Below are 57671 nucleotides of genomic sequence, written 5' to 3'. Positions count from 1 at the left end.
CCGTCTCGTCGACCGCCTGGAGGAGCAGGGCTGGCTGACCCACGCCCCGGCCGCGGGCCAGTGGCAGTTGGGGCCGACGGCGGTACGGCTCGCGTCCGCGGCGGTGTCCTCGACCACTCTGCGCGATACCGCGGCGCCTGCGCTGCGCAAGCTCGCCGAGCTCACCCAGGAAACCGTCAGCCTCGGCGTGCCCAACGGCCTGACCATGGTGTTCGTCCACCGTGAGCGCGGCACCCGGCCGGCCGTGGTGACCGCCGAGCCGGGCGCCTCCCGCCCGCTGCACTCCAGCTCGCTGGGCCGCGCCTATCTGGCGGCGCTGCCGCAGCAGAAGCTGGAGGACACTCTGATCGAGCTGGTCCGCGACCCGATGTCCCCGGTGTCCGCGGCCACGGTCTCGGAGGTGCACGCCGAGGTCGAGCGCACCCGGGAGCGTGGCTGGTCCCAGGATCTGCGGGACTTCGACGAGTCGAGCTGCTGCTGCGGCGCCGCCGTCTACGACCACACCGGAATGCCGGTCGCCTGCATCAGCGTGGCCGGTGTGGCCGAACGTATGGCGCCGCTGGTGCCGACCTACGGCCCGGTGGTGGCTCAGGTCTGCCGTGAACTCTCCTCGTCCCTGGGCTACTTGCCGCCCGGTTCCTGAGGCACGGTGACGCGCTCACCGGCACCGTCGCGCAGGCTGCCGCGCACCGGGTTGGCCAGCCGTCCGATCCCCTCCACCTCCGACTCCAGCAGATCGCCCGGCCGCAGGGCACGCGGCGGCCGCATGAAGTCGCCGCACCCCGCCGGGGTTCCGGTCAGCACCACATCACCGGGCCGCAGGGTGAAGAACCGGCTGAGGTAGGCGATCAGGGCGGGGACCCCGAAGACCATGTCGGCCGTCGAACCGTCCTGCACCGTCTCGCCGTTGACCCGGGTGCGGATCCGCAGCCGCTGCGGGTCCGGGATCTCGTCGGCCGTGACCAGCACCGGCCCGAAGGGGCAGAAGGTGTCCAGGCCCTTGCCCCGCAGCCACTGTCCGTCGCGCTCCTGAAGATCGCGGGCGGAGATGTCGTTGGCGACGGTGTAGCCGAAGACGTACCGCAGCGCGTCCGCCTCGGACACCTGCCGGGCCTCGGTGCCGATGACGACGGCCAACTCCGTTTCCCAGTCGACCCGTTGGGTGAGTTCCGGGTCGATGACGACCGCCTCGCCGCTGCCGATGACACTGGAGGACAGCTTGGGGAAGAGACGGGGCTCGGCGGGGCGCTCCCCACCCCTCTCCTCGATGGCGTCCCGGTAGTTCATCCCCACGCCGTACAGCGCGCCCGGCCGGTACGGCAGGACCGGCACGAGGTCGGCCCCGGTGGGCAGTTGGTTCCACGACCACGGCAGGGTGCCGCCGATGACCTCCGCCAGGGAGACGGAGGGCGGTGCCAGCCGCCAGGGGTCCTGGGGGGCCAGCCGGCCGGCGAGCCGGTCGCGCCCCTGGTGGGTAACGGTGGCCAGATACATGGGCTCTCCAGGGCGGTACGGCACCCGTCGCGGGTGCGGCGGGGCGCTCGGCGGATGCGGGCCGGACGGATCCGGACCGATGAGAGGGAAGCCTCGGGCAGGGGCAGCGGCCCGTACGGGCCTACGGCGCCGGGCACCGCGCATACGGATACGCGGTATCCGCATCTCGGCCCCACTCCTGGGTCGTCCATGACATGATTTACTCCTCAACAACAAGGCGTGTCCCAATAATTGGGACTCAACACCATCCAGTGAGACGCGGATGCCGACGGTACGGGAGAGCGCCCGTCGGCCGCAATGACCGGAACTCAGGGGAAAGCGGGGAAGCCGCGGCGGCCGGGGACCGCGCCGCCGGGGGGGAAGAACGGGGGCCGGGCCGTTCGGCCTCGACAGTGGCCGGGCCCGCCACCGGCCGCTCACCGCACCGCCCTTGAGGCCGTTTTGGAGAGCGGGGCGTTTCTCCATACGATCCGGCAATGATCACAAGAAAACGGCTGGCGGCCGGGGTGTGCGGCCTGCTCGCCGCGATGGCCGTCGCACTGCTCCCCACACCTGCCGCCGCCGGTGAACCGGAGGCGAGTCTTCCCCCAAGGTCGAGTTGACGCTCGATGTCAGCGGCTCGATGCGGGCGCGTGACATCGACGGGCAGAGCCGGATGGCCGCGGCGAAACAGGCGTTCAACGAGGTGCTGGACGCCGTGCCGGACGACGTCCGGCTCGGCATACGTACCCTCGGCGCCAACTACCGTGGCGAGGACCGGAAGACCGGCTGCAAGGACACCCGGCAGCTCTACCCGGTCGGGCCGCTCGACCGGACCGAGGCGAAGGCCGCGGTGGCCACGCTCGCCCCCACCGGCTGGACGCCCATCGGGCCCGCGCTGCTGGGCGCGGCCGACGACCTCAAGGGCGGTGACGCGACCCGCCGGATCGTCCTCATCACGGACGGCGAGGACACCTGCGCCCCGCTCGACCCCTGCCAGGTGGCCCGGGACATCGCCGCCAAGGGCATCCACCTCACCGTCGACACCCTCGGGCTGCTGCCGAACGCCAAGACCCGCAACCAGCTGAGCTGCATCGCGGAGGCGACCGGCGGTACCTACACCTCGGTCCAGCACACCAAGGAACTCCGGGACCGCGTACACCAGTTGGTGGACCGTGCGGCCCGGCCCGTCGTCACCCCGAAGCCGACCGAGGGCGCCCAGCAGTGTGCCGAAGCGCCGGAGCTCAAGGCCGGTGTCTACACCGACCGTGAGAAGTTCGCCGAGCACCGCTGGTACCGGGTGGCGGTCCGGCCCGGCCAGGAGCTGCGGGCTTCGGTGAGCATCGCCGCCGACCGCGCGGTCAACAACGACTACGGGGTCCTGCTGCGCGCCTCGACCGTGCACGGGCGGGAGATCGTCCGCGGTGCGGAGGCCGGCGACGGCCGTACGGATGTGATCTCTTCCGGGCTGCGCTACCCCAAGGCGCCGCTCACGTCCTCGGACGACACGGACAAGCCCGCGGCGGAGACCGTCTGTCTGCAGGTCAGCAACTCCTTCTCGGCGCCCGCCTCGGTCAAGACCGACCCGGGCATGCCGGTCGAGCTGACCGTCGACCTGGTGGACGGCACCGGTGAGGCCTCCGACGCGGCCTTCTTCGGCCTTGGCCACGGCTGGTGGTTCCTGGCCGCGATGGTGATCACGGGGCTGGTGGCCGGTCTGCTGTGGGGCTGGATATCCCGTTGGCGTGTCACCGTCTGGAGGACCAACTGATGCGCACCCTACGCACCCTGATGACCGCCGTGCTGGCGGGCGCCGGACTCCTCGGCCTCGCGGGAACCGCCGTCGCCGACAGCCCCTCCCCCAGCGCGAGCGCCGATGCCGAGGCGGCCGCTCCGACCGAGGCCGGTACCTCCTTCCGTACCGCGACCGCCATCAAGCCGGAGCAGCGGGCCACGGCCGACGCCTCCACCGGTGACTACCTCTACTGGGTGCTGCCCGTGGACGCGGGACAGCGCGCCACCGTGAAGGCCAAGGTGACGCTCCCGCAGGCCGCCCGGCACGGCACCGCCACCTGGCAGCTCGATGTCTACGACGGGCTGCGCCGCCGCCAGGCGTGTACGTACGGCGCGCAGAGCAGGAAGGCGGCGCAGGACGCCGGGTCCGTCGAACTGTCCTGCACCCTGCGCACGGTCCGCGCCTGGGCGGAACCCTGGGCGAACGACCCGCTGCCGGGCAGCTATTACATCCGGCTGACGGTCACCGACCTGCCGAAGGACGACCTCGGTCTGCCCATCCGCGCCGAGGTCGACGCCACCACGGCCGACACGGGCGGTGCCCACGCGGTGGACGGCCGCCTCGCCGCGCCCCTGGTGCCCGGTGCCGGCGCCGCGACACCGCAGCCCGAGGAGAGCAGCGCTCCCGGGACCTCCGCCGCCCTCGGCGAGCCGGACGGCGGCTGGTCCTCCGGCTGGTGGTCCGACCGCTGGATCTGGACCGCGGTGGGCGGGCTGCTCGCGGCCCTCGCCGGTATCGCCGGCTACCGCTTCACCCGGGGCTCCGGCCGCCCGTCACAGGTGCCGCCGGGCGCCTGACCGACCGGGGCGGCCAGGACACCGGGCCGTGGCCGCCCCGCGCCGGGTCTTCCCTCGTCAGGCTCGCTCACGCGCGTCGGCTCCTGCCCGGCGGCAGTGCGGATCTTCCGGTCCGCCTGCACCGCCGGAGCGGAGTGCCCACGCCTGCGGAGGGCACCCTCCGCCTCACCCCGGCAGGTGGAGTTCACCGGTCGCGGCCAAGGCGGCCCGGCCGGTGAGACGGGGGATGCCGTCGATGACGGTGACCCGGAGGTGCGAGGGGCGGCCCAGCGCATGCCCCTGCACAAGGGTCACCTTCTCCCCGGCACGGCCGTGCCGGCCCAGGAGACAGGCGAGCGGGCCCGCGGCGCTTCCGGTGGCCGGGTCCTCGGTGATCCCGGCGACCGGATTGACGAAGCGGGCGTGCACATCGGCGCCGGGCTCGGCCGGGTCGAGGGCGTACAGGTACACACCCTGGCCACCGACTTCGGGCAGCAGCGCCCGCAGCCGGGCGGCATCCGGCCGCGCGGCGTCGACCACGCCACGGTCCCGGAGCCCGACCATCAGATGCGCGGCGCCGGTGGAGACGACCTGCGCGACGGGCAGCCCGGCGGCCGCGCCGAGTTCCCGGCCGTCGACTCCGAGTGCCTCGGCCAGCGCGGCCCGGTCGGTCAGCTCGTCCCCGTACGCCGCCGCCCGCTGTTCCAGGGTGACCTCGATGAGGCCGTGCTCGTCCACGGTGATCTCGACCGGCAGTACCTCGGCGCCGAGTTGCTGGAACCAGCGGCCGGTGCCGAGTCCCGGACCGAGCCGGCCCGCGGCGGCCAGCCACCACCAGGCACCGAGGGCGTTGTGGCCGGCCCCGAACACCTCGACGCCCGCCGCGGTGAAGGAACGCAGCCGCCAGGTGGCGCCGGCGCGTTCCGGCCGCAGCAGAAACGTCGTCTCGGCCTGATGGAATTCGCGGGCGATACGGGGCAGCAGCCCTTCGTGCAGCGGGTCGGCGTCGGGGACCAGGGCGAGCGGATTGCCTTCCAGCGGCTGATCGGTGAAGACATCCACCAAGGCGAACGGCGTACCGGCGGCCATGGCCGGGCTCCTCTCGGCGGGGTCGGATCGCGCTCCAGGCTACGCCCGGCCCCGGGTGTCCCGTGAGGCTCGGCCGGCGCTCAGCAGTTGCAGCAGGTGAGGCATTCACAGCAGCCGAGGCACTCACAACCGCAGCCGCTGCAGTCGCAGTTCTGGCAGCACCCCTCGCGCTTCTTGCGCGACCACGGCCCCTCATACTCCTCGGCACAGCAGAGCTGACAGGTGCAGCACAGCCCGATGGCGACCGCGCAGCCGGTGAAGAACCCGCGGGGCTTCTTCGGCTTCTGCGGGAACTGCGGCATCCCGCCGCCCCCACCGCCCGAGCCGCCACCGTCGCCGCCACCCGGACCACCCGGACCACCCGGGGGTATCTGGCCGCCGTGGTAGGGGTTCTGCGGGCCGTTCAGATGCTGCCCGCCCTGGGCGTACGGGCCGCCGGCCGGCGCCTGGCCGTACTGCGGGGCCTGGCCGTACTGCGGAGGCTGACCGTACGGGGCGGGCCCGCCGGGTCCGTTCCCGTACGGGTTGCCGCCCTGGCCGCCGTAGGGGCCCGGCGCTCCGTGCCCCTGGTGGGAGCAGGCGGCGGTGCCGAAGGCGCGGTCCACCGACCGGCGCAGCTCGTGCACCAGCAGCACATGCACCAGGGCGGAGTCGGTGAACTCCACCTCGCGCAGGGCGAGGCGGATGCCGTGCAGGGCGTCGTCGCACAGCCGGCGGGCCTGCGCGGTGGTGGCGCCCGTGGCGGTGAGCGGGTTCCAGGCGCCCTCGGCGGCGTCGGCCGTGCGGTCCTCCACGGCGTCGAGGAGGTGGGCGAGCCGTCCGAAGAACCGGCCGGCCTCGGCCAGTGGCGCGGCGTTGCCCGGCCGGCCCGCAAGGACCGCGGTCTGGGCGAAGGCCGCGGCGGTCGCCGTCTCGGTGGGTTCGGTGATGACCGTCAGCGGCGTGCCGGGACCGGCCAGTTCCTCGATGCCCACCTGCCGGTCGACCGCGTCGACCAGCACCGCGGTGTCGAAGCCGAGGGTGGCGCCGGTGCGCGCCCCGGCCCGGTTCCATCCCGCGGCGACCTTGCGCGCGGCGGCGGCCACCGGCCGGCGGCGCAGTGCTCCGTTCCGGTCGGCGACATGGTCACGTATCTTCGCCGAGGCGAGCACGAGGGACACCGAAGCCGCCAGCCGCGCGCCCTCCCCCTTCGCCACCGAGGCGGTCCGCATCCCCCGCAGGGGGCAGGGTCCCGCGGTCCGGCGGCGGACCTCCGGAGCGCCGGACTGAGCATCCGTCAGCACCGAGACGATCAGCCCGTCGTAGTTCGTGACGACCCGGGCGAACTGCCCGTGATCGCCGCGCAGCGCAAGACAGAGGCCGCACAGATGGGCCATCCACTCCGCCTTGAGCCCTTGGGACAGACGATGGGTACAGGGCCTGACGATTCCGAACATATGGATCCCCGTGAGAAGTCGGCATGGGCCGGCCCCGGGCAGAGCCGCGGCCGGCGGCGGCGGAAAAAGCGTATCGAGTGCGCCGTTGACCTGGACACATGCCCCTCGTGGGGGCCCGGTGCGGCTGACGTCCCGTCATCGGGGCGGGCCGGCCCGGCATCCACGGGGAGGGGCGGTCCGGCAACTGCGGGGGTGGGCGGTCGCTCCGCCTCTGCCAGGGGGTAGCGGGGGCGGAGCGACCGCGCGGCCCGGGTCCACAGGCAAAACCGGGGCCGAGCCGGGAATCGGGGAAATCCCTCGGCTCACCCTGAGATACGCACCGCGGGCCAGGAACGTTCAGCCGACTTCCGGATGCGTCGCGGCGTCGGTCCCGGTGCCCGGCCGGCGTCAGTTCTCCACCGGTCCGGCCGGCTCCGCCCCCGGATGGTGACGCATCCGTGCGGCGAGGACGGCGACATCGTCCTCGGCGTGCAGCCCGTCGAGGCGGAGCAGGACCTCGTCGAGCACCTGCTCCACGCCGGCCCCGGCGGGCACCCGCATCTTCGCCAGCCGGGACAGGGAGGCGTCGATGTCCTCACCACGCCGTTCGATGAGCCCGTCGGTGAACATCAGCAGGGTTTCCGCGGACGTGACGGCGCGGGTGATGAGTTCGTAGCCCCCCACTCCGGTGCCCAGGGGCGGGCCGACGGGGACATCGACCAGGGCGGCGGCTCCCTCGGGGCCGATGACCGCCGGGGGGAGGTGGCCCGCGCTGGCGAACGCGGCGATTCCGCGCGCCGGATCGACCCTGGCCAGCAGGCAGGTCGCCGGCCGGCGGGACTCCTCCCCGGCCACGGCGACATCGAGTTGCCGCAGTACCCGATGGGGTGGCAGGTCGGTCGAGGCGACATAGCGGAGGTGGGAGCGGTAGGCGTTCATGTCGACCGCCGCGTCGAGCCCGTGTCCCATGACGTCCCCCATGACGAGCAGGGTGCGCCCGTAGTGGAGCCGCACCGTCTCGAACCAGTCGCCACCGACCAGGGCGCTGGTGCCGGACGGCAGATAGCGGGTGGCCAGCTCCAGGTTGGGGTGCGGCCGGCCCGGCTCAGCGAGGAGCGCCCGCTGCAGGTCCATCGCCGTGCCCTGCACCGCGGCATACCGGCGGGCGTGGGTGAGCCGGGTGGCGGTGAGGCGTGCCAGGTGGTGCACGGTGGCGGTCTCGTGCTCGGTGAAACTGCCGCCCGCGCGCAGGGCGAGCAGCACACCGTAGCGACGGCCGTACGCCAGGAGCGGCGCCGCCACGGCCTCGGCGGAGCGGCCGCCCGGCAGGACCGCGGCCACCGTGACCGGCTGCTCTTCGTCCAGCGCCCGCACGGAGGGTGACATGCCCTCGGGCCGTCCCGTTCCCTCGTCCGGGAACTGCGCCTCCAGCACCTTCACCAGACCTGCCGTCGCGACACGGGTGAGCGCCGCCGGGGACGGGGTCCGCGCCCCGGTGCCCGGCTCGGTGAGCAGCTCCACCGCCGCGGCGTCACACAGGTGCCGGCACAGGAACCGGGCCAGCTCGGCACAGATGGTCTGCTCGTCCAGGGTCGTGCCGATCCTCTCGGCGGCCTCTTCCACCGTGTGCAGACGAGCCAGTACACGGGCGTGATCGGCGTCCCGGTCCGCCTCCGCGCCATCCCGGTTCGACAAGGCCACCTCCACGGCACTGCGGCCCGCCGCGCGCGGGGCGCTCCTCATGCACCCATACCATCAGCAAGCCGGCATCACGGCCCGCCGCGGCGGGCGCGCCGGATCCTCCGTGCGGCCGAGAGCGACCCCCCGGCCGTCAGCTGAGGACGCCCGTGCCCAGCAGGCCGAAGAGCAGCGCGCCGACGAGGATCCGGTAGAGGACAAAGGAGTTGAAGGAGTGCTTGGCCACGAACTTCAGCAGCCAGGCGATCGAGGCGTAGGCGACGCCGAAGGAGACGACGGTGCCGATGGCCAGCGGGGCGACGGCCGCGCCGGTACCGAGGGCGTCCTTCAGCTCGTAGATCCCGGCGCCGGTGAGGGCCGGGATGCCGAGGAAGAAGGACAGCCGGGTGGCCGCGACGCGCTCCAGGTCGAGCATGAGGGCGGTGGACATGGTCGCGCCGGAGCGGGAGAAGCCGGGGAAGAGCAGGGCGAGGATCTGTGAGCAGCCGACCAGCATCGCGTCCTTGAGCGAGGTGTCGTCCTCACCGCGCTTGTGACGGCCCCTCCGGTCCGCCGCCCACATCACGCCACTGCCAAGGATCAGCGAGCCGGCCACCACCCAGAGCGAGGCGAGCGGGCCCTCGATCAGCGGCTTGGCGGCCAGACCGACGGCGACGATCGGGAGGGTCGCGTAGATCACCCACCAGGCGAACTTGTAGTCGTGGTGGTAGCGCTCCTCACGGTCCCGCAGCCCACGGAACCACGCGCCCATGATGCGCACGATGTCCTTGAAGAAGTAGACGAGTGCCGCGGTGATCGCTCCGACCTGGATGACCGCGGAGAAGGCGACGACGGTCTTGTCGCCGACGGGGATACCCATCAGACCTTCGGCGATCTTGAGGTGGCCGGTGGAGGAGACCGGAAGGAATTCCGTCACCCCCTCGACGGCTCCGAGGACGACGGCCTGGCCGATGCTGATCGCGCTCATGGGTTCCATTCCGGGTGGTCGGTGGAGCGACTGTACTGGCGCCGTCCCGGTCCGGCCGGAGGGCGACGCGCCGCGAGCCGTCGTGACACCGCCCCGGGGCGGTGGCGAGCGCCGGTACGGAAGGCCTCGCCGGCGGGCTCGGACGAGAAAGATGGCTCACGACGGCAACATCAGGTGGCGGTGGGCCGCCGGGATCCGATACGGATGAACGCAGCCCGTGGCCGACGGTGAACAGGGCGCGGACGGCCGGGCCTTGAGCCATCTCGCCCGCGCTCCCGTACCGGGCCGGGTGCGTCCCACGCATCCCGGCGTCTACAGTTCACCGCTGGTCTACAAACCTGTAGACGACCAGGGGGAGGAAGGGGCACGCCCGCAGGGCGCCTCACCCGTCCCGCAGCAGTCCACCCGAGGAGCCGGTATGCCGCGCACCGTGACCGACATGGCCATCGCCCCCACCAACGCGGCAAGAGCGCCACGGCGGCCGACGGACTGCTGGGAGGCCGTGTCGTGATCCCCGCTCCCCGGACCTCCGCCCGGCAGGGCACCGATCAGCTCGCCCCGGCCGGACCGCCCGCCACCCCGGCGCGCCACCCCGCCGGTGCCTCGGGCGAACCGGCGCCGCCCGCCCCGGCCAAACAGCGCGACGCCTTCTTCGACAACGCCAAATATCTGGCCATTGTGCTGGTGGCGATCGGACATGCCTGGGAGCCGTACTACCACGGCCACCGGAGTGCGGCGTCGCTCTATCTCTTCGTCTATGCCTTCCACATGCCCGCGTTCACCGTCATCTCCGGCTATTTCTCGCGCAGTTTCGATATGCGCCGCGACCGGCTGCAGCGGCTGGTCACCGGCGTCGCCGTCCCGTTCGTCGTCTTCCAGGTGACCTTTGCGCTCTTCCGGTACTGGGGCGGTGACACGGAGAGTTTCACCCTCAGCATGCTGGATCCGTGGTTCCTCACCTGGTTCCTGGCGGCCCTGTTCATCTGGCGGCTCACCGCACCGCTGTGGCGGATCGTGCGCTGGCCGGTGCCGCTGGCCCTCGCGATCGCCGTCGGGGCTTCCGCCTCCCCGGACATCGGCACCGAACTCGACCTCCAGCGGGTCCTGCAGTTCCTGCCGTTCTTCGTCCTCGGCATGTGCCTCAAAGCGGAGCACTTCAGCCTGGTGCGCCGCTGGCCGGTGCGGATCGCCGCGGTGCCCGTCCTCGCGGCGGCGCTGGTCTTCACGTACTGGGCCGTGCCCCGGATGAACAACGCATGGTTCTACCACACCGACAGCGCCGAGAAGCTGGGCGCGCCCTGGTGGATCGGTGCCCTGATGCAGCCGGCCATGTTCGGCTGCTCGCTGGTGCTGACGGCCTGCTTCCTGGCCTGGGTGCCGGGGCGCCGGATGTGGTGCACCGCGCTGGGCGCCGGCACGCTCTACGGCTATCTGCTGCACGGCTTCCTCGCCAAGGGCTCCCGCTGGTGGGGCTGGTACGACGCCGGCTGGGTCCACACCCCGTGGGGCGCCGCCGTCGTCACTTTCATCGGCGGAGCGGTGGTGACACTGCTGTGCACGCCACCGGTGCAGCGCGTCTTCCGCTTCGCCATGGAGCCGAAGATGCGGTGGGCGTTCAGGGCGGAACCCCGGACCGGCGCGGCGGCGGCTCCTGCCGGGAAGCAACCATCCACGCCGCCCTAGACGGCGGATGCGGCCTCGTGTGCCCCACGGCCCCGATTGCCCCGGCGCGGAGCAGCAGTACTGTTGGCGTGGCTCATACCTGTGGTGGTGGCTCCATCTTGGGCCGGTCGAGTGCTTGACATCACGTGATCGGAAGTCCTGCGAGAGGGCCAGCAGCCCTACGAGCCCCGGCCAACCGAACCCTGCAGAGGCGCCGATCATGGATCCAGCTGCCGTGGCATCGCCACCCCGTACGGGCATCAGCCTGCGCCAGTTGCTGATGTCGCTGGGCGAGCCCCTGGTGGAGCTGCAGGCCGCGCCGGACGGGCTGGACGTCGAGATCCGCAGCGTCGCACTGCTCGACCCCGAGGACCCGCCGATGGCCCACCCCGGCGAGCTGATCCTCGCCATAGGGGCACGGGGCCGCGCGGCGTTCCCCGCGCTGCGGGCCGGCGGACGCGACGGAGCCGCTGCCGTGGCGGTCAAGCTGGACGCTCCCGGGCAGGCCGCGGCGCTCAGTGCGACCGCCGTCGAGGCGGGCATCGCGCTGCTGTCCGTACGCAGTGAAACGCGCTGGGAGCAGGTGGACGCGCTGGCCCGTGCGGCGCTGGAGAGTGCGCCGCAGGGGCGCCCCGGCGAGGGGGCCGAGGAGGGCGACCTGTTCGCGCTCGCCCAGACCACCGCCATCCTCACCGGCGGCATCGTCAGCATCGAGGACACCGCCAACCGTGTGCTGGCCTACTCCCGCTCCGCCGACGACGACGAGGTCGACGACCTGCGGCGGCGCTCCATCCTGGGCTGGCACGGCCCGGAGGCGTATCTGTCGCGGCTGCGCGAGTGGGGTGTGTTCCAGCGGCTGCGCACCTCCGACGACGTGATCAACATCGACGCACACCCCGAGCTGGGGATCCGCCGGCGGCTCGCGGTGGCCATCCGGTCCGGGGAACGGCAGCTGGGCGTCATCTGGGTGCAGGAAGGGTCCTCGCCGCTGACCGAGCGCGCGGACCAGGCGCTGCTGGGCGCGGCCCGGGTCGCCGCACTGCATCTGGTACGCCGCCGCCGGGAGCTCTCCGCCGATCTCACGCTGACCCGCACGCTGGCGGCCGGACTGCTGGAGGGCAGCACCGGACCCCAGCCGCTGGCGAGCCACCTGGCCCTGGACGCGGCCCGCCCGGCCGCCGTCCTGGGCTTCTCGTACGGGGCGGCCGGGGCCACCCCACCGGAGCTGGCCCGCGGCGAGGTCAGCAACCTGATCTCGGTGCACACCGCCGCCCGGCACAGCAGCTCCGTGGTCACCCAGGTCGATACGCGGATCTATGTGCTGCTGCCGCAACTGCCGCGCAGCATCGACACCGGCACGCTGCGCGGCTGGGGGCAGGAGATCACCGACGCCGCCGGCCGCCACCTGGGCCTGTCGCTGCGCGGCTCCGTCGGCTGCATCGTGCCGGGGCTCGGGGAGATTCCCGAATCGCGCCGGGAGGCGGACCGGATCCTCGACGCCATGCTGAGCGTCGGCGTCGCCACCACGGTCGCCGCACTGCCGGACATCCAGGCGGAGGTGCTCGTCAGCGAGGTGCTGGCGCTGCTGTCCGCGCACCCCGAGATGCGCGACCCCCGGCTGACCGCCCTGGTCACCCATGACGCCCGTAACCAGGGGCAGTTGGCAGAAACCGTGCTCGCCTATCTGAACGCCTTCGGCGATGTACGGGCCGCCGCCACCGAGCTGCATGTGCACCCCAACACGCTGCGCTACCGGATCCGCCGGGCCGAGGATCTGACCGGTCTCGACCTCAGCCGCCCGGACCAGCGGCTGCTGGCCATGCTCCAGCTGCGGCTGCCGCCCGCCGACTGAACCGGGGTGCGGCGGGTGCCTGTGGGTGCCGCGGCCCGCCCGGGGACGCCACGCAGGGCATCCGCCTCTGCGCGGAGCCGCGGGCGCCTGCACCCAGCCCCACATACCGCCGATAGTCCACAATTCTCCTAGGATGGGCGATATTGCTCCATTGAGCTGACGGGCTGGCGATGATGAGTGCGGAGAATGCCCTGCCGGGTGGCTCGGACCGCGCATGCGATATCGCGAAGGCGGCCACGGCCGAACTGGACGGAGAAGGGCGGGTCATCGCCTGGACCCGGGCGGCGGAGCGGCTGCTCGGCTATCCGGCCGGGGAGATCCTGCACCGCCCCGCGGTGGAGCTGCTGGCGATACCCGGTGACGAAGTGCGGGTGGCCTCCGTGGCGCGGTGGTGCCGTGCGGGGAGCGGCTGGGGCGGCTCGGTCGCGGTGCGCCACCGGGACGGCCGGGAGGTGCAGCTGGCGCTGCAGGTCACGCCCGTTCTCGACGGTGCGGGCCAGGAGCGGTGGTCCGTCCTCGCCATGGAGGAGTGGCGGGTGCCGGGCGGCGGGGTGAACCAGCTGATGCTCGAACCGTTTCTGGCGCATGCGCCGGTCGGCATGGCCGTGCTCGACACCGATCTGCGCTACGTCTGGGTGAACGACGTACTGGAGCGCCTGATCCCCCTGGAACAGCGGCTCGGGAAGCAGGTGAACGAGATACTGCCGAGGCTGGAGGCCGAGGCGTTCGAGGAGCGGATGCTGCGGGTCCTGAGGACCGGATCGCCGGTGATGGACTATGAGTTCCGCAGCCCCACCTATGCGGACCCTCACCAGGAGCGCGCCTACTCGGCGTCCTTCTTCGGGCTGTCCGACCCCCAGGGCCGGCGTATCGGCCTCTGGTACATGGTCATCGATGTCACCGAACGCTGGCGGGCGCAGGAACGCCTGGCCCTGCTGAACGACGCCAGCGTCCGTATCGGCAGCACGCTCGATGTCACCCGGACCGCACAGGAACTGGCGGATGTCGCCGTTCCGGCGCTCGCCGACTTCGTCGCCGTCGATCTGCTGGATTCGGTGCTCAGGGGTGCGGAGCCGGTCCCCGGGCCGGTCGACAGCACCCCCACCATGCGCCGCTGCGGTCAGCAGTCGGTCCACGAGGGCTGTCCGGAGGCCGGCCTTGCCGTGGGGGAAACCGTCCAGCGGTCCCCCTCATCGCCGGTCGCCCGCTGTCTGCTCACGGGCGAGTCCCTGGTGGAACCGGTCCTGGACTTCGCCACCAGCGCCTGGGTCACCGAGGACCCGGTACGCGCCGCCGTCATCCGGGAATTCGGGTTCCGTTCGGTGATGGTGGCACCGGTGCAGGCCCGTGGCATCACCCTGGGCGCGGCGACCTTCTTCCGCTCCCGCCGTCTGGGGCCCTTCGTGGCGGACGACGTACGGCTGGCCGAGGAGCTGGTCGCACGGGCCGCGGTGTGTGTCGACAACGCGCGCCGCTTCACCCGCGAGCGCACCGCGGCCCGGGTGATGCAGCAGAACCTGCTGCCGCACGAGCTGACCGGAGGGTCCGCGCTGGAAGTGGCGTCGTGGTACTTCCCGGCGGACGCGCCGAGCGGGGTGGGCGGCGACTGGTTCGATGTGATTCCGCTGTCCGGGGCGCGGGTCGCCCTGGTCGTCGGGGATGTGGTCGGGCACGGCATCAACGCCGCGGCCACCATGGGGCGGCTGCGCACCGCCGTCCGTACGCTGGCGAACCTGGATCTGCCGCCCGATGAGCTGCTGGCCCGCCTGGACGACCTGGTCATCGGCCTGGTCAAGACACACCGTGCCGATCCGGCGGCGGACGCCGCGGACCCGAGCGTGGCCTCGACGTTCATGGGGGCCACCTGTCTGTACGCCGTCTACGATCCGGTCAGCAGGCGGTGCAGCGTCGCGCGGGCCGGCCATCTGCCGCCGCTGATCGTCGGCCCCGACGGCACCGTGGACTGCCCCGACCTGCCCGCGGGACCGCCGCTCGGCCTGGGGTCGCTGCCCTTCGAGGCCGTCGAGCTGGAGCCGGCCGAGGGCAGTCTGATCGCGCTCTACACCAACGGGCTGATCGAGGCCCGCGACCGGGACATCGAGGTCGGGCTGTCCCGGCTGAACGAGGCCCTCGCGGTGCCCGGGGAGACGCTGAAGGACATCGGCTCGAATGTGGTCAAGGCCCTGCTGACCGGCCCGCCGTCCGACGACGCCGCGCTGCTCCTCGCCCGGACCCATGCCCTGGACGCCCAGCAGGTCGCCTCCTGGGAGCTGACCTGCGACCCGGCCGAAGTCGCCACCGCCCGTGGGCTCGCCGGCCGTCAGCTGGCGGAGTGGGGCATGGACGATCTGCTGTTCACCACGGAACTGATCGTCAGCGAACTGGTCACCAACGCCATCCGCCATGCCACCGCGCCGATCACCCTGCGGCTGATCCGGCAGGACGCCCTGATCTGCGAGGTCTCCGACGCCAGCAGCACCTCGCCGCGGCTGCGCCATGCCCGGACCACCGACGAGGGCGGACGCGGACTGTTCATCGTCGCGCAGCTGACCCGGCGATGGGGCACCCGCTACACCCCGACCGGCAAGATCATCTGGACCGAGCAGAGCATGCCGTCCGAGGCGGGCGGAGACGACGAGGCCGACTGAGCCGGGATCGCCGGAGGGCGCAGGCGGACGCTTGCGGGGCGCCCCGGAGCAACCCCAGGCAGTCAGCGGCCCCGGTGGCGCCACGCCCCGTCCGACGCCGCGCCTCACCCCGCCCCGAGAGCGCTCCTGATGGTGTCGCGCTCGCCCCCGCCGGACACATGGCCACAGTCGTCCCCGGCCGGAACGGGCCATCCGACGAGACCGCGGCCGGGCAGATCGACATGGTCACAGTCGGCACCGGCGACCACCCGGCGCGGTGCCGCGCCGGCCCGCTCGGCGGTCAGATGCGCGGTCACGAAGGCCGCGCTCGTCCTGTTGATGTCGCGGGTCAGCCCGAGGGGAAGCAGCGAGCGGGTCTCGGCGATCGCCTCGTCCTCGCCGGCCCGCAGCACCACCCGGACGTCCGGTGCCACACCGTGCGCCGCGACCGCGACGGCGATGTTGTCCAGCTCATGGGAGCCGACGGCGGCGAGCGCGCGGGCCCGCCCCAGCCCCAGCCGCGCCAGCACCTCCCGGTCCTCGCCGTGCGCCAGCACCACGGGTATCCCCATCGACCGCGCGAGGCGCAGGTTCGGGGCGGTGGGCTCGCGCTCGACCCCGACGACCGGGACCCCCAGCTGCCGCAGCGTCTGGCACAGCCGCAGGCCGACCTGCCCCAGCCCCACCACGATGACGTGACCGGCACGGGGGAGCACCCGCGGCCCCAGCACGCCGACCAGCCGCGGGCCGAACAGCCGGTCGACGATGCCCGCGGTCAGCAGCGCGGTGAATCCCACCGTCACCAGCATCGCCGCCCCGGACACCACCTCGTAGACGGGATGGCCGGCGTGCGGTGCGGCCGGCCCCACCCCCGCCACGACCCGGGCGGCTTCCAGGAAAGCGGTGCTGACCGGCTTGTGGAACACGCCGACCAGCCACACCCAGTCCAGGACCAGGACGGTCACGATGCCCAGCAGCCCGATGAGCAGCAGGCGGGCGTCCGCGTCATGGGGCTGTAGCTGCCCCCGCAGCCGTCCGAGCACCGCCCGCCGCCGGGCGGCCGCGCTCGGCCGCCATGCCGTCTCCACCAGCCGGCCCTCCTGCGGCCGGACCGCCACCGCACCGTGCCCGTCGTCCCACACGGCCAGCGCATCGGGGTCGACACACAGACCGGCCAGCGTCGGCGCCAGGAGATCGGCGGGCGAGACCGGCACACAGTCGCGCAGCAACAACCGGAGCTGCTCCGCCACGGTGCGGTCGAAGACGGTGACGACGATCCGGACGCTGTCGCAGACATGGCGTACGGCGAGGGCGTAGCGCAGCGCGGACAGATCGTCGCCCACCAGGACGGCGATACCGGCCGGCCGGGCGGCGAGCGCCCGGCGGAGGTCCTGGTCGTCCGGCGCCGCAAGATGGTCCACCGGGTGTCCGCTCTCCCCCAGGGAGGCACAGACCCGGCGCGCCAGCGTGGTCGCGCCGATCACCACCATTCCGGCGTCCCGGCCCGCGGGGGTCGCCGGATTCACCCCGGTTTCCACGGCTTCGCCCACCGGCTCCGCCGGGTGCGCCTCCGGAGATTCACCGCGCCATTCACCTGCCATTCCGTCCCGCGACCCGCTGCTGTCGTCCACCCCTGGTGGTGTGGGTGAGGGAGCGGTCGTCGGAGCGGTTCGGGTCTGTCGGGCGGTGGGAAGGGTGGCCATGGAGTCCCCTTGCTCGTCGGCCGGCGGCAGGGCCTGTCGGCAGGCCCCAGGGCCGAACTCACGCTAGAGCGCGGGCGCTCCGGGGCATCTGTTCCGTCGGCCAAGGCTTCGCCGACGGCGTTGTCCGCCCGCACGAGCACCCGTCCCGACGCCTTCAGGGGGCGGGCGCGGGGAGACACCGGCGCACCCGGTCCGCCTCGCGCGCCCGGGGCGCGACCTCCCGTCCCCGCCATCCGCATTAGCCGAGCGGACAGCTATCCGGGGTGAATTTGTCCACTCGCACAAATACGCCGCCGAGCACCGCCACATACGCTTACGCAAATCCCAATCCGGACGTGATGCGGCTCACCTCTCACGAGGAGGGCGAGCAGTAGCGCGGAGGCGCAGTCAGCGCTCCCCCACCCGCGCAGGCATCCGAAGGCCACGGCTCGATCGCCGGGCCTTCAAACGTCGTCAGGGCCACGATCGCCAGCACCTGGACCCGGCCCTGTCGTGCGTCCAGCTACCGAGGCGATCCCAGCAGTCACCACGTGCATGACCCCTCCAACCCTCAATGGATGTCGAAGATGACTACATCTCCCCCCAGCCCCGTGGCCGCTCCGCCCTCTCCGCCGGGGAACGGGCAGGCTCCGCAGCAGTCAGGTCTGCAGTCGGGCCTCAAGAACCGCCATCTGTCCATGATCGCCGTGGGTGGGGTCATCGGCGCCGGTCTCTTCGTGGGATCCGCCTCCGGCATCACCGCGGCCGGGCCCGGCATCCTGCTGTCGTACGCCCTGGTCGGCGCGATGGTCGTGTTCGTGATGCGGATGCTCGGCGAGATGGCGGCCGCCAACCCGACCTCCGGCTCGTTCTCCGCCTACGCGGACCGGGCGCTCGGGCGCTGGGCCGGTTTCTCGATCGGCTGGCTGTACTGGTTCTTCTGGGTCGTGGTGCTCGCCGTGGAGGCGACCGCCGGCGCCGCCATCCTCACCAGCTGGGTCCCGGCCGTCCCGCAGTGGGCCTGGGCTCTGATCGTGATGGTCGTCCTCACCGCCACCAACCTGGCCTCGGTCGCCTCGTTCGGTGAGTTCGAGTTCTGGTTCGCGGGCATCAAGGTCGTCGCCATCGCGGCGTTCATCGCCCTCGGCGGCCTGGCGATCTTCGGTGTGCTGCCCGGCTCCGACAACGCGGCAACCGGCTTCGCCAACCTCACCTCCCACGGCGGATTCCTGCCGAACGGACCCACCGCGATCCTCACCGGTGTGCTGATGGTCGTCTTCTCCTTCATGGGCAGCGAGATCGTCACCCTCGCCGCCGGTGAGTCCGAGGACCCGCAGCGGGCGGTCACCAAGGCCACCAAGAGCGTCATCTGGCGGGTCGGCATCTTCTACCTCGGCTCGATCCTCGTGGTCGTCTCCCTGCTGCCGTGGAACGACCCCTCGATCGCCAAGAAGGGCTCGTACGTCGCGGCCCTCGACTCCATAGGCATCCCGCACGCCGGCCAGATCATGAACGTCATCGTGCTGACCGCGGTGCTCTCCTGTCTCAACTCCGGCCTCTACACCGCCTCCCGGATGGCCTTCTCCCTCGGCCAGCGCGGCGACGCCCCGAAGGCCTTCGCCCGGACGAACACGCGTGGCGTCCCGCAGGCCGCGATCCTGGCCTCCGTCCTCTTCGGCTTCATCGCGGTCGGCTTCAACTACCTGTGGCCGGACACGGTCTTCCAGTTCCTGCTGAACTCCTCGGGCGCGGTCGCGCTCTTCGTCTGGCTGGTCATCTGCTTCTCCCAGCTGCGGATGCGCGGGATCATCCTCCGCGAGAACCCCGACAAGCTGATCGTCCGGATGTGGCTCTTCCCGTATCTGACCTGGGCGACGATCGCGTCGATCTCGTTCGTGCTGGTCTACATGCTCACCGACGACAGCGAGGGCGGCGGCCGGATCCAGGTCCTGCTGTCGGTGCTGCTGGCCGTTCTGGTGGTCGGCGTCTCCCTGGTCCGCGACCGGCTCGGCCGCGGCACCGCCGAGAAGGAAGCCGTCACCTCCCGCTAGCAGGAGTGTCTGCCATTCGGGCAGGGGTGTGCCTCGGCGCACCCCTGCCCGTACGCTCACCCGAAGCCCTCATCACCACGCTCGTCCCCGCAGACGACTCACCACCGGAAGGCCCACCGACGAATGCCCGTCTTCAGACGCCGCAAAGGCAGCCTTCCCCGCCTGGTCCCCGAGCTCGACGACCGCACGCTGGGACAGGTCCGGCGGCGCGTCGAGACGTGCTGGTCCCGCGGTTCGCTCGACACCGCCGTGATGGCCTCGATGGGCGATGTGATCGACGAGACCGGCCAGGACTGGGACCGCAAGGCCCACCGGCTGGCGGTGCTCGCCCGTGCCGCGGGACGGTCGCTGCCCGGCATCTGGCGCCAGCACAACCCGCAGAACCAGAACGCCTTGCTGCTCCACGCCTGGTCGGATCTGCTCCAGGCCCGGCAGCAGGACTCCGCCGTCGATCTGAACGACACCCGTGAGACCTGCCGGCTCGCGGCCGATCTGCTCACCGCCGACCCCACACCGTGGATCCTGCACCTGGCCACGCTCCGCCTGGAGCGGCGCCCCTCCACGGAGCTGTCGGCGATCTGGCGGGAGATCAAGGCCCGCGATCCATGGAACCGCGAGGCCCATCTGCAGGCTCTGGGGTATCTGTCGCCGGACGAGTGCGGCTCCAGCGCCCTGGTCCTCGATCTGCTCGACGGTGTCCGCGCCGGTATGCCGCCCCAGGCCCCCGCCGCCGGTCTGGAGCTCACCGCGCTCATCGGCAGCCATCAGCGAGCGGTTGCCGGCGGCGGGCTGATGGCGCTCGGCGCCGGCGAGATCTGGCGGCGCCCCGACGCCGCCAAGGCCCTTGACCATGCGGCGCACTACTGGCCGGGCCCGGGGTTCCTCACCCACGCGGCGGCCCTGGCCGATCTCAACCTGCTGGCCTACGCCCTGATCAAGGCCGGCCGGACGGCCGAGGCCGGGGCCGCACTGCGCGCCACCGGAGGGGTGGCGACGCCCTGGCCGTGGAGCATGGACGGCGACGCCCTGGAGCGGTACACGCACTTCCACGGTCGCTATGCGGCCGGTGACCCCGACGGCGGCTCCGCGGGTCGTGCCACGAGCCGGCGGCGCTGAAGGGCAGCTCCGCACCGCAACTCACCGCGCCCGTAGCGGGCATGTGTGCGAATCACAGCGCGCGCGTGCGAGCAGGTAGCCGGATCGGGTGGTTTTGTCGCCTCTTGCGGCGTATCTGGCGTGCCCCGACCCCTTCCAGGGGATCCCCTCCTGGAAGAGGGTTGGGAGATTCGCATGCGCAACACCGTCAGCACCGGCCGCTCGGCGGCATCTGGCGGCTGGCGCGTGCTGGTGTTGCTGGTGTTACTGACCCTGTTGCACGCCGCGCTGAGCACCGGCTCCTCCGAAGTCCTGATGCCCGGTGCCGGCGGCTGCCCTCCCCGTACCGCCACTCCCGCCCTGTCCGTCCCGGCCGAACGGCCCTGCATCCCGGCGGGACCGGTGCTGGCGTCCACCGAGGGCGGCGGAAAGCATCCGGGCAGCGGCGTCCGGCGCAAGTGCGACGCCTCGGGGTGCCATCTCCGCCATCAGGTCCCCACCGGGGCCGGCGGTAAGGCGCTCGGGGACTCCCTCCCGGAGGAGACCATCACCGCTTCGGGGAGCGCCTCGGCCACGACTGTCGTCACGGCCGCCGCCCCCGCCTCGCCGAAGCGCGTGGCCATCCTGCGCTGCTGAGCGGGCCCGGCCGTATACGCCCACCCCTCCCCGCACCGGGGCCCGGGGCGAATGCGGCCTGCCGTCATCAGCTTTCGGGACCACCACCGCAGGAGATTCGGCATGCCCCTCGACGTCTTTGCCGCTCTTGGCGCGCTCGTCCGCGCCGAGGCCGCACGCACCCGGACGAAGCCCGCGACGAACCCCACGAAGAAGAACCCCACGGACCAGACTCCGGCGCAGCGCCCGAGCAGCCTGTCGCCCCCGTCGGTCGAACCGCCGGACACCGTCGGCGCCCCCGCCCCCACCCCCGCTCCCGCTCCCGCCTCCGCCCCCGCTTCTGCTCCCACCGCCAGGAGGAATTTGCTCGCCAGGCTGATGCAGAAGCTGACCACGCTCTTCGGCTGAGGCGGGCGCAGGCCCGGACCCCGGGCGGTCCGCTGTCCGGGCGGCGGCGCGCGGCGAACCCGGTCGAGCGGTGGCAGGCCCCACGGCGCACCGTTTGTCCGGCTCCCCTGCGGGCACCATCCTGGAGCCATGGCCCCCGTTTCAGGCCCGGACGCACTGTCCGGCTGGGCCGTCCGGCATCCTGGCCCGATCACCTCCGGGCCGCTGGTGCCGGTCCGTCGCCCCGCTCCCGAGCCGGGCCCCGATGACCTGCTGCTCAGGGTGGAAGCCTGCGGTGTCTGCCGTACGGATCTGCACCTGGCGGAGGGCGATCTGCCCCCGCACCGCCCGTCGACCGTTCCGGGCCATGAGATCGTCGGCCGGGTGACCGCCACCGGCGAGTCGGTGACGCGGTTCCGGACCGGGGACCGGGCCGGCGGGGCATGGCTGCGCGGCACCTGCGGAGTCTGCCGCTACTGCCGCGCGGGCCACGAGAACCTCTGCCCGGCCTCCGTGTACACCGGATGGGACGCCGACGGCGGCTTCGCCGAAGCCGCGCTGGTCCCCGCGGATTTCGCCTACCCGCTCCCGGGCACCCAGGACGCCACGCTGCTGGCGCCGCTGTTGTGCGCCGGGATCATCGGCTACCGCGCGCTGCGCCGCAGTGCGCTGCCCGCCGGCGGCCGGCTCGGGATCTACGGTTTCGGTGCCTCGGCACATCTGGCCGCGCAGGTCGCCCTGGCCGAAGGGGCCACCGTGCATGTGCTGACCCGGTCCGCGCAGGCCCGTGAACTCGCCCTGGAACTGGGCGCTTCCTCGGCCGGCGGCGCCTACGACCGGCCGCCCGAACCGCTGGACTCGGCGATTCTCTTCGCTCCGGTGGGCGATCTGGTGCCGGTGGCGCTGCAGGCGCTGGACCGCTCCGGCACCCTCGCCGTTGCCGGTATCCACCTCTCCGACATCCCGCCGCTCACCTATCAGCAGCATCTCTTCTACGAGCGGAATCTGTGCAGCGTGACCTCCAACACCCGGGAGGACGGGCGCGAGTTCCTGGCGACCGCGGCGCGGATCGGCATCCAGGTCACAGTCAGCCCCTACCCGTTGAGCCGCGCCCCGGAGGCACTCGCGGACCTGGCCGCCGACCGGGTGCACGGCGCCGCCGTGCTGACGCCCGGCTGATGCTCTGCGTGACGGCACCAGGAAATGAGCACGTCATACGGGGTCAACTCCGATCCATGGGCTCACCCCTTTCGGGTACTCGCACCTCCCGGCGTCGTCACGGATAGTAGTCATCGGTAACGCAATGCTGTCAGTTCGCGTAGGAGGGCAAGGAGCCATATGACGGTCAATCAAATCCAGGCCGGAGTTGAGTGCGGGATCGAAGTGGGTCCTGGCGACGCCCGGTACGAGGCCCTGCGGAGAGGGTTCAACCAGCGCTTCATCGCGACACCCGACTATGTGTCGGTGGTCAGTTCGACGAGCGAGGTCGTCGCCGCGGTCAACAAGTATCTGGCGAGCCACCGTTCCGACGAGGATCTCCACCGGCGGCTCACGGTCCGGTCGGGCGGCCACTGCTACGAGAACTTCGTCTGCGGCGACGACGTGGGCGTGATCATCGACCTCGGGCAGCTGGACCGGGCCTATCTGGACCAGGAAATGGGCGCGTACTGCGTGGAGTCGGGGGCGAACAACTGGCATGTCGCCACCCACCTCTACGCACCGTTCGGAGTGGCCCTGCCCGGCGGCTCCTGTTACTCCGTGGCCGCCGGCGGCCATGTGGCCGGCGGGGGTTACGGGCTGCTGTCCCGGCAGCACGGGCTGACCGTCGACTACCTCTATGCGGTGGAGGTCGTCGTCGTCCGCGACGGACAGCACGCGGAGGTCGTGATCGCCCGCCGCGACTCACCCGAGCCGGAGCTGCGGGAGCTGTGGTGGGCCCACACCGGCGGGGGCGGCGGGAACTTCGGCGTGGTCACCAGGTATTGGTTCAAGGGGCTGCCCGAGCCCCCCTCCCAGGTCCTGCTGCACGCCGTGGCCTGGCCGTGGGAGGACATGCTCAAGGACCCGGAACGCCTGAAGTCGCTGGTGCGCAATTACGGGCTGTTCTTCGAGTACGAGAACACCACAGAACTCCCGGCGTCCCTCCGCTGCGACTACAGCGACATGTTCACCCTGCTGAAGCTGAACCAGCGGGCCAACGGCAAGATCGGTCTGATCACCCAGCTCGACGCCACCAGGCCGGACAGCGTGGAGAGGCTGAATGCCTTCCTCGGGTGGATCACCCAGGACCTGGGCATCGAGCCCACCCCGCTGGACCGGCGGATGGGCGAGCACGCGCCCATGGGCGGCCTGGAGGTGCCGACCCGGCTGCCCTGGCTCACCGCCACCCAGACGCTCAACGGCTCCGGCGACAACCAGTGCGGCAAGTACAAGTCGGCGTACATGAGGCGTGGTTTCACCGAAGCGCAACTCGACACCATCTACCACCACTTGTCGTGCAAGGGCTACGACAACCCTCAGGCACTGCTCCAGGTCGACTCGTACGGCGGCGCGATCAACCTCCCGGACAGCGGCGACACCGCGGTCTACCAACGCAGTTCCGTACTCAAGCTCCAGTACCAGACGTACTGGAGCTATCAGCAGGACTCCAACGACGACGGTGTCGCCGACCACCACGATGCCGAGGTCGACCCCTCGATCGCGGCGCCGCACCTGCGCTGGATCCGTGAGTTCTACCGCGATGTCTACAAGGACACCGGCGGGGTGCCGATCCTGGCGCCGACCGGCACCCCGGACGGCGGCCAGCCGGACCCGGTGACCGACGGGTGCTACATCAACTATCCCGACCGCGACCTCGACGATCCCGAGTGGAACCGTTCCGGCCAGTCCGCGCACCGTCTGTACTACGGCGACAACTATGGGCGCCTGCAGGAGGTCAAGGAGCGCTGGGACCCGCGCAATGTGTTCCGCAACGCCCAGTCCGTCCAGCCGTACACCGGCTGACCGTGCCACCGGGGCCGGCAAGGATGATCCGTCCGTTCCGCTGCCGTGAGCACCGCTGATCGGCACAATGGAGGTGTGCCACATCTCTCAGAACTCAGCCTTGCCGACGGGACGTCGATCCGCCTGGAGCTGGCCCCGGCGACCGCGGCGTCTCCCCCGGCGCAGTCCCAAGAAGCCGACCTGCCGGACGGCATGGGCCCGACCGTGCCGGTGGCCCGGGGCGGCGCGGCGGCCGGCGCCGGTGCCGTCGCGGCGATGCGTACGACGCTGCGTCCGCTCGGGCCCCTGCTCCAGGAGATCCATGATGCGGTCACCGCGTCCGAACGACCGCCGCACGAGATGTCGGTGCAGTTCGGGGTGCAGGTCGGCCAGGACCTCAAGCTCGGGATCGTCGGGGCCAACGGCCATGCGAGTCTGACGATCACGGCGACCTGGCAGCCGCAGCGGGCGGAGTAATGGGCTGGTTCCGCGCCGCATCGGGCACCGACGTTCCGGCGGATCCCCGCTTCCGGGTGGCGTCGGTGCTGAATGCGGAGGACGGCAAATCGGCGGGCGCGGCCGTGGTGCTGACGCCACATCACCTGCTCACCTGCGCCCATGTCGTCAATGACGCGCTCGGAAAGGACCTCTTCGACGACAGCCGGCCGGAGGGGGCCACGCTGCGGGTGAAGACACACGGCCCGTCCGGTGCGCAGCTGCACGAAGCGCAGCCCGTCCACTGGCTCCCGCCGCGCCGGCTCGACGGAACGGACGGTCCGCCGGGCCGTGGCGAGCTGGAGTGGGCGGGCGATCTGGCGGTCCTCAGGGTCAGCGCCGAGTTAGGCTGCCCGGCTCCGCCGGAGTTCCGGCCGATGCGGGTGGGCCAGTCCGTGCGCGCCTGGCACGGCTCCGCGCTGAGCGGCTCGTACGCCGATGTCCGGGTGAAGACCTGTGACAGCCGGGTCGGCTACCTGGACGGCGCGCTCTCCGGTATGGCGATCGGGCCCGCCTACAGCGGCGGCCCCTTGTGGTCGGATGCCGAGGGCGCGGTCGTGGGACTCGTGGCCGCCTGTGTGCTGCCGCCGGTCGACCAGGTCTACGACTCCCGGCATGTCACCCGCCGCAGTTGGGGCATCCCGTGGCAGCGGATCGAGGCGGAGCTGCGGGCGGCCGGCGCCGGGGCGCTGCTCGACCGGCCGGTCCGCGACGACGATCCCGCGCAGGCCGTCCTGGCCGATCTGCTGGCGAATGTGCTGCCCGCGCCGATGTTCCGGGCCGACTACGCCAGGGCGGTCGCCGAGCGCTGCGGCCTCGGGCACCCCACGGACGGCTCCGCCCCGACTCCCGAGGAGTTCGCGCGGGTCCTGGTGACCGAGGAGCGGGCGCTGGCGGCGCTGACGGAGGCGCTGCGCTCCCGGGACCCGGGTGCCGTCTCCGCGTTGATCGCGGCGGGGAAGCTGTCCGCGGTGCCCCGGCTGCTGTCGCCGCGGGAGCACGACCGGCTGCTGGCCCAGCTGACGGGGCTGCCGGGCGAGCTCGTGGATCTGCTGCCCGAGGCCGTACGGGCCGCGCTGCCACTGGTCGCGGAACTCCCCTACGACGCCGGGTTCCCCGAGCTGCTCGGCAGGCTGGAACAGCTCTCCGGTGACAGCCGTTCCGGACCGGGCGAACTGCGGGTGCCCGGGCTGCTGCGAGCGGTCGAATATGTGGCGGTGCTGTGTCCCCCTCCGGAGCGGGCCCGGCTGCGGCTGTGGGCCGACGGCGTCGCCGCCCGGCTCGGTATCCCCGCGTCCTCGCTGCGGGAGCGCCGTGCCGACGCGGACGAATGGGCGCTCGGGCGGAACCGGCGCACCCGGCCGCCGCGGCTGTTGGTGCACCTGGTCAAGGCCGGTGCGGACGCCTTCCATCTGCGTCTGTGGAGCGACGACGGGATGGGCCCGCACCGGGCGCCGACCGAGACCGGCCGCCGGTACAGTGCGGCAGAGACCGCCGAGGCGGTGCTGCTGCTGTTGGAACGGCTCTGCCGGACCGCTCCCGAGGGCGTCCGGCCGGTCGTCGAGGTCCTCCTCGACCGTGACTGCCTCGAACTCCCCGTGGACGAGTGGGAGTTCGCCGATCCGGACGGCCTGATCCCGGGGGTGCTGGGCGCGGAGTACGCCCTGGTGGTGCACTGTCCGGAACTCCTGCGCCGCAACGAGCGTTTCCTCACCGACTGGCGCCACCGCTGGGACCGTCTGGAATCCTCCGGCCCCCTCCGCATCACCGGTCCGTCCACCGGAGTGCGCGAGGTGTACGGCAAGTTGCTCGACCGGCGCGATGCCGCCCGGGTGTCGGTGGAGGTGTCCGCACGGGCCCGGATGGAGATCATCCAGGTGTGTCTGGCGATGGGCGTTCCGGTCGTGCTGTGGGACCGCGGTCCGGCGCACGAGGTCTCGCACGCCGTCCAGCAGGTGTCGGAGGCTCCGGCCCGTGCACTCCCCGAGCAGGTCCGTTCCTACCGCGCCAAGACCCTGCACCGTCCCGCCGACCATCCGGGCAGGCCCGTCCTCGCCTGGGCCGACCCCGACCGCGCTCTGCCCGAACTCCAGCTTTCCGAACCCACGGAGCTCATATGAACCCCGAACCCGCCGCCGACTGGCGGCTGTTCCAGGGAGACGGCACCCAGCGCCGGGTCACCCTGCCGCAGGCCCCGCCCTGGCGCAGGTTCGGCGGCTCCCGGCGCGGCGCCCCCGGGCCCCTGCCGTATCTGATCGCTCCGGAGCACGCCGACGTGGTCAACGCCGCGCTCCATCTGCGCAGGCCGCTGCTGGTGACCGGGCCGGCCGGCACCGGCAAGTCCTCGCTCGCCAGGGCGGTCGCCCATGAACTCGACCTGGGTGAGGTGCTGCGCTGGCCGGTGAACAGCCGGGCCAACGTCCAGGACGCGCTGTACCGCTACGACGCCATCGGGCGGCTGCGGGAGACCACCCTCAGCCGTGACCGCGGGGAGGCCGAGCCCTCCATCGGGAGCTTCGTACGCCTCGGTCCGCTGGGCACGGCGCTGGTGCCGGGCCCGCGGCCGCGGGTGCTGCTCGTCGATGAGCTCGACAAGGGGGACGTCGATCTGCCCAACGATCTGCTGACCGTGTTCGAGGAAGGCGTCTTCGAGATCCCGGAGCTGGCCCGGCTGCCCGAGTCGCAGTCGGTGGTACAGGTCCTGGCGGCCGACTCCCAGGACCCGGTCACGGTGGAGCGGGGCAAGGTGCTGTGCACGGAATTCCCGGTCGTGGTGATCACGAGCAACGGGGAGCGGGACTTCCCGCCGGCGTTCCTGCGCCGCTGTATCCGGCTGGATCTGCCCACTCCCGACGAGGAGCGGCTGCGGTCCATCGTGGCGGCCCACCTCGGTGACGGCGCGCTGGTCGGCGTCGAGGACCTGCTCAGGTCGTTCCTGCAGCGCCGCGGTCCGGGCGAACTCGCCACCGACCAGCTGCTCAACGCCGTCTTCCTGCGGGCCGGCGGCGTCGATCTGGATGCCGACGGGCTGCTGGACGCCGTGCTCCACCAACTGGGCGGGACCGTCTGAGCGATGACAGGGGGATCCGACCGGCTCCGGGAGGTGCTCGCGGTCTTCGCGGGGGCCGGTGTCGAGCTGGACCGGCACTCCCTGCTCGATGCGCTCTGGCTGGCCGGACGGCTGCCGACCGACGCGCAATCGGCGCCTCTCGCACGGGCGTTGGGCCCCGGGCACCGGTCGGTGTCCGGGGCCGAGGCGTGCCCGGAGCCACCGCCCCCGCCCGTGCCGGACGACGGTGCCATGGCGGAAGCGGAACCCCCTGACGTCCTGCCGCTGGACGACCTCGGCGGCGATCTGCACGCCGCGCCGGAGACCGGCACGGTGCCGCGGCCGCCCCGGCGGGAATTCCCGCTGCCGCCGAAGACGAGTGCGGCGATCCCGCTGCGGGTTCCGGAGAACAAGGCGCTCCTCGGCGAGCTGGGCATCGGCCGCGCCCTGCGCCCGCTGCGGCAGCGCCGGACCACCACCCGTATCCAGGAGTTCGACGAGGCGGCGACGGCCGCGGCGCTGGCCGAGAGCGGGCTGCCCGACGTCGTGCTGCGCCCCGGACACGAGCGCTGGCTCGACCTTGCGCTCGTGGTGGACGACGGTATGTCGATGCTGCTGTGGCGGCGGCTCGCCGTCGAGTGGCGGACGATGATGCAGCGGGTCGGCGCGTTCCGGATGGTCCATGTCCACGGGCTGGACACCCGCGGGCCCGATGCCCCGTTGCTGCGCGGCCGCCCGTTCGACCCGGACACCACCTCGCTGCCGCCGGCAGTGCTGGCCGACCCGTCGGGCCAGACGCTGATCCTGCTGCTGAGCGACGGTATGGGGGCCGCCTGGCGGGACGGCCGGATGCACCGGGTGCTGGGGCGCTGGGCGGCGAACGGGCCGGTCGCGGTGGTGCATGCGCTGCCGCCGCGGCTGTGGGGCGGCTCCGGCATCCAGGCCGGCCGCTGGCGGGTGACAACGCGCCGGCGTGGTGCCGCCGGGGTCTCGTGGAGCGTCAGCGATCCGGTCCTGCCCGCCGACCTCGCGCCGTTCCACGGGCTGCCGGTGCCGGTGCTGGAGACCTCGGCGGGGCCCGTCTCGGCCTGGTCCCGGCTGCTCGCCTCGACCGGCGGCACGGTCCAGCTCCCGCTGCTGCACGCGCCGGCCGGGCGCCCCGTCGTCCCGTCCGGCGACGGCACGGACACCGTGCGGCACTTCCGCGACGCGGCCTCGCCCGAGGCGTACCGGCTCGCCGCGCACATCGCGGCGGTCGCGCCCGTTTCCGTGCCGGTGATGCGGCTGGTGCAGTCCGCGGTGCCGTGGTCCGCCGACACCGCCCATCTCGCCGAGGTGTTCCTCGGCGGGCTGATGCAGCCCGTCGAGGCGCCGGTGGCCGGCCCGCTGCGGGACCAGCACCGGATCTTCGACTTCTCCGAGGCGGCCAAGTCGGCGCTCCTGGACGCGGTGTCCACGCCCGAACTCCTGCGCACCGGACGCCACATCGGGCACCGGCTGGAGCAACTGGCCGGACGCTCCCCCGACTTCCCCGCCTGGCTCGCGCATCCGGACGGGATGGACCACCTTCCGGCCGGCTCGCGCGCCTTCTCCTCCGTGGAACGGCGGCTGATGGCCCGGCTCGGCGCCTCCGTGCAGGTGGCGCCGCCGGACGACGACATGGAACCGGCGGACCCCGACGGCTGGCGCCCCCTCACCTCGCGGGATCCCCGCCGGCTGGGCCCGTACACCCTGCACGGCCGGCAGCCCGGCGCACGTTCGCTGGTGTACCTGGGCCGCGACCGTGCCGGCAAGGAGGCCGCGGTCCGGGTGATCAGGCCGGGCGCACCGGAGGAGGCAGCGGCGATGCTCGCCACCGAGGCGGAGGCGCTGGGGCGGATGGCCGGCCAGTATGCGCCGCTGCTGCTCGCGACGGGCCCGCGCGACGAGCCGCCGTGGCTGGCCATGCAGCTCTACCGTCCGTCCGGGCAGGACCAGGGCGGGCCGCCGCCGCAGCTCAGCAGCCTGCTGCGGGCGGCCACCGGCTCCCAGCTGCGCCGCGACACCCTGCTGTCCATCGCCTACGGATGGCATCTGGCGAGCGCCGTCAATCTGTGCCATCTCAAGGGGCTGGTACTCCCCGAACTCACCCCGCAGAGCGTGCATGTCGTCGGGCGCTCCCTGATGCTGACCGGTCTGGGCCGGTGCGGCATCGACGGGAAGTTCCGGGCCCGCGGGGCGGAAGCCGTCCCCACGATGGCGGACAACATCGAGTCCCTGGGCCAGATCCTGCGCCGGCTCGGGGACAAGCACCGCGTCCCGCAGTCCGCGGAGAGCGGGGACATGGCGCTGTGGCAGGGCGACACCTGGCGGCCGTTGCGCGAGATCGTCACGGCGTGCCTGTCCGAGGACCCGGGGCGCCGCCCGACCGCCGGTGAGGTCGCCGAGGCCTTCGCCCGTTACGTACCGATGGCGACGGAACTGCGGACGGGCGCCGACGCCGGCGGCGCCGCACGCTTCTCGTTCCGTCCGGGCCCGCAGATCCCGCTCGACCACGACTCAGCGGAGCTCGGCGAGGCGGCGGACCGGCCGCTGCGGGGCGGTAGTCCGGCGCCCCGGCTGGGGCGGCGGCGGATGGGGCCGGAGCAGCAGCGGAAGCTGGAACTGGTCCGTGCCCGCCTGCGGTTCAGCTACCGGGCGACCGTCGTCGGCGTGGACGGCGAGGTCGGCCGGAGCACCGTCACGATCGCGCTGGGGGCGCTGCTGTCCGCCGCGCGCGGTGGGCGGGTGATCGCGCTCGACGCCGGCCACGCGGTCGGAGAGCTGGCCGCCCGGCTGAACCTCGGCGGCTCGGCCGGGCTGCGCCACGATCTGCTCCGTACGCTGCCCGTGGCCGACAGCTACGAGGAGGTGCTGCGCCACACCCTGGACGGCCCGTCAGGACTGCGGGCGCTCACGCACGGCCTGGGCCGCACCACGCCGGTTCCGGTGTACGAGGAGGAGTACCGCCGGCTGATGGAGCTGCTGAGCCGGCACTTCTCCGTCGTCCTCGCGGACTGGGCCCATCTGCGGACGGAGAGCGTCACCGACACCGCCCTGTCGATGACGCACCGTCTGGTCGTCGTGGCCCCGATGACCGAGCGCGGCATCGAGCAGACACAGACACTGCTGTCCCGTCTCGCACGCCGTGGCTACCCCGAGCTGGCGGAGCGCGCCGTCCTCGCGGTCACCGGCCTTGCCGGACCGGACCGGCCGGTGCGGCGGGACGATGTCGTCGAGCACTTCCGCGGCCATCCGGGCGGGGTGGTCTTCATCCCCTTCGACTACCGTCTCGACAGCCGGCGCGACATCGAGCTCGCCCGGCTGCGGTCCCGTACGCAGGACTCGTTCCTCGACCTCGCCGCGCTGCTGGCGGAGGACTTCCCCGGTCACACACCGTGATCCCGGCGCCGACTAGCTCCCGGCTCGCTGTGTGCCGCACCATGGAGGGAAGACGGTAAATCACGACATATCCGATTGAGGCGGTGGCGGGGTGGACGCCCTGGCCCCCGAGGGCGGATACGGCGACCGTGGCTTATGACGACGGCTTCCGGCGTACGGAGGCGGTGCAGGCAGTGACCGCACGAGTCCTTGGGTCTACCGGGGCTGAGCTGACCGCCGTCTATGTGCCGGCCGAAGGGGACAGCGTTCTTCAGCTGGCCGAGATGGTCGGCGGCTCCGGCATCCCCTACGGATTGCCGACGAGCTATCCGGTGTCCGGCAACTCTCCGGTCGCCGCGGCCTTCCGCGGCGCCGCCCCTCTGTGGCTGGGCCCGGCGGAGCTCGCGGAGTACGACCTGACCGGTTCCCCGGACAGCCCCGGCGCGGACCCCTGGGACGGCGCCGGGAAGCCGCCGGTCGATGTCTCCCTGAGCGTGCTGCCGCTGGGCGTGAGCGGCCGCCTCCTGGGGTGCCTGGTGGTGATGGACAAGGCCACCGACGCCTTCGACGCGGACCGCCGCCACCTCCTGGAGCTGCACGCCGACCAGGTGGCCGCGGGGCTGGAGGCCATCGCGGCCCGGGTCATGGCGCAGACGGAGCGGCGGTCACTGCTGGGGCCGGGGCTGGACACCCTCCGGGGCGGCGCTTTCACGCTGGTGCTGCGCACCGGACGGATGGACGCGGACGCACAGGTGCTGGAGCTCTTCGGCATCGCTCCGGAGGAGTTCGACCGGCGGGTGGAGACGCTGCTGGAGCGCACCGTACCGGACGACGTGCCCGCGCTGATGTCGATCGTGGAGCCGGGCGCGCTGCCCACGGCCGGCCAGCAGCTGTCCATCCGTATCCGCCGGCCCAATGGCGAACTGCGCTGGCTGAGCCTGCGCAGCCGGGTGCTGGTCGACGCCGCCGGCACCCCGGAGCGGATGCTGGGGGTGGTCGCCGACGCCTCGTATCTGCGTCCCACCGCCGACGAGGTCTCCATCGTGCAGCGGCTGTCGGCCGCGCTGGCCGGGGCCACGACGATCCGGGACGTCAGCCGGGTGGTGGTCTCCGCGCTGCGGTCGCCGCTGGAGGCGGACCGGGTGGCGGTGGCCGAGCTGGAGGCCGACCGGTTCGTGGTGTCCGTCCTCGACCCCCCGGAGCCCGGTGCCTGGCCCGCTGCGTGGCGGTCCGAATGGCGGTCCGAGTGGCCTGATGCGGCCTGCCACTCCATGCCCACGCTGGAGAGCGTGCTGCGCGCCGGGCATGTCGCCCTGTGGCCGCCGGGAGCGGCCCTCGAACCCGACCTCGCGGGCATCGGGCCCGGCGGGCTCGCCGTGCTGCCGCTGCCGGCCGAGGGCCGGATCGTCGGGGTGTGCCTGATCGGATGGGACGAGGAGCACCACTTCGGGCCGGAGGAGCGGTCCTTGCTGACCGCGACCGCGGGCCTGGTGGGACAGGCCCTGGTGCGCGCCCATGCGCTGGACGCCGGGCACGAGCTCGCCACGATGCTCCAGCGCAGCCTGCTGCCCCGCAAGCTGCCGTCGCTGCCCGGCGGGGTGGCCGTCGCCCGCTATCTGCCCGCCACGATGGGGCTCGAAGTGGGCGGCGACTGGTACGACGTCATTCCGCTCTCCGACGGCCATGTCGCGCTCGTCATTGGCGATGTGGAGGGCCACAGCGCCGGCGCCGCCACGATCATGGGGCAGATGCGCACGGCCATCAGGGCCTACGCGGTGGAGGGCCACCCGCCCGATGTGGTGATCTCCCACGCCAACCGGCTGCTCCTCGGCATGGAGACCGATCTGTTCGCCACCTGCTGCTATGTGGACCTGGACATGGAGGAGGGCATCGCCTGGTTCGTACGGGCCGGGCATCTGCCGCCGCTGCTGCGGCTCCCCGACGGCAGCACCGAGGAACTGCCGGTCGAGGGCGGGCCTCCGCTGGGTGTGGCCGAGGACGGTGAGTTCCCGCTGACCGAGGTGGGGCTGGCCCCCGGCACCGTGCTCGCCCTGCTCACGGACGGCCTGGCGGAGTCGGCCAGCCTCCCCCTGGAGGAGGGCATCCGCCGGGTGCGTGCGGCGCTCGCCGCGGCCGATCCGGCCGATGCCGGTCAGCTCGCCGATGACCTGCTCGGGGGCGCGAAGCGGCGGGACGACGATGTGGCCCTGCTGGTGCTGCGCTACGACGGGATGCGGGTCCGCCCGACCCGGGTGCGCTGGACGGTGTGGCGGCTGCCGGACGCCGTCATGCACGCCCGCCGCTTCACCGGGCGCACCCTGCGCTCCTGGGGTGCGACGGAGGAGCTGGACGTGGCCCTGCTGGTGGTGTCCGAGCTGGTCACCAACGCCATCGCCCATACCCAGGGGGAGGTACGGCTCGATCTGACGCTGGCCGCGGACCGGCTGCGGATCGCGGTGAACGATGCCTCGCCCCGCGCCCCCGTCAAGCCGACGAGCGTGGACTGGGAGTCGACCGGTGGCCGTGGGCTGCTGCTCGTCGAAGCGATGTCGGCGTCCTGGGGCTCGGTGCCGCTGAGCGGCGGCAAGCAGGTGTGGAGCGAGATCACCCTGGAGCCGGGCGAGCGGCTCGGCGCTGCGGAGGCGGCCGCCGCGGACGGCCGGCCGAACGGTGAGGAGGTGCGCTGAGGTGAATGTGCGCCTGCGGGGAGCCGCTGCCCTCCTGGCCGGGGTGTGCATGGTGGCCGGCCCGGCCGCCTGTGGAGAGGCCGGCGGAGCACGGGAGTCGAACGGGTCCGCCTCCGGCGGCGCCCCGAAGATCGGTGTGCTGCTCCCGGACAACACCTCGCGCCTCTACCACTTCGACAAGCCCCTGATCGAGAAGAAGATCCGTCAGCTGTGCCCCGAGTGCACGGTGGAGACCGTCAGCGCCCAGCACGATGTGGCCACCCAGCAACAGCAGATGGACGCGATGATCACCAAACAGGTCCAGGTGCTGATCCTGGATGCCGTCGACTCCAAGTCGCTCCGCTCCTCGGTCGAGAACGCGCGGCGGGCCGGGATCCCGGTCGTCGCCTACGACCGCCTCGTCGAGGGGCCGGTCTCCGCCTATGTCTCCTTCAACGGCGAGACGGTCGGCAGGCTGCAGGGTGAGGCGCTCCTCAAGGCGCTCGGTCCCAAGGCGCGCGACGCCCAGATCGTCATGATGAACGGCGCTTCGACGGACCCCAACTCCGCCTGGTTCAAGCAGGGCGCGCTCGCCGCGCTCAAGGGCAAGGTGAAGATCGGGAAGGCCTACGAGACCGGCGACTGGCGACCGGAGAACGCGAACCGCAACATGTCCGCCGCCCTCTCGGCCCTCGGCGCGGACCACATCGACGGTGTCTACTCCGCCAACGACGGACTCGCCGCCGGCATCATCGCCGCCCTCCGTGCCGCCAAGGTCGCTCCGCTGCCGCCCATCACCGGGCAGGACGCCGAACTCGCCGGCATCCAACGCCTCGTCAAGGGCGATCAGATCATGACCGTCTACAAGCCCTTCGCGCCCGAGGCCGGCACCGCCGCCGCCATGGCCGTCGCGCTGGGACGCGGCGAGAAGCTCAAGGACATCACGACGCACACGGTCAACAGTCCCACCAACCGGGGCATCCCGGCCGTGCTGCTCACCCCGGTCTCCGTGAACGTGCACAACATCAAGAACACCGTCGTCAAGGACGGTATGTACACGATCGATCAGATCTGCACCCCCAAGTTCGAGTCCGCCTGCAAGAAGGCGGGGCTCCTCAGGTAAGGCAGGTATCCATGGAGTCCGGCGCACCTCTCCGGCGACCGAGGCCGGCGCCGCCCCTGCTGGCGCTGCGCGGCATCTTCAAGCGGTACGGCGCCGTCCAGGCCCTGGCCGATGTCGACCTGGAGATCCGCGCCGGTCAGGTCGTCGCTCTCGTGGGCGACAACGGCGCCGGCAAGTCCACGCTGATCAGGGTGATCGCCGGGGTCGACCCTGCCGATGAGGGCATGATCGAGTGGGAGGGCCGGCCCGTCCACATCACCCGCCCGCACGATGCCCAGGACCTGGGAATCGCGACCGTCTACCAGGACCTCGCGCTGTGCGACAACCTCGACGTGGTCGGCAATCTCTTCCTCGGCCGCGAGATCCACCGGGCCGGCGTCCTCGACGAGGTGGAGATGGAACGCCTCACCCTGGACCTGCTGGACATGCTGGCCATCCGGATGCCCGACGTCCGCCTCCCGGTCGCCTCGCTCTCCGGCGGCCAGCGCCAGACCGTCGCGATCTCCCGCTCGCTCCTCGGCGAACCCCGGCTCGTGCTCCTCGACGAGCCCACCGCGTCCCTGGGCATCGAACAGACCGCCCAGGTCCTCGACCTCGTCGACCAGCTGCGGGAGCGCGGTCACGGGGTGCTTCTGATCAGCCACAACATGGGGGACATCAAGGCGGTCGCGGACTGGATCGCCGTCCTGCGACTCGGCCGCAACAACGGGTTCTTCGATGTGACGACCACGTCCCACGAACAGATCATCTCCTCGATCACCGGAGCCACGGACAACGCCGTGACCCGCCGCAAGACGCCGGAGTGGGAGGTGGAGCCATGAGCCGGACCTGGGCGCTTAGGAAGAACAAGGCAGCCGGCGCCTCGGTGCCCTCTGCCGACCGGCGCCGGCTCGCGCCCGAGTTCGGTGCGCAGAACCCCCTGGAGCTGCTCAAGCGCAGGTTCCACAGTGGTGAGCTCGGCTCGGTCCCGGTCGCCCTCGGTCTGATCGTGGTGTGGATCATCTTCGAGAGCCTCAACGAGAACTTCCTCTCGCCGCGCAATCTGTCCAACCTGAGCGTGGACATCGTCGGCATCGGCATGATCTCGGTGGGCGTCGTCTTCGTGCTGCTGCTGGGCGAGATCGATCTCTCGGTCGGCTCGGTGAGCGGTCTGGCCGCGGCCGCGTTCGCGGTGCTGAACGTGAACCACGGTGTGCCGGAGGGGCTCGCGCTGCTGATCGCGGTGGTCGGCGGCACGGCGATCGGAGCCTTCCAGGGGTTCTTCCTCGCCAAGGTCGGGGTTCCGGCGTTCGTGGTCACCCTTGCGGGCCTGCTGGGGTGGAACGGCCTGATGCTCTACATCCTGGGCGCCAACGGCACGATCAACATCGATGACAAGGGCCTGCTCGCGATGCTGACCGGCTACTACTTCCACAACGTGGCCGCGGCGTACGGCCTGGCGGCGCTGGGCACCGCCGGGTACTTCCTCACCTCGTACCATGACGCGCGGCGGCGCCGGGCCGCCGGGGTGCCCGCCCGGCCGCTGAGCGAGATCCTGCTGCGCACGGGCGTGCTGGCGGCGATCGCCATGGCCTCGGCGTTCGTCCTCAACCAGTTCCTGGGCCTCCCCCTGGCCCTGTTGATCTTCCTGGTCATGCTGGTCGGTCTCGACTATGTGCTGCGCCGCACGCGCTACGGACGCATGATCTTCGCGCTGGGCGGCAGCGTCGAGGCTTCCCGCCGCACCGGCCTCAATGTGGACCTGGTCCGCATCTCGGTCTTCATGATGTCCGGCACGATGGCGGCGATCGGCGGTCTGTTCCTGGCCTCGCGCGTCACCTCGGCCAGTCAGACCTCGGGGGCGGGCCTGCTGCTGATGGACGTCATCGCCGCGGCGGTCATCGGCGGCACCAGTCTGTTCGGCGGACGGGGCCGGACCTGGTCGGCCCTGCTCGGTGTCCTGGTGATCCAGTCGATCGCCTCCGGGGTGGCCCTCATGGGCATCCAGACGGCCGTGCAGTTCATGATCACGGGCGGGGTGCTGCTGATCGCCGTGGTCATCGACTCGCTGTCGCGGCGGGCTCAACGGGCGCACGGGCGGGTCTGACGCACCACCGCTGCGGCGGGCGTTTGCGCCGCGGTACGGCACGGCACCCCGTGGTCGAACCCGGCGTCATCCTGGCCCTGTTGAGGGGGTGGCAGTTCACGGCCTCGCCGCCGCGCTGGTCCACCGGTTCCCGCGCACCGGGGGCCGCACCATGCTCCGCAGGATGGGCGTCGGCCCGCCCGGCGGCCCGGGAACGTCCACCGCGCAGGACGGCGCCGGGTCCGGGCCGCGCTGACCTGTGCCGGCGGGATGGGGCCGAGTGGCTCATGCCGGAGCGGACGAGGTCGAGCACCCTTGAGGTGTGGGCGCGAAGGCGCCGAGCGCGCCAGGAACGGAGCGAGGCCATGAAGGATGTCATCACCGCCGGTGTGGACGGTACGCCCGAGTCCTTGTCCGCGATCCTGTGGGCGGCCGAGGAAGCACGGCTGCGTCGTGCGCGCCTGCGGCTGCTGCATGCCTGGGTGCTGCTCGCGCCGGAGCCGACGCCCCGTCCCGCCGCCGAACAGGACCAGAACTACTGGCCGCACCGGATGATGGACGAGGCCGTTACGGCGGTCCGCACCCGTTTCCCGGACCTTCCGGTGGAGGAGGCCCTGGTGTCCAAGGACCCGCTGGAGGCCCTGAAGGAAGCCGCGGAGCAGTCGGATCTGCTGGTCCTCGGCTCACGGGATCTGGGCCCGGTGTCGCGCTACGCCCTCGGCGAGCTCGGCCTGCAACTGGTGGCGCACACCACCTTCCCCACGGTCCTGGTACGCGCCCGGCAGGACACCACGGCGACCGAGCGGGCCGGCGAGGTGATGGTGGGGCTGAGCCTCCACGGGCCGTGCGAGACGCTGCTCGCCTTCGCCTTCGACAGCGCCGCCCGGCGGGGTGGCACCCTGCGGGCCGTCCACGGCAGGCATCTGCCCGCGTACGCCTACAACCGCGGGGGCGGTGTGGAGCCGATCGCCGCCGAGGAGGCGGCGCAGGACGCGCGGCAGGAGCTGGCCGCCGCCCTGCAGCCCTGGCGGGAGAAGTACCCGGACGTGCGGGTGGACGACCGGGTGGTGATGGAGAGTCCGGCGCCGGCGCTGCTGCACAGCGCCGCGGACGCGGGACTGTGCATCGTCGGCCGCCGGCGCCGGCACCGGCTGCCGGGGCCCCGGATCGGCCATGTCGTGCAGGCGGTCGTCCACCACGCTCCGTGTCCGGTGGCCGTGGTCCCCCACGAGTGACCGCGCGGCAGCGGGCGCCACGGTCCGTGACGGCCCGGCGTCCGCGCCAGGACGCGCCACGGCAGAAGGCGGATGATGACGGTGAGGGCTCATACGGCGGGATCAGCTGCCGACGGCGAGGCGGCCCCGGTCGCGGACCGGGCGGCGGCCTCCGGCGGCAGCCCCCGGTAGGAAAGCGGAGGCAAGCCATGGCAAGGACAGTCGAGTGGCCCGTCCGTCTGTACCTCTCCGAGGAGGACGGCACGACCAAGGCGCGCGTGGTGCTCCGTACCGGAACCACCACCCTCACCGGGCACGGAACGGCACGGTGCAGCCCCGAGGACCGGGATGTACCGGAGATCGGCGACGAGATCGCGGCCGGACGTGCGGTGAAGGATCTCGCCGGGCAGCTGCTGCGGGTGGCCGACGACGACCTCGAAGGTGTCGGTGCCGCGCCGCCCCGGCGGGAGCACCGCGTCGCCTACGGCTGGACGGACGCCATGGCGTGAGCCCGGTGCGGGCGGCGGGCCCCGGCCGGCCGGTGGCCCGGCCGTCCGTGGAAGGAGTCGGCCATGTCGGATGCGACGACCACCGACCTGTACGAAGTCACCATGGCCCTCTCGTATCTGCACGAGGGCATGACGCAACCGGCGACCTTCAGCTGCTTCGTGCGGGCGCTGCCGCCGGAACGGGGATTCCTGATCGCCGCCGGGGCCGAAACCGTCCTCGATTTCCTCGCCGGCTTCACGGTCGGACACGAGGATGTCGAGGTGTTCGCCGAGGCGTTGCAACGGCCGGCGCGGGATCTGGCCCCGCTCCTGGGCATGCGGTTCACCGGCGAGGTCCGGGCGGTGCCGGAGGGGCGGGTGGTGCTGGCGGGTGAGCCGCTGCTGGAGATCACCGCTCCGCTGCCGCAGGCCCAGTTCGTGGAGTCCTTCGTGCTGAACCACCTCACCCATCAGACGGCCATCGCCTCCAAGTGCATCCGCTGTGTGCTCGCCGCGCGGGGCCGCTCCGTCGTGGATTTCTCGCTGCGGCGCACCCATGGCACCGCCGCCGCCCGGCAGGTGGCCCGGCTCGGTGCCATGACCGGTTTCGCGGGCACCAGCAATGTGGCGGCGGCGCACGCCGAGGATCTGACGGCCGTCGGCACGATGGCGCACTCGTACATCGAGGCGTTCGAGGACGAGGAGGCGGCATTCACCGCGTTCGCGCTCTGCCACCCCGGACCGGTGACCTTTCTGGTGGACACCTACGACACCGAGTCGGGTGTCGCGGCGGCGGCCCGGGTGCTCAACGGGCTGGGCCGCGGTGACGGGTCGGCCATCCGGCTGGACAGCGGTGACCTGGCGGAACTGGCCTTCAGGGCCCGCTCGATCCTGGACAACGCGGGGCTGCCGCAGGTGCGGATCGTCGCCAGCGGCGGGCTGGACGAATACGCCGTGCACGACCTGGCGCGCGCGGGAGCACCGATCGACGTCTACGCCGTGGGCACCCGCGTCGGGGTGAGCGCCGATGCCCCCTCCCTGGACTCGGCGTACAAGCTCGTCGCCTACGACGGCCGGCCCGTGATGAAGCTGTCTTCGGCGAAGCTGACCGCCCCGGGGCGCAAGCAGGTCTTCCGCCGGCCCGGGTGCCTCGATGTGGTCGGCCTGGCCGACGAGCCGCTCCCGGAGGGCAGCACCCCGCTGCTGGAGACGCTGATGCGCGGGGGTGTGCGCAGCGCACCGCGCGGCCGGCTGCCGGACGCCCGGCAGCGGGTCGTGGCGGATGTCGCGGAGCTGCCCGCGACAGCCCGGTACATCCGGTCGCCGCAGGCGGTGCACCCCAGGGTGTCGAAGCGGCTCGCCGCCCTGACCGACCGGGTCCGGCGGCGGATCGAGCGCGAGGTCCTGGCCCCGTTCGGCTCGCATGCCTGAGGCCGGGGCCTGAAGCCGGGAGGCCCGGCGGGGCATTTCTCCGTACCGTCGTCGTATGGCGGAGAAACAGGGCGGCAACGGCCCCGGGAAGCTGCCGCGGTCACTGTACGAGCGGGAGCTGTACCGGCTGCAGACGGAGCTGGTGAAGCTCCAGGAGTGGGTGCGGACCGAGGGCGCCCGGCTGGTGGTGGTCTTCGAGGGGCGCGACGCGGCCGGCAAGGGAAGCACGATCAAACGCGTCACCGAGTACCTCAATCCCCGGGTGGCGCGGATCGTGGCGCTGCCCCGGCCCACCGAGCGGGAGCGCACCCAGTGGTACTTCCAGCGCTATACGCAGCACCTTCCCGCGGCGGGCGAGATGGTGCTGTTCGACCGCAGTTGGTACAACCGGGCCGGTGTCGAGCGGGTCATGGGGTTCTGCACACCGGCGGAGCACCAGCGGTTTCTGCGGCAGTGCCCGGTCTTCGAGCGGATGCTGGTGGAGGACGGCATCCTGCTGCGCAAATACTGGTTCTCCGTGAGCGACGAGATCCAGGAGCGGCGGTTCCGGCGCCGGCTGGAGGACCCGACGCGGCGCTGGAAGCTCTCCCCCATGGACCTCGAATCGCTGACCCGCTGGGAGGAGTACTCGCGGGCCAAGGACGAGATGTTCGTCCACACGGATATCGCGGAGTCACCGTGGTACGTCGTCGAGAGCGACGACAAACGCCGGGCCCGGCTGAACATGATCGCCCATCTGCTGTCGACGCTGCCCTACCGCGACATCGCCCCGCCGTCGCTCGACATCCCGCCACGGCCACCGGCCACCGGTTATCAGCGGCCTCCCCGGGACCTGCAGACCTATGTGCCCGATCATGCGGCCGGGCTGGAGCGGTGACGGCGGGGCGGCAGCGCCGCTTCAGTCATGATGCGGCACCACCGCCACGGGGCAGGTGGCATGGCAGAGCGCGGTGTGGGCCACCCGTCCGAGCTGGAGGCCGAAGTGGCCCTGGCGGTGCTGCGCTCCGGTCACCAGCAGATCCGCGGCGGCGGTGCGGTGCACCAGGACCTTGTGGGCCGGCCCCTCGACCGTGACCCGCCGTACCCGCACCGCCGGATGCGCGCCGGACACCTCGTCCAGCGCCTCGTCCAGCAGCGCCGAGGCCTGCTTCTCGTGGTAGCGCCGGGCGTCCGCGGCGAGCAGCGGGGCCTCGGTCGCGTCGCGTACCGGGAGGGGCCAGGCGCAGACCGCCTCCAGCGTGCAATGGCGGGCCTCGGCCTCGCGGAAGGCGAAGCGGACGGCCGTCGTCTCCTTGGCCGGGTCGGCGACACCGAGGAGGATGCGCTCATGTGTGCCCGCCAGTCCGGCCGTGTCACCACGCACCACGATGACCGGGCACCGGGCGCGGGCCGCCACCGCCAGGCTGACCGACCCCAGCAGCAGACCGGCGATCTCGCCGCGTCCCCGTGACCCCAGGATCAGCGCCGTCGCATGGAGTCCCTCGTTCAGCAGGGCGGTGACCGCGTCGGCGGCGAGCACCTCCCCCGAGACCTTGACGTCCGCCTGCCGGCGGCGGGCGACCTCCGCGGCGGATTCGACGACGGACTCCGCGAGCACCTGCTCGCTGGGGCGTTCGCCGCCCTCCGCCGGCACCGCGCCCTCGTAACGCTCCCATCGGGAGGCGTAGACGACCCGCAGCGGAAGGCCGTGGCGCGCCGCTTCGTCCACTGCCCAGTCGAGTGCCCGGAAGGCGGAATCCGATCCATCGGTCCCTACGACCAGCGGATGCTCCATCGCCCCCACGTCCTTCCTGGCTCGGCGCGGAATGTCCCTACTGCCACGGTCGCACCGTGTCCGGGGGGTGCGCAGGTCCGGACGGACACCGGACCGTGGGCCGCCCGGACCTCCTTCGGCGCGGCGCCGGGCCCGCGCCGCCGGGACAAGCCCCGGCAGGGCTCCGCGGCTACCGTGGAGGTACGGCCCCGCCCTCGCGAGGGGCCATCCAGCGGAGGCCATGGTGGGCGACCACGGAAGCGGCCGGCGCGATACCGTCCGGCGCAGGCTCGATGCGCTGCCGGACGAGCTGCAACAGCGCCTCGACGCCCTGCGGCAGGGCCCCGGCGACCCGGCGAATCTGCTGCTGGAGGCGGTGCTGTCGGTGGGCCGGGAGCTGGATCTGCCGCAGGTGCTGCGCCGCATCGTGGAAGCGGCGGTGGTGCTCGTGGACGCGGAGTACGGGGCGCTGGGCGTGGTCTCCGAGGGCACCCGGCTCTCCCAGTTCCTGCCGGTCGGGGTCACCGAGGAACAGCAGGAGGCGATCGGCCGGCTGCCCGAGGGGCACGGCATCCTGGGTGAGCTGATCCGTCATCCCCGGCCGCTGCGGCTCCCGGAGCTGTCCCGGCACCCGTCGTCGTACGGCTTTCCGCCGCACCACCCGCCCATGCACTCCTTCCTCGGGGTGCCCATCCGGGTCCGCGACGAGGTGTTCGGGAATCTCTATCTCACCGAGAAGCGGGGCGGCGGCGCATTCGACGCCGAGGACGAGACCGTGCTCTCGGCGCTCGCGGTGGCGGCGGGCGTCGCCATCGAGAACGCGCGGCTGTACGAGGAGGCCCGCTACCGGCAGCGGTGGCAGGAGGCCAACAGCGCGATCGTCGCCAGCCTGCTGCTGCCGGAGGCGGACGAGAGGGCGGCCCTGGCGCTGATCGTGGACCAGGCGCGGGAGATTCTCACCGCTGACCTCGGGGTGATCGCGGTCCCCGAGCCGGACGGCACGGCGCTGCATGTCGCACTGGCCTCCGGGGTCGACGCCGAGGCCCACCGCGGGCTGCTCCTCCCCTTGCAGGGATCGTTCATGGGGGCGGCGCTCGACCTGCGTGAGCCGCTGATCAGCACCGATGTCGAGCGGGACCCGCGGATCACCACGGGGCCGCCGCGCTGGATGGGGCTGGGGCCCGCGGTCGCCGTGCCGATGATCACCGGTGGCCGGCCTCGCGGGGTGCTGCTGGTGGCGCGGGTGCGGGAGCGGGCGCCCTTCACCGAGCTGGAGACCGGGCCGCTGCTGACCTTCGCGGGTCAGGCGGCCCTCGCCATGGAACTGGCCGATCAACGCCGGTCCGCCGAGCATCTCACGCTCCTTCAGGACCGTGACCGGATCGCTCGTGATCTGCACGATCTGGCGATCCAGCGGCTTTTCGCGACCGGGATGACGCTGCAGAGCGCGGTCCGTTTCGTGGACCACCCGGAGGCGAGCGAGCGGCTGCTGCGCGCGGTGGACGATCTGGACGAGACGATCAAGATCATCAGGTCCACCATCTTCGGGCTCCGCACCCATACGTCGGGCCGGGCGAGCCGCGGGCTGCGGGTCCGCACCGTCGCGGCGGTGGAGCAGGCCGCCCGCGCCCTGGGCTTCACCCCGTCGCTCCGGATGCAGGGGCTCATCGACACCGATGTGCCGGCCGAGATCGCGGAACATGTGGTGGCGGTGCTGGGCGAGGCACTGAGCAATACCGCGCGGCATGCGCACGCCACCGCGGTCGAGGTCTCGCTGGCCGTGGGCGGCGGCGCGCTGAGCCTGAGCATCACGGACAACGGGGTGGGTCTGCCACGCAACGGCCGGCGGAGCGGGCTGAGCAATCTCGCCAAGCGGGCGGAGAGCGTGGGCGGCGAGATGACACTGGAGACCCCGGCGCAGGGTGGCACCCGTCTGCTGTGGCAGGCGCCGCTCCCGTCGTCCTGAGCACTCCCGTCGTCCTGAGCCGCTCGCCGGGAAGTCAGGACCGGTACGGTCCGGCGTCGCCGGCGGACGGCGGCGGTCCCTGAGCGGCGAGGACGGCCGCCTGAATACGGCGTTCCACCCCGAGCTTGGCCAGCAGACGCGAGATGTGGTTCTTGACCGTCTTCTCGGAGAGGTAGAGCCGGCGCCCGATCTGACGGTTCGTCAATCCTTCGCCGATCAGCCCGAGTACCTCCTGCTCCCGCGGTGACAGCCCGGACAGCGCGTCCGCCGCGGGCGCCGCGTCGGCGTCCACGCCCCGCAGACTGTGCATCAGCCGCGCGGTGGTCGCCGGGTCCAGCATCGAGCGGCCGGCGGCGACCGTGCGGACGGCGGCGACCAGATCCGACCCCTTGATCTCCTTCAGGACATAGCCCGCCGCGCCCGCCATGATCGCGTCGAGCAGCGCATCGTCGTCGTCGAACGAGGTGAGCATCAGACAGGCGAGGTGGGGCAGCCGCGACCGCAACTCCCGGCAGACGCTGATCCCGTCGCCGTCGGGCAGCCGCACATCGAGCACGGCGACATCCGGGCCGATCGCCGGGCCGCGGGCCAGCGCGCGATCGGCGGTGCCGGCGTCGCCGACCACCTCGATATCGGGTTCCGCGTCGAGCAGGTCCCGCACACCACGGCGCACCACTTCGTGGTCGTCGAGCAGGAAGACACGGATCGGCCGCTGCGGTGAGAACTCGCGTACGTCGCCCATGACATCCTCCACGCTCTCCGTCGTCCGTGCGGACGGTGCTTCTCATCGTCGTCCCGCCCCGGTGAGCACACCAGGGCCGAACGGGGCCCCCGCCCACGGGGGGCCGACCCCGACCGGCCCCCCGCAAGGGCCGTTCGGCCCCTCCTGCCGGCTTCGCACCGCATGCGACGGTCGGGTGCACAGGCGCAGGGGGTGCGAAATGGCTCGCAGCGAGTTCCTCCGGCCGTGGCGGCACAGCCCGCTCCGACGGCGTTCGGATGTGGCGGAGGCATGGCTGGTGCTGGTGACCACCGTGCTGATCGCGCTGGGTGCTCCGGCCGCCGGACTGGCCGCCGCGCAGGCGGTGGACGCCGGCACCGCTCGGGAACGGCAGGGCCGGCACACCATTTCGGCCGTGCTGACCCAGAACCCGCCGCCCCGGATCGGGGTGGATGTCTCCGGCGGCGTCGGCACCCGGGTCCATGCGACGGTGCGCTGGACGGCCGCCGACGGCTCGGCCAAGACGGGCGTCACGACGGTGTCGCCGGGGCTGCGGGCCGGGGACCGTACGACCGTCTGGCTCGACCGCCACGGGGCGCTGGTGCGCAACCCCGTCAGCCCCAGGCAGACGACAGGCGAGAGCATCGCGGTCGGCACCGTGGCCGGCACCTCGGCCGGGCTGCTGCTCCTCGGCGCCCAGCGCACCGGCCGCGCCCTGCTCAACCGCCACCGCTACGCCCAGTGGGAACGGGAGTGGGCGGCGGAAGACCCCCGGTGGGGGCAGCGGGCGGCGTGAAGCGGTGTGCAGCCACCGGGCCGCGGTCCGGTGCGGGTGCCCGGTCGTCCGTGCGGCGCGCCCCCGGCCCGCAGCCGTGGTGCCATGGAAGGGACACCGACGAACGGAACCGTCATGACCGGCGCGCCGTCCCTGGCAGCGTGCCTGCACTCCCTGCGGGCCGTCATCTTCGACACCGACGGGGTCATCACCGACTCCGCCCCGGTGCACGCCGCGGCCTGGAAGGGCGCCTTCGACGCCTGCCTCGCGGCCGTGGGCGGGCAGCGCCCCTTCGACCCGGTGGACGACTATCTGCGCTATGTCGACGGCCGGTCCCGGCAGGACGGGGCCGCCGCCTTCCTGCGCTCCCGGGGCCTGGATCTGCCGCCCGGCGAGCCGGACGACGCGCCGGGCACGGACACCGTGTGCGCCGTCGCGGCCCGCAAGGAAGAGCTGTTCAGCGAGAGCCTGCGGACCCGGCCCATCGCCACCTGGCCCGGCACCGTGCGCCTGCTGTACGCGCTGCGGCACCACGGGGTGCCGTGTGCCGCCGTCTCGGCATCGCGTCATGCGACCGAGCTGCTGTCCGCGGCCGAGGTGTACCCGCTGTTCGGGGCCGTGGTGGACGGCAACGAGGCGAACCGGCTGCGGCTGCCCGGGAAACCGGACCCGGCGCTCTTCGTGGAAGCGGCCCGGCGGCTCGGTGTCCCGCCCGGGGATGCCGCCGTGGTGGAGGACGCCCTGGCCGGCGTCGAAGCCGGCCGCCGCGGGGGATTCGGCCTGGTGGTGGGCGTGGACCGGACGGCCGGCCCGTACAGCGCCACCGCACTGCGCCGCCGCGGCGCCGATGTGGTCGTGACCGACCCGGGCGAGCTGCTGCGGTCCGGGGAGGGCGGATGACCCATGCCTGGACCTGGTCGTACGAGGGGTACGACCCGGACACGGAACGACTGCGCGAAACCCTGTGCACCCTCGGCAACGGCTACTTCGCCACCCGCGGCGCGGCCTGCGAGGTGCTCTCCGGGCCCGCGCACTATCCGGGCACCTACGCCGCCGGCTGCTACAACCGGCTCCTGTCCACCGTGGCGGGCCGCCCCGTCGAGAACGAGGACATGGTCAACCTGCCCAACTGGCTCCCGCTGCGCTACCGGATCTGCCCCGCCGACGCGGCCCCCGGCCCCTGGCTCTCCCCCGACCACGCGCATCTGACGGAGCACCGGCAGACGCTGGACCTGCGGCACGGCACCCTGACCCGCTGGTCGGTCTACGAGGACGAGGCCGGACGGCGGCTGACCGTGGAGCAGTGCCGTCTGGTGCACATGGGCGAGCCTCATCTGGCGGCGCTGCGCACCTGTTTCGCGTCCCACGGGTGGACCGGCGCGGTGGAGGTGGAGGCCGGGATCGACGGTGCGGTCCGCAATGCCGGCGTCGCACGCTACCGCGGTCTGGCGGACCAGCATCTGACGGGATGGGAGACCGGCACCGAGCAGCCGGACACGGTGTGGCTGAGCTGCCGCACCCTCGACTCGGACATCCGTATCGCGCTGGCCGCCCGGACCCGCGTCCCCGGCGGTCGCGGCGGAGTGCCCCGGCCGCAGCTGACCGCACTGCGGGCGTTCCACACGCTGATACTGCCGCTCACCCCCGACTCCCCCGCGGTCGTCGACAAAACGGTGGCGCTGTACACCTCCCGTGACCCGGCGATCGAGAGCCCGCTGCACACGGCCGTGGACGCGGTTGCCCTCGCCCCGCACTTCCGGCAGCTGCGGGCCGCACACCGCCGCGCCTGGGAGAACCTGTGGCGGCAGGCCAAGCTGGAGGTCCCCGGAGAGTCGGGCCGCATCCTGCGGCTGCACCTCTTCCATGTGCTGCAGACCCTCTCGCCGCACACCGCCGAGCTGGACGTCGGGGTACCGGCCCGGGGCCTGCACGGTGAGGCGTACCGCGGACACGTCTTCTGGGACGAGCTGTTCGTCCTGCCGTTCCTGAACCTGCACCTCCCGCAGGTCTCCCGGGCCCTGCTCGACTACCGCTACCGGCGGCTGCCCGCCGCCTGCCATGCGGCGCGGGAGGCGGGGCGCACCGGTGCGATGTACCCGTGGCAGAGCGCGGGCGACGGCCGCGAGGAGACCCAGCAGCTCCATCTCAACCCGCGCTCGGGGCGCTGGCTGCCCGATCACACCCGGCTCCAGCACCACGTCGGGTCGGCGATCGCCTACAACGTGTGGCAGTACGGACAGGCCAGCGGCGACACGGAGTTCCTGCACACCAGGGGCGCGGAGATGCTGCTGGAGATCGCCCGCTTCTGGGCCGCGGCCGCGGACTGGGACCCCGCCCTCGGCCGCTATCGCATCCGTGGGGTGGTCGGTCCCGACGAGTACCACGACGGCTATCCGGGAGCCGCCGAACCGGGGGTGGACGACAACGCCTACACCAATGTCACGGCGGCCTGGGTGCTGATGCGCGCGCTCGATCTGTGCCGCACCCTGCCCGAGCCCCATCAGCGGCAGCTCTTCGAACAGCTCCAGCTCTCCCCGGAGGAGCCCGAGCGCTGGGACGACATCGCGCACCGGCTCCATGTGCCCTACCACCGCGGGGTGATCAGCCAGTTCGCCGGGTACGGGGACCTCGCCGAGCTCGACTGGCACGGATACCGGCAGCGCTACGGCGACATCCGCCGGCTGGACCGGATCCTGGAGGCGGAGGGCGACACGGTCAACCACTACCAGGCCTCCAAACAGGCCGATGTCCTGATGCTGGGCTATCTCTTCTCACCGTCGGAGCTCGCCGCGGTGTTCCGCGGGCTCGGCTACCCCCTCGACGAGGACACCTGGCACGCCACCGTCGACTACTACCTGCACCGCACCAGCCACGGTTCGACGCTCAGCGCCCTGGTGCACGCCTGGGTCCTGGCCCGGGTACACCGCCCCGACGCCTGGACGTACTGCGAGGAGGCGCTGACCGGGGACGTGGCGGACGTCCAGGGGGGTACCACCGCGGAGGGCATCCACCTGGGCGCGATGGCCGGCACCCTGGACTTCGTCCAGCGCGGGATGACCGGTCTGGAAACCCGCGACCAGGCGCTCTGGCTCGATCCGGCACCGCTGCGCGAGCTGTCGAGGTTCGGGGTGCGCATCCGCTACCGGCGCCACTGGGACATCGATCTGCGCATCCGTGCCGAGCAGGTCCGGATCGCCGTCCCGGCCTCCGAGAACGCCGTGGTACGGGTGAATCTGCGCGACCGCTCGTTCGCCCTCGCGCCCGGTACGTCCCGGCGGCTGGACCTTCCCGGGGAATGAGGGGGCCGAAGGGCCCTGTCGCATGGCCCGCACGGCCCTCCTGCCCGGCGCGCCCGCCACCTTTGATGGTGACAGCGGCCCGGAGGCCGGAATCGTGCGGACAGGTGAGACCCATGCGGTGGCAGTCGACGCCCCCTAGGCGCGGGCGCCCCATGGGCGCGCCGATCGTCGTACAGCTCTTCGGAGAGCTGGACTTCCCCAGCGCGGCGCGCACGAACAGCCGCCTCGATCCCGTGACGGCCGGGAACCGTCCGCACACGGTCCTCGACCTGAGACGGGTGGACTTCCTCGACTGCGGCGGTATCGGGGTCCTGTGCCGCGCCCGCCGCCGCACCCGCGCACACGGCGGCCGGCTGTCCCTGGTGATCACCGACCCCCGTTTCCTGCGCATCCTGGACGCCGTCGGCCTCACCGGCACGTTCGACATCCTCGACGCCCCGCCGGACACGGCCCGCCTGTCGGACGACGGGCCGTGCACCACCGGATGTGACGGGTCCGTCACCGCCGCAGCGGCCCCTCGCAGCTGAAGTCCGAGCTACCGGCCTTGCCCGAGGACCAGATCTCGGTGGGGCCGAAGGAGCAGTTCATATCGGCGAAGTTGTTCGCCGCGGGCTTGGCACGGTCGAGGAGGAAGTAGTCGACCGTCTCGGCCATGTCCTTGAAGACCTGGTCGGGGCTGCCGGAGTTGCTGAGGTTGGCGGTGATCCGGCCGGTGCAGACGAACCGGCCGTAGCCCGGGTCGCCGCCGTCCTTGCAGGTGGGCCTGCTGGCGGTGGCGGCCGTGAAGGCGCTCTGGACGTCGGCGGGGGTGGACAGCTTCAGGGAGCCGTTGGGGACGAACCTCGTGTCCGGTACGAAGAGGTCGTCGACGATGGCGATCTGGGCGTCGAGGAAGGCGTCGTACTGCTGCTGGAGCCCCGTGTCGGAGCCCATCCGGTTGCGCCAGGAGTCGAACCCGGCCGGGTCGTCGGCGCGCAGGTGACGGTACATCTCCTGGAGCTTCGCCGGGTGGTCGCGCCACAGGAACTCGAAGAACGTCCCGGCGTAGTTGTAGAAGCGGAAGCCGTCCCCGTCGTAGGTCGCATGGAGCAGTCGGTTGATGCTCATGCGCGGTCCGCCGCCTGCCGTGTCCGCGATGATGCCCTTGACGAGGGACCGGCGTACGGCGATCCCGTTGTCACGGGTCGAGCCGTCGAAGAATTCGGCGCTGCCCTCGTCCATGGCGGTGGTGCGGTCGCCCTGGTACCAGGGGCCTTCGCCGAAGAAGCCGGGGACGGCGAAGCGGCCGTTGAGGTAGTGGACGTACTCGTGCCGGAAGAGTTCCTCGAGGGTGAGGGTGGAGTCCTGGGGGACGCGGCGCTGGTAGGTGTAGAAGGTGGCGCCGCGCTCGATGTAGACGCCGCCGTTGTTGGTGCCCATACCGGTGAGCAGCGGGTGGTAGATCTCGTAGTCGGCGCGCGAGGCGTACAGCACGATGTTCAGGGTGGTGTTGGGGTCGCCGGTCAGCGGCTCGACGGTGCCGACGACCCGGTGGAACTGCGCCCTGACCTGCTTGGACGCATAGTAGAGCTGGTCGACGGTGGCGCGGTCGAGGGCGGTGCGGACCTTGATGGCGCCCTTGTCGTAGGAGTAGGTGCGCGGGAAGATCCGCTTCTCTATGTCCGCCTTGCACACCCCGTACGGTGCGCAGGCCTCGAAGTAGTTGAGCCAGGTGGCGACCTTGGCCCAGGGCTCGCTACCCTCGCCGTAGTTCTGCACGGTGGTACCGAGCAGGGCGCCGAGGTCGGTGATGATGCCCGGCTTGAGGGCGGCGATCTCACCGAAGCGGCCGTACTCCAGGAGGGCGTCGCGGATGACCCAGGCGTTGGGCGTGCCCTTGAGGTGGGTGTATCCCACGAAGGCCTTGAAGACGGCGCGGTAGTTGGGGTCGGCGGTGACCGCGGTCTGGAAGGCGGTGTCCTTGTTGCCGGGGTAGACGCCCAGGTAGTTGACGGAGAGCGCGGCGAGCGCGGCGTTCCCCCATGACGTGTCCTTGTGGGTGGCGGTGTGGGACGCGTCCATGGTCGCCAGGACCTTGCGGATCAGACCGAGTTGATGCTGGCGCAGCCCGGGGGCGCTGGCGGCGTACAGGGCCTCGCGCAGGGTGTCGGCGTTGGCCCGGGTGACGTCGAAGGTGCGCGCCGCGGTGGCGAAGGCGTCGACGGCGCGGCGGATGGCGTCGACGGTGGGGCCGTCGGTGATGTCGATCTCGTCGTGCGAGAAGTCCTGGTAGGCCACCGCGTGCAGGTACGTGAACATCTCGTACAGATGGCTGGTGTTCTTGCCGTCGTGGGCGGCGGCCAGACCGGTGATGCGACGGGCCACGGCCTGCACATGGGCGTCGGACATGACGGGGACGAGCCGGGCGTCCCAGGTCCAGACGAGCTTGCGCAGACAGTCGTCCGCGGTGACGGCCGGGTCGGCGAGGAAGTCAGCGAACTGCTCGGGACTCAGCCCCGTGATGCCGTCGAGGGTGCAGGGGGCGACGGCGGGTCTGGGCCCGTGTGGCGCGGTGGAGGGTCTGGTCTGCGGGCCCGGTATCCGGCCCCGCTCGGTGACGGAGCGGGGGGTCGGCGCCTGTGCCGCGGTGAACTTCGGTGCTCTGGCGAGGCGTTGGACCTGGTCGAAGGGGTTGGTGGTGGGAGCCGCGGCCCGATGGCCGGGCTGCTGCGCCCCGGCCCGCTGCGCGGGGGTGGCCGACGTGTGGGGCGCTGCGTGGGCCGCCTGGACGACCGGCAGGGCGAGGGTGGTGGCGAGGGTCGCGGCAAGCAGAAGCCTGCGCGGCATGCGCGGATGTGACACCTGAACCTCCGGGAGGGAGTGGGGGGTTGGTGAGGGGGGCCTGAGGGGATTGGCCTTCACCTCACGAGGTGTGACCTATAACATAGTAATGTGAAATTGCACTGACAAGGCTTCAGAACCCTTCTTTCCCGGAGGCGTCGACATGACCTCGCGCACCGCCCCGCTCCACACCGGGAGCCATGACCTGCCGGTGTCGGACGCCCTCGCCGACTTCATGGCCGGCCAGTGGGCCGCCACCCCGCTCCCCGCCGGCTCCCGCGTCCCCGGCTTTGCGCTCTTCGCCGGCCGCCGGGACCGGCTCGCCGCCCGCTTCCCCGGCGAACGACTGCTCGTCCCCGCAGGCGAGTTGACGGTCCGCTCCCACGACTGCGATCACCGCTTCCGTCCGCACAGCGCCTATGCCTGGCTGACCGGGCTGACGGGCGAGGACCAGCCGGGACATGTGCTGGTGCTGGAGCCGGACGGCGAGGCGGTGCTGCACCTACGGCCGCGCTCACCGCGGGACGGCGGCGGCGAGTTCTACCGGGACCGCAAGTACGGCGAGTTCTGGGTGGGCCGCCGCCCCGATCTGGCCGAGGCCGGGCAGCTCACCGGCATCCGCTGCGCCCATCTGGACGACCTGGTACGCCACGAGGACGACCGGGACGCCTCCCGTGATCTCGAACTCGCCTGTGCGCTCAGCGAGTTGCGGCTGGTGAAGGACCCCTGGGAAGTCGGGCAGCTGCAGCAGGCCGTCGATCACACCGTCACGGGTTTCGAGGATGTCGTACGGTCCCTCCCCACCGCGCTGCGCCATCCACGCGGGGAACGATGGATCGAGGGGGTCTTCCAGCTGCGCGCCCGCGCCGAGGGCAACGGCACGGGGTACGAGACCATCGCCGCGGCCGGCGCCCACGCCTGTGTACTCCACTGGATCCGCAACGACGGTCCGCTCGACCCGGACCAGTTGCTGCTGCTCGACGCCGGCGTGGAGACCGACTCGCTGTACACCGCGGACATCACCCGGACCCTGCCGCTGTCCGGACGCTTCTCCCCCGTCCAGCGCCGGGTCTACGAGCTGGTGCTCGCCGCGCAGGACGCGGGCATCGCCGCCCTCAAGCCGGGAGCGAGCTTCCGCGACTTCCACCGGGCCTGTACGGGCGTCCTGGCCGAGGGCCTGGCCGACTGGGGTGTGCTGCCCGTCCCCGCGGCCGAGGCGCTCACCCCCGACAGCGGTCTGTACCGGCGTTACACACTGTGCAGTTCGGGACATATGCTCGGACTCGATGTGCATGACTGCGGCCGGGCCCGCGCCGAGCAGTATCTGGACGGCGTCCTGACGGAGGGTCAGGTACTCACGGTCGAACCGGGGCTCTATCTCCAGCCCGACGACGAGACCCTGCCGCGGGAACTGCGCGGTATCGGTATCCGTATCGAGGACGATCTGGTGATCACGGCGGACGGGGCACGGCTGATGTCCTCGGCGCTGCCCCGCACCGCCGACGGCGTGGAGGAGTGGATGGCCGGCCTCCTCGCCGGAGGGGCGTGAGCCAACGGCCCCTCAGGCTCGGCGAATGCCCGCTCCGCGCCGCGGCCGCGGAAACAGCGGCTCGTCCCGGCCTTCGGCCCACAGCGAGCGGACATGGCCGAGGTGGCGGGCCATACAGGACTCGGCCGCCTCGGCATCGCCCGCCAGCATCACATCGAGCAGTTCCACATGCTCCTCGGCGGAGGGCAGCAGCTGGTTGCGCTCATCGAGACGGGTGAGGCCATAGAGGCGGGAGCGCTTGCGCAGCTCGCTGACGGTCTCGACGAGGCGGTCATTGCCGCTGAGACCGAGCAGTTCGAGGTGGAAGCGGCGGTCGGCCTCCAGATAGCCGATGAGGTCATGCGCCCGGGCCGCCGCGACGATCTCCAGCGCGGCCGGGCGGAGGGCCTCCAGCTGGGCCCGGCCGGCGGTGCGGGTGACCTGGCCGACGACCGGCACCTCGATCAGGGCCCGGATCTCGGTGTACTGGTCGAGGTCGCGCTCACTCACCTCGGTGATCCGGAAGCCCTTGTTGCGGACCGGTTCGACCAGCCCCTCCCGGGCCAGATCGAGCATCGCCTCACGCACCGGGGTGGCGGAGACCCCGAAGTCCGCGGCGAGCCCCGGCGCCGAGTAGACCGATCCCGGCCGGAGTTCCCCCGCGATCAGGGCCGCGCGCAGCTGATGGGCGACCTGATCGCGGAGCCGCTCCTGCGCCGTGATCAGGCTGCGATGCTTGAGTTCACCCATCGTGGTCCTCCGAGTTGGCGCGGAGTGCCAGCGTACAATGTCACGTTGCGCCAACTGCCTGGTGGGAGCTGCCCGGACAACGCAGGAAACGCGGCTCCGGCCTTAGCGTGGAGGCATGGAGGAAACCGGGGCGGCACCCTCGCCGCCGGGCAGTGGCGAGAGTGGCTTTCCCGTCTATCACGCGGCTCGGTGTGGCGGCCTTGCGGAGTTGGACGCAGAGCTGGTCCGCTGCCGGGCCTGTCCCCGGCTGGTGGAGTGGCGCGAGGAGACCGCCGCGCATCCGCGCGCGGCGTTCCGGGACCAGGAGTACTGGGCGCGCCCCGTCCCGGGGTTCGGGCCGCCGGACGCGGCGCTGGCCCTCGTCGGGCTGGCGCCCGCCGCGCACGGCGGCAATCGCACCGGCCGGATGTTCACCGGGGACGCGTCCGGTGACTTCCTGTTCGCCGCGCTGCATGCGGTCGGCCTCGCCTCTCAGCCCACCGCGACGCACCGGGGCGACGGACTGGAGCTGTACGGGGTACGGGTCACCGCACCGGTGCACTGCGCTCCGCCGGAGAACCGGCCGACGCCCGCCGAGCGCCGTACCTGCCGTCCGTGGCTGTCGGCGGAGCTGGAACTCCTCGGCCCGAGCCTGCGTGCGGTCGTGGTACTGGGCGCCTTCGGCTGGCAGGCGCTGCTGCCCGTGCTCGGCGAGACGGGATGGCCGCTCCCCCGGCCCCGCCCCGCGTTCGGTCACGGGGTCCATCTGACCCTGCCCGCCACCGGGCGGCGGCAGGAACTACAGGTGCTCGGGAGCTACCACCCCAGCCAGCGCAATACGTTCACCGGCCGGCTCACCTTCGACATGCTGGTCGAGCTGCTCGGCCGCGCCGCCGGACTCGCGGGGCTGGAGCCGTCGGGAGACTGACTCCCGAGGCCGGTCGGGCGCCCGGTGCGTACGGTTCCGCCGCCGTGCGGCCCCGGACGCCGACTTCTATCCTTGGAGCAGGACGGCTGCGCGGACCGGTGGGTGACGGATTCACGGCCCAGCGGGTCGGCTTGTGCCCCTAAGGGGCGCGGGGAACTGCGCGACAGCCACGATGCCGCCACAGACAGCGTGACGGCATCTCTCGGCACCTCCCGCGACGCTTAGGAGTGCGCGTGCGCCCTCGCGTGGCAGCTCAGGTCGAAACGGCCGATGCGGGCCGCTCCTTCTCGCACCGGGACCGGGCAGTGATCGCCGCTGCCGCGCTGTCGATGCTCATCGTGCAGATGGACTGGTTCGCGCTCGATCTGATGCTGCCGGTCATCGCCAGGGACTTCGGGACCTCCTCAACCGACCTCCAGTGGCTGGTCAGCGGGTACATGCTGGCCATCGGCGCCTTGATGATCGTCGGTGGCCGGATCGCCGATGTGCACGGGCGGCGACGGGTCATCGTGACCGGACTGCTCGTGTTCGCCGTCATGTCCGTGGTCTGCAGCGCCGCGCAGAACGCCCCCTGGCTCGTGGGCGCGCGCGTCGTGCAGGGGGTCGGTGCGGCGCTGATCTTCCCCGTGTCCGTGGCGGTGGTGACCAGTTACTTCCGGGACGAACGGCAGGGACCCGCGGTCGGGACCGTCCTCGCGTTCAGTTCCATCGGTACCGCGCTCGGGCCGTTCGTGGGGGGCGTCTTCGCCGAACACGTCAGCTGGCGTGCGGTGTTCCTGCTGAATGTGCCGGTGTGCCTGGCCGCCGTGCTGCTGGTGCTGCGGTTCGTCCCCGAGAGCCGCGACGAGCACGCGACCCGCCATCTCGACCTGCGCGGCGCGGCGGCCGTTGCCCTGGGTCTGGCCTGTCTGATGCTCGCCGTCGACCAGGGGCAGGGCTGGGGGTGGGCCTCCGCACCCACGCTGGCCACCCTCGCGCTGGGGGTCGCCTTCCTCGTGCTGTTCGTGGCGGTCGAGCGGCGGGCGCCGGAGCCGCTGATCGAGCTGTCGCTCTTCCGCAATGTGAAGTTCGATGTGATCACCCTTGCGGGCTCACTGTCGAATGTCGTCTACTGCCTGATCGCGGTGCTCGCGGCCCTCTATCTGCAGCAGGCGCGGGGCCTGTCGCCGTTTCACGCCGGGGTGATCTTCCTGGCGCTCTCCTGCGGCGTCGGAGCGGCCAGCTACTGGGCCGGGCAGCTGGCGCTGCGCTGGCGTGCCGAGTTGCTGATGGCCTGCGGCATGCTCACCAGCGGCGGCGGGTTGCTGGCGCTGACCTGGGTGCGGCCGTTGGGCTGGTACGCGGTGGTCTTCGTCGTCTGCGGGCTGGGCATCGGGCTGGGGTGGGCGCTGACGAATGTGGCCACGCAGGCGCATGTTCCCGCGGAGCGGACGGGCGCGGCGTCGGGGCTCGTGCTGACGTCGCTGGTGCTGTTCGGTGCGGTGAGCGTGACGATCGCGACGACGGTGCTGGAGACCGTCAGCGGCTCCCCGACGACCGCGGCCTCCGACGGGCCCGCCATCGAGGCGGTCCTGCGCGGCACTTCCGTCCTGGCCTTCCTCGGCGCCTTCGGGCTGTTCGCCATCTGCCGGCCACGACTGCGGACCCGAGGCGTTGCGGTGGAAGACACCGGCTGACGGAGGGGCAAGGCGGGGCGCAGGGGCGGCGGCAGCGCCCCTGCGCAGGGTGTTCCGGCCGTCGCCCGGCGGCAGTTCGCGCCGGGCCGGGGCGTCATCGTGTGCCGTACACCGGCTGCGGTGCCTCGGCGGCGGCCAGCAGCGTACGGGCGGTCTCGCCCGCCTCGGCGGGTGTCCAGCGGCTCTTCTTGTCCGCGGTGGGGCCGGGGCGCCAGCCCTCCATCACGGTGATCCGGCCCGCCTCCGCCTCGAAGACCCGGCCGGTGACCCCGGCACTGCCCGCGGACGCCAGCCAGACCACCAGCGGGGAGACATTCTCCGGGGCCATCGCGTCGAACTCCCCGTCGGCGGGCGCCGCCATCGTCGCGGCGAAGGTCCGCTCCGTCATCCGGGTCCGGGCGGCCGGTGCGATGGCATTGATCTGTACGCCGTAGCGGGCCATCTCGGCGGCGGCGACGAGGGTGAGGCCGATGATGCCGGCCTTGGCGGCGGCGTAGTTGCCCTGGCCGACGCTGCCGAGCAGCCCGGCGCCCGAACCGGTGTTGATGATCCGGGCGTCGGGCGTACGGCCGGCCTTGGTCTCCGCCCGCCAGTGCGCGGCGGCGTGCCGCAACGGCAGGAAGTGGCCCTTGAGATGGACCCGGATGACGGCGTCCCAGTCGTCCTCGTCGAGGTTGACGAGCATCCGGTCGCGCAGGAACCCGGCGTTGTTGACGAGGGCATCGAGGCGGCCGAAGGTCTCCAGGGCGGTGGTGACGAGCGAGGCGGCACCCTCGGTGGTGGTGATGTCGCCGGTGTGGGCGACGGCCCGGCCGCCGTGTGCCCGGATCTCGTCGGCGACCTGCTGGGCCGGTCCGGCCGAGGCGCCGTCGCCGTCGGGCGCCACCCCGAGGTCGTTCACCACGACCTGCGCCCCTTCCACGGCGAGGGCCAGGGCATGGGCGCGGCCCAGGCCGCGGCCCGCTCCGGTGACGACGGCGACGCGTCCCGCGCAGATTCCGGTACCGGTCATCTCAGGTCTCCTGTTCCGTCATGGCGGATCTCCTCGGGGGCTTCGGGCGCGCCGGGGTGGTTGACGGTGGCGGCGTCGAGGAAGGCGGGGCGCTCACCACCACCGTGCACGAGCAGACTCGCGCCGGTCAGATACGCGGCACGGTCGGAGGCGAGGAAGACGCAGGCGTCGCCGATCTCGGCGGGTTCGGCGAGCCGGCCGAGCGGCACGGTGGCGCCGACGGCGGCGATGCCCGCCTCGTCTCCGTAGTGCAGACCGGCGAGTTCGGTGCGCACCATGCCGAGCACGAGGGTGTTGACCCGGACCCGGGGAGCCCATTCGACGGCCATGGAGCGGGCCAGATGGTCCAGGCCCGCCTTGGCCGCGCC

44 protein-coding genes and 1 pseudogene (2 of these 45 only partly in view) are annotated in these 57671 nt (G+C 72.3%); 33 read left to right on the top strand and 12 right to left on the bottom strand.

Annotated elements, in window-relative coordinates:
- Positions 1-643, top strand: partial view of an IclR family transcriptional regulator gene (locus SLV14N_RS36585; RefSeq protein WP_263272668.1) — the 3' portion only. 176 nt of this gene lie to the left of the window's left edge; the window shows 643 of its 819 coding nt (coding positions 177-819); its start codon lies off the left edge, out of view; the stop codon is at positions 641-643.
- Here SLV14N_RS36585 and SLV14N_RS36580 read toward each other — a convergent pair.
- Positions 622-1494, bottom strand: a complete 873-nt coding sequence (locus SLV14N_RS36580) for a fumarylacetoacetate hydrolase family protein (protein WP_208687067.1) — start codon at positions 1492-1494, stop codon at positions 622-624. The genes SLV14N_RS36585 and SLV14N_RS36580 overlap by 22 nt on opposite strands.
- A 476-nt stretch (positions 1495-1970) precedes the next feature.
- On the opposite strand from SLV14N_RS36580, the pseudogene SLV14N_RS36575 reads away from it, so the two are divergent.
- Both SLV14N_RS36575 and SLV14N_RS36570 read left to right on the top strand, forming a co-directional pair.
- Positions 1971-3244 (top strand): annotated as a pseudogene (locus SLV14N_RS36575) (VWA domain-containing protein).
- Positions 3244-4065 carry a hypothetical protein gene (locus SLV14N_RS36570; RefSeq protein WP_263272667.1) on the top strand — a complete coding sequence of 274 codons (822 nt, stop codon included), beginning with the start codon at positions 3244-3246 and terminating at the stop codon, positions 4063-4065. Before SLV14N_RS36575 ends, SLV14N_RS36570 begins: the two are co-directional and overlap by 1 nt.
- 165 nt (positions 4066-4230) lie before the next feature.
- On the opposite strand, the gene SLV14N_RS36565 is transcribed toward SLV14N_RS36570, so the two are convergent.
- The 4 genes from SLV14N_RS36565 to SLV14N_RS36550 all read right to left on the bottom strand — a co-directional run bounded on the left by SLV14N_RS36565 (position 4231) and on the right by SLV14N_RS36550 (position 9213).
- Positions 4231-5133, bottom strand: coding sequence for a PhzF family phenazine biosynthesis protein (locus tag SLV14N_RS36565; protein ID WP_263272666.1), 903 nt, complete (start codon positions 5131-5133; stop codon positions 4231-4233).
- Positions 5134-5213: 80 nt separating this feature from the next.
- Positions 5214-6569 (bottom strand): DUF5685 family protein, encoded by a 1356-nt coding sequence (locus tag SLV14N_RS36560; RefSeq protein ID WP_263272665.1) that lies wholly within the window; start codon positions 6567-6569, stop codon positions 5214-5216.
- Between the two features lie 387 nt (positions 6570-6956).
- Positions 6957-8243: a PP2C family protein-serine/threonine phosphatase gene (locus SLV14N_RS36555; protein ID WP_263272664.1), complete on the bottom strand. Its 1287-nt coding sequence runs from the start codon at positions 8241-8243 to the stop codon at positions 6957-6959.
- Between the two features lie 136 nt (positions 8244-8379).
- A complete protein-coding gene (locus SLV14N_RS36550; RefSeq protein WP_208687056.1) occupies positions 8380-9213 on the bottom strand; it encodes an undecaprenyl-diphosphate phosphatase in 834 nt (277 codons plus the stop codon).
- Between the two features lie 217 nt (positions 9214-9430).
- On the opposite strand from SLV14N_RS36550, the gene SLV14N_RS36545 reads away from it, so the two are divergent.
- From SLV14N_RS36545 to SLV14N_RS36530, 4 genes are all read left to right on the top strand, one after another.
- Complete coding sequence (locus SLV14N_RS36545) at positions 9431-9724, top strand: hypothetical protein (RefSeq protein ID WP_263272663.1); 294 nt, start codon at positions 9431-9433, stop codon at positions 9722-9724.
- Entirely contained in the window at positions 9724-10896 is a 1173-nt protein-coding gene (locus SLV14N_RS36540) for an acyltransferase family protein (protein WP_263273402.1), read from the top strand. Before SLV14N_RS36545 ends, SLV14N_RS36540 begins: the two co-directional genes overlap by 1 nt.
- A gap of 214 nt (positions 10897-11110) precedes the next feature.
- Entirely contained in the window at positions 11111-12727 is a 1617-nt protein-coding gene (locus SLV14N_RS36535) for a helix-turn-helix domain-containing protein (protein ID WP_259670639.1), read from the top strand.
- A gap of 170 nt (positions 12728-12897) precedes the next feature.
- Complete coding sequence (locus SLV14N_RS36530) at positions 12898-15375, top strand: SpoIIE family protein phosphatase (protein WP_263272662.1); 2478 nt, start codon at positions 12898-12900, stop codon at positions 15373-15375.
- A gap of 104 nt (positions 15376-15479) precedes the next feature.
- Here the strand turns inward: SLV14N_RS36530 and SLV14N_RS36525 are convergent, their stop codons facing one another.
- On the bottom strand, positions 15480-16880 hold the full coding sequence (locus SLV14N_RS36525) for an NAD-binding protein (protein WP_263272661.1): 1401 nt from the start codon (positions 16878-16880) through the stop codon (positions 15480-15482).
- A gap of 743 nt (positions 16881-17623) precedes the next feature.
- Here SLV14N_RS36525 and SLV14N_RS36520 point away from each other — a divergent pair.
- The 18 genes from SLV14N_RS36520 (at position 17624) to ppk2 (ending at position 40973) form a co-directional block, all read left to right on the top strand.
- Positions 17624-19087: an amino acid permease gene (locus SLV14N_RS36520; RefSeq protein ID WP_237538839.1), complete on the top strand. Its 1464-nt coding sequence runs from the start codon at positions 17624-17626 to the stop codon at positions 19085-19087.
- Positions 19088-19210: 123 nt separating this feature from the next.
- Entirely contained in the window at positions 19211-20203 is a 993-nt protein-coding gene (locus tag SLV14N_RS36515; protein ID WP_208687050.1) for a hypothetical protein, read from the top strand.
- Between the two features lie 174 nt (positions 20204-20377).
- Complete coding sequence (locus SLV14N_RS36510) at positions 20378-20818, top strand: hypothetical protein (RefSeq protein WP_263272660.1); 441 nt, start codon at positions 20378-20380, stop codon at positions 20816-20818.
- 102 nt (positions 20819-20920) lie between these two features.
- Positions 20921-21205: a hypothetical protein gene (locus tag SLV14N_RS36505; RefSeq protein WP_263272659.1), complete on the top strand. Its 285-nt coding sequence runs from the start codon at positions 20921-20923 to the stop codon at positions 21203-21205.
- A 129-nt stretch (positions 21206-21334) separates the two neighbouring features.
- Positions 21335-22363, top strand: coding sequence for a zinc-dependent alcohol dehydrogenase family protein (locus SLV14N_RS36500; RefSeq protein WP_263272658.1), 1029 nt, complete (start codon positions 21335-21337; stop codon positions 22361-22363).
- A 159-nt stretch (positions 22364-22522) separates the two neighbouring features.
- Positions 22523-24187: an FAD-dependent oxidoreductase gene (locus tag SLV14N_RS36495; protein WP_263272657.1), complete on the top strand. Its 1665-nt coding sequence runs from the start codon at positions 22523-22525 to the stop codon at positions 24185-24187.
- A 75-nt stretch (positions 24188-24262) separates the two neighbouring features.
- Entirely contained in the window at positions 24263-24643 is a 381-nt protein-coding gene (locus tag SLV14N_RS36490; RefSeq protein WP_093638186.1) for a CU044_2847 family protein, read from the top strand.
- Entirely contained in the window at positions 24643-26781 is a 2139-nt protein-coding gene (locus tag SLV14N_RS36485) for a trypsin-like peptidase domain-containing protein (RefSeq protein ID WP_263272656.1), read from the top strand. The genes SLV14N_RS36490 and SLV14N_RS36485 overlap by 1 nt, the downstream gene beginning before the upstream one ends.
- Positions 26778-27731 carry a MoxR family ATPase gene (locus SLV14N_RS36480; protein ID WP_148588951.1) on the top strand — a complete coding sequence of 318 codons (954 nt, stop codon included), beginning with the start codon at positions 26778-26780 and terminating at the stop codon, positions 27729-27731. Before SLV14N_RS36485 ends, SLV14N_RS36480 begins: the two co-directional genes overlap by 4 nt.
- Positions 27732-27734: 3 nt before the next feature.
- A complete protein-coding gene (locus tag SLV14N_RS36475; protein ID WP_263272655.1) occupies positions 27735-31130 on the top strand; it encodes an SAV_2336 N-terminal domain-related protein in 3396 nt (1131 codons plus the stop codon).
- A 164-nt stretch (positions 31131-31294) separates the two neighbouring features.
- On the top strand, positions 31295-33796 hold the full coding sequence (locus SLV14N_RS36470) for a SpoIIE family protein phosphatase (protein WP_336298246.1): 2502 nt from the start codon (positions 31295-31297) through the stop codon (positions 33794-33796).
- A gap of 1 nt (position 33797) precedes the next feature.
- Entirely contained in the window at positions 33798-34898 is a 1101-nt protein-coding gene (locus SLV14N_RS36465; protein ID WP_259670636.1) for a substrate-binding domain-containing protein, read from the top strand.
- Positions 34899-34909: 11 nt separating this feature from the next.
- A complete protein-coding gene (locus SLV14N_RS36460; protein ID WP_208687034.1) occupies positions 34910-35719 on the top strand; it encodes an ATP-binding cassette domain-containing protein in 810 nt (269 codons plus the stop codon).
- The gene (locus SLV14N_RS36455) at positions 35716-36984 is read left to right on the top strand and encodes a sugar ABC transporter permease (RefSeq protein WP_263272654.1); all 1269 of its coding nucleotides are present in this window, start codon (positions 35716-35718) and stop codon (positions 36982-36984) included. The genes SLV14N_RS36460 and SLV14N_RS36455 overlap by 4 nt, the downstream gene beginning before the upstream one ends.
- Before the next feature lie 344 nt (positions 36985-37328).
- Complete coding sequence (locus SLV14N_RS36450; protein WP_263272653.1) at positions 37329-38198, top strand: universal stress protein; 870 nt, start codon at positions 37329-37331, stop codon at positions 38196-38198.
- Positions 38199-38386: 188 nt separating this feature from the next.
- On the top strand, positions 38387-38686 hold the full coding sequence (locus tag SLV14N_RS36445) for a DUF1876 domain-containing protein (protein WP_263272652.1): 300 nt from the start codon (positions 38387-38389) through the stop codon (positions 38684-38686).
- Between the two features lie 63 nt (positions 38687-38749).
- Entirely contained in the window at positions 38750-40096 is a 1347-nt protein-coding gene (locus tag SLV14N_RS36440) for a nicotinate phosphoribosyltransferase (RefSeq protein WP_208687026.1), read from the top strand.
- 55 nt (positions 40097-40151) lie between these two features.
- Positions 40152-40973, top strand: coding sequence for a polyphosphate kinase 2 (gene ppk2 / locus SLV14N_RS36435; RefSeq protein WP_208687024.1), 822 nt, complete (start codon positions 40152-40154; stop codon positions 40971-40973).
- A 21-nt stretch (positions 40974-40994) separates the two neighbouring features.
- Here ppk2 and SLV14N_RS36430 read toward each other — a convergent pair whose 3' ends face one another.
- A complete protein-coding gene (locus tag SLV14N_RS36430; RefSeq protein WP_208687022.1) occupies positions 40995-41870 on the bottom strand; it encodes a universal stress protein in 876 nt (291 codons plus the stop codon).
- A 220-nt stretch (positions 41871-42090) separates the two neighbouring features.
- On the opposite strand from SLV14N_RS36430, the gene SLV14N_RS36425 reads away from it, so the two are divergent.
- Positions 42091-43815 (top strand): GAF domain-containing sensor histidine kinase, encoded by a 1725-nt coding sequence (locus SLV14N_RS36425; RefSeq protein WP_208687020.1) that lies wholly within the window; start codon positions 42091-42093, stop codon positions 43813-43815.
- A 34-nt stretch (positions 43816-43849) separates the two neighbouring features.
- On the opposite strand, the gene SLV14N_RS36420 is transcribed toward SLV14N_RS36425, so the two are convergent.
- Positions 43850-44557 (bottom strand): response regulator transcription factor, encoded by a 708-nt coding sequence (locus SLV14N_RS36420; RefSeq protein WP_208687018.1) that lies wholly within the window; start codon positions 44555-44557, stop codon positions 43850-43852.
- A 199-nt stretch (positions 44558-44756) separates the two neighbouring features.
- Between SLV14N_RS36420 and SLV14N_RS36415 the strand changes: the two genes are divergently transcribed.
- The 4 genes from SLV14N_RS36415 to SLV14N_RS36400 all read left to right on the top strand — a co-directional run bounded on the left by SLV14N_RS36415 (position 44757) and on the right by SLV14N_RS36400 (position 49137).
- Complete coding sequence (locus tag SLV14N_RS36415) at positions 44757-45332, top strand: hypothetical protein (RefSeq protein WP_259670635.1); 576 nt, start codon at positions 44757-44759, stop codon at positions 45330-45332.
- Positions 45333-45446: 114 nt separating this feature from the next.
- On the top strand, positions 45447-46211 hold the full coding sequence (locus SLV14N_RS36410; RefSeq protein ID WP_208687016.1) for an HAD family phosphatase: 765 nt from the start codon (positions 45447-45449) through the stop codon (positions 46209-46211).
- The gene (locus tag SLV14N_RS36405; RefSeq protein WP_208687013.1) at positions 46208-48610 is read left to right on the top strand and encodes a glycoside hydrolase family 65 protein; all 2403 of its coding nucleotides are present in this window, start codon (positions 46208-46210) and stop codon (positions 48608-48610) included. Before SLV14N_RS36410 ends, SLV14N_RS36405 begins: the two co-directional genes overlap by 4 nt.
- A 152-nt stretch (positions 48611-48762) precedes the next feature.
- A complete protein-coding gene (locus SLV14N_RS36400; protein WP_259670634.1) occupies positions 48763-49137 on the top strand; it encodes an STAS domain-containing protein in 375 nt (124 codons plus the stop codon).
- Here SLV14N_RS36400 and SLV14N_RS36395 read toward each other — a convergent pair.
- A complete protein-coding gene (locus tag SLV14N_RS36395; RefSeq protein WP_263272651.1) occupies positions 49109-51436 on the bottom strand; it encodes a collagenase in 2328 nt (775 codons plus the stop codon). The genes SLV14N_RS36400 and SLV14N_RS36395 overlap by 29 nt on opposite strands.
- A 157-nt stretch (positions 51437-51593) precedes the next feature.
- On the opposite strand from SLV14N_RS36395, the gene SLV14N_RS36390 reads away from it, so the two are divergent.
- Complete coding sequence (locus tag SLV14N_RS36390; protein WP_263272650.1) at positions 51594-52979, top strand: aminopeptidase P family protein; 1386 nt, start codon at positions 51594-51596, stop codon at positions 52977-52979.
- 12 nt (positions 52980-52991) lie between these two features.
- Here SLV14N_RS36390 and SLV14N_RS36385 read toward each other — a convergent pair whose 3' ends face one another.
- A complete protein-coding gene (locus SLV14N_RS36385) occupies positions 52992-53708 on the bottom strand; it encodes a GntR family transcriptional regulator (protein WP_263272649.1) in 717 nt (238 codons plus the stop codon).
- A gap of 115 nt (positions 53709-53823) precedes the next feature.
- Between SLV14N_RS36385 and SLV14N_RS36380 the strand changes: the two genes are divergently transcribed.
- Positions 53824-54615 carry a uracil-DNA glycosylase gene (locus tag SLV14N_RS36380; protein WP_208687003.1) on the top strand — a complete coding sequence of 264 codons (792 nt, stop codon included), beginning with the start codon at positions 53824-53826 and terminating at the stop codon, positions 54613-54615.
- Between the two features lie 233 nt (positions 54616-54848).
- Positions 54849-56291, top strand: coding sequence for an MFS transporter (locus SLV14N_RS36375; RefSeq protein WP_208687001.1), 1443 nt, complete (start codon positions 54849-54851; stop codon positions 56289-56291).
- Between the two features lie 94 nt (positions 56292-56385).
- Here the strand turns inward: SLV14N_RS36375 and SLV14N_RS36370 are convergent, their stop codons facing one another.
- Both SLV14N_RS36370 and SLV14N_RS36365 read right to left on the bottom strand, forming a co-directional pair.
- Complete coding sequence (locus SLV14N_RS36370; protein ID WP_208686999.1) at positions 56386-57303, bottom strand: SDR family oxidoreductase; 918 nt, start codon at positions 57301-57303, stop codon at positions 56386-56388.
- Positions 57300-57671, bottom strand: the 3' portion of a protein-coding gene (locus SLV14N_RS36365) for an SDR family oxidoreductase (protein ID WP_208686998.1). The gene runs 462 nt beyond the window's last position; the window shows 372 of its 834 coding nt (coding positions 463-834); the start codon falls outside the window, past its right edge — the gene reads right to left on this strand; it ends in the stop codon at positions 57300-57302. Before SLV14N_RS36365 ends, SLV14N_RS36370 begins: the two co-directional genes overlap by 4 nt.

It is taken from the genome of Streptomyces sp. Je 1-4 4N24 (assembly GCF_026239515.1).
Lineage (GTDB): Bacteria > Actinomycetota > Actinomycetes > Streptomycetales > Streptomycetaceae > Streptomyces > Streptomyces nigrescens.
Note: the sequence above shows the minus strand (reverse complement) of the source record. Positions and strands in the feature narration are given on the sequence as shown.

Bases quoted from the DNA above. Each gene is read 5' to 3' on its own strand.
- SLV14N_RS36580 (WP_208687067.1), bottom strand. From the start codon at position 1,494: ATGTATCTGGCCACCGTTACCCACCAGGGGCGCGACCGGCTCGCCGGC.
- SLV14N_RS36570 (WP_263272667.1), top strand. From the start codon at position 3,244: ATGCGCACCCTACGCACCCTGATGACCGCCGTGCTGGCGGGCGCCGGA.
- SLV14N_RS36565 (WP_263272666.1), bottom strand. From the start codon at position 5,133: ATGGCCGCCGGTACGCCGTTCGCCTTGGTGGATGTCTTCACCGATCAG.
- SLV14N_RS36560 (WP_263272665.1), bottom strand. From the start codon at position 6,569: ATGTTCGGAATCGTCAGGCCCTGTACCCATCGTCTGTCCCAAGGGCTC.
- SLV14N_RS36550 (WP_208687056.1), bottom strand. From the start codon at position 9,213: ATGAGCGCGATCAGCATCGGCCAGGCCGTCGTCCTCGGAGCCGTCGAG.
- SLV14N_RS36530 (WP_263272662.1), top strand. From the start codon at position 12,898: ATGATGAGTGCGGAGAATGCCCTGCCGGGTGGCTCGGACCGCGCATGC.
- SLV14N_RS36520 (WP_237538839.1), top strand. From the start codon at position 17,624: ATGACTACATCTCCCCCCAGCCCCGTGGCCGCTCCGCCCTCTCCGCCG.
- SLV14N_RS36515 (WP_208687050.1), top strand. From the start codon at position 19,211: ATGCCCGTCTTCAGACGCCGCAAAGGCAGCCTTCCCCGCCTGGTCCCC.
- SLV14N_RS36510 (WP_263272660.1), top strand. From the start codon at position 20,378: ATGCGCAACACCGTCAGCACCGGCCGCTCGGCGGCATCTGGCGGCTGG.
- SLV14N_RS36505 (WP_263272659.1), top strand. From the start codon at position 20,921: ATGCCCCTCGACGTCTTTGCCGCTCTTGGCGCGCTCGTCCGCGCCGAG.
- SLV14N_RS36500 (WP_263272658.1), top strand. From the start codon at position 21,335: ATGGCCCCCGTTTCAGGCCCGGACGCACTGTCCGGCTGGGCCGTCCGG.
- SLV14N_RS36495 (WP_263272657.1), top strand. From the start codon at position 22,523: ATGACGGTCAATCAAATCCAGGCCGGAGTTGAGTGCGGGATCGAAGTG.
- SLV14N_RS36485 (WP_263272656.1), top strand. From the start codon at position 24,643: ATGGGCTGGTTCCGCGCCGCATCGGGCACCGACGTTCCGGCGGATCCC.
- SLV14N_RS36480 (WP_148588951.1), top strand. From the start codon at position 26,778: ATGAACCCCGAACCCGCCGCCGACTGGCGGCTGTTCCAGGGAGACGGC.
- SLV14N_RS36475 (WP_263272655.1), top strand. From the start codon at position 27,735: ATGACAGGGGGATCCGACCGGCTCCGGGAGGTGCTCGCGGTCTTCGCG.
- SLV14N_RS36460 (WP_208687034.1), top strand. From the start codon at position 34,910: ATGGAGTCCGGCGCACCTCTCCGGCGACCGAGGCCGGCGCCGCCCCTG.
- SLV14N_RS36455 (WP_263272654.1), top strand. From the start codon at position 35,716: ATGAGCCGGACCTGGGCGCTTAGGAAGAACAAGGCAGCCGGCGCCTCG.
- SLV14N_RS36450 (WP_263272653.1), top strand. From the start codon at position 37,329: ATGAAGGATGTCATCACCGCCGGTGTGGACGGTACGCCCGAGTCCTTG.
- SLV14N_RS36445 (WP_263272652.1), top strand. From the start codon at position 38,387: ATGGCAAGGACAGTCGAGTGGCCCGTCCGTCTGTACCTCTCCGAGGAG.
- SLV14N_RS36440 (WP_208687026.1), top strand. From the start codon at position 38,750: ATGTCGGATGCGACGACCACCGACCTGTACGAAGTCACCATGGCCCTC.
- ppk2 (WP_208687024.1), top strand. From the start codon at position 40,152: ATGGCGGAGAAACAGGGCGGCAACGGCCCCGGGAAGCTGCCGCGGTCA.
- SLV14N_RS36430 (WP_208687022.1), bottom strand. From the start codon at position 41,870: ATGGAGCATCCGCTGGTCGTAGGGACCGATGGATCGGATTCCGCCTTC.
- SLV14N_RS36425 (WP_208687020.1), top strand. From the start codon at position 42,091: ATGGTGGGCGACCACGGAAGCGGCCGGCGCGATACCGTCCGGCGCAGG.
- SLV14N_RS36420 (WP_208687018.1), bottom strand. From the start codon at position 44,557: ATGGGCGACGTACGCGAGTTCTCACCGCAGCGGCCGATCCGTGTCTTC.
- SLV14N_RS36415 (WP_259670635.1), top strand. From the start codon at position 44,757: ATGGCTCGCAGCGAGTTCCTCCGGCCGTGGCGGCACAGCCCGCTCCGA.
- SLV14N_RS36410 (WP_208687016.1), top strand. From the start codon at position 45,447: ATGACCGGCGCGCCGTCCCTGGCAGCGTGCCTGCACTCCCTGCGGGCC.
- SLV14N_RS36405 (WP_208687013.1), top strand. From the start codon at position 46,208: ATGACCCATGCCTGGACCTGGTCGTACGAGGGGTACGACCCGGACACG.
- SLV14N_RS36400 (WP_259670634.1), top strand. From the start codon at position 48,763: ATGGGCGCGCCGATCGTCGTACAGCTCTTCGGAGAGCTGGACTTCCCC.
- SLV14N_RS36395 (WP_263272651.1), bottom strand. From the start codon at position 51,436: ATGCCGCGCAGGCTTCTGCTTGCCGCGACCCTCGCCACCACCCTCGCC.
- SLV14N_RS36390 (WP_263272650.1), top strand. From the start codon at position 51,594: ATGACCTCGCGCACCGCCCCGCTCCACACCGGGAGCCATGACCTGCCG.
- SLV14N_RS36385 (WP_263272649.1), bottom strand. From the start codon at position 53,708: ATGGGTGAACTCAAGCATCGCAGCCTGATCACGGCGCAGGAGCGGCTC.
- SLV14N_RS36380 (WP_208687003.1), top strand. From the start codon at position 53,824: ATGGAGGAAACCGGGGCGGCACCCTCGCCGCCGGGCAGTGGCGAGAGT.
- SLV14N_RS36370 (WP_208686999.1), bottom strand. From the start codon at position 57,303: ATGACCGGTACCGGAATCTGCGCGGGACGCGTCGCCGTCGTCACCGGA.